This window comes from Citrobacter sp. MGH 55 (assembly GCF_016906145.1).
Lineage (GTDB): Bacteria > Pseudomonadota > Gammaproteobacteria > Enterobacterales > Enterobacteriaceae > Citrobacter_A > Citrobacter_A amalonaticus.
Map to the genome: position 1 here is coordinate 3,022,476 of NZ_CP070239.1, position 47,483 is coordinate 3,069,958.

The 47,483-nt window shown below is 53.4% G+C and carries 40 protein-coding genes and 1 tRNA gene; 20 read left to right on the plus strand and 21 right to left on the minus strand.

All coding sequences use genetic code 11. The annotated features are described in order from the left end of the window. Positions 1-6 precede the first annotated feature (6 nt). From JTI98_RS12130 to JTI98_RS12140, 3 genes are all read right to left on the minus strand, one after another. Positions 7-83: transfer RNA gene (locus tag JTI98_RS12130), tRNA-Pro, on the minus strand. A 73-nt stretch (positions 84-156) separates the two neighbouring features. Next, positions 157-1,917 (minus strand): LPS biosynthesis-modulating metalloenzyme YejM, encoded by a 1,761-nt coding sequence (yejM, locus tag JTI98_RS12135; RefSeq protein ID WP_109740409.1) that lies wholly within the window; start codon positions 1,915-1,917, stop codon positions 157-159. A gap of 31 nt (positions 1,918-1,948) precedes the next feature. Continuing rightward, a complete protein-coding gene (locus JTI98_RS12140; RefSeq protein ID WP_042317936.1) occupies positions 1,949-2,176 on the minus strand; it encodes a YejL family protein in 228 nt (75 codons plus the stop codon). A 180-nt stretch (positions 2,177-2,356) separates the two neighbouring features. Between JTI98_RS12140 and yejK the strand changes: the two genes are divergently transcribed. Next, positions 2,357-3,364, plus strand: coding sequence for a nucleoid-associated protein YejK (gene yejK / locus JTI98_RS12145; protein WP_044268661.1), 1,008 nt, complete (start codon positions 2,357-2,359; stop codon positions 3,362-3,364). 51 nt (positions 3,365-3,415) lie between these two features. On the opposite strand, the gene rplY is transcribed toward yejK, so the two are convergent. Together rplY and JTI98_RS12155 are read right to left on the minus strand one after the other, a co-directional pair. Continuing rightward, complete coding sequence (gene rplY / locus JTI98_RS12150; protein ID WP_043000095.1) at positions 3,416-3,700, minus strand: 50S ribosomal protein L25; 285 nt, start codon at positions 3,698-3,700, stop codon at positions 3,416-3,418. Between the two features lie 124 nt (positions 3,701-3,824). Further along, on the minus strand, positions 3,825-5,585 hold the full coding sequence (locus JTI98_RS12155; RefSeq protein ID WP_216081300.1) for a DEAD/DEAH box helicase: 1,761 nt from the start codon (positions 5,583-5,585) through the stop codon (positions 3,825-3,827). A 151-nt stretch (positions 5,586-5,736) separates the two neighbouring features. On the opposite strand from JTI98_RS12155, the gene rsuA reads away from it, so the two are divergent. The 3 genes from rsuA to JTI98_RS12170 all read left to right on the plus strand — a co-directional run bounded on the left by rsuA (position 5,737) and on the right by JTI98_RS12170 (position 8,337). Then, entirely contained in the window at positions 5,737-6,444 is a 708-nt protein-coding gene (gene rsuA / locus JTI98_RS12160; protein ID WP_090049673.1) for a 16S rRNA pseudouridine(516) synthase RsuA, read from the plus strand. A gap of 15 nt (positions 6,445-6,459) precedes the next feature. After that, positions 6,460-7,650: a Bcr/CflA family multidrug efflux MFS transporter gene (locus JTI98_RS12165; protein WP_216081301.1), complete on the plus strand. Its 1,191-nt coding sequence runs from the start codon at positions 6,460-6,462 to the stop codon at positions 7,648-7,650. Positions 7,651-7,992: 342 nt separating this feature from the next. Next, positions 7,993-8,337, plus strand: coding sequence for a YejG family protein (locus JTI98_RS12170; RefSeq protein WP_043000099.1), 345 nt, complete (start codon positions 7,993-7,995; stop codon positions 8,335-8,337). Positions 8,338-8,340: 3 nt separating this feature from the next. Here the strand turns inward: JTI98_RS12170 and yejF are convergent, their stop codons facing one another. The 9 genes from yejF to JTI98_RS12215 form a co-directional block, all read right to left on the minus strand. Next, the gene (gene yejF, locus JTI98_RS12175; protein WP_216081302.1) at positions 8,341-9,930 is read right to left on the minus strand and encodes a microcin C ABC transporter ATP-binding protein YejF; all 1,590 of its coding nucleotides are present in this window, start codon (positions 9,928-9,930) and stop codon (positions 8,341-8,343) included. Position 9,931: 1 nt separating this feature from the next. After that, positions 9,932-10,957 carry an ABC transporter permease gene (locus tag JTI98_RS12180; protein WP_058586837.1) on the minus strand — a complete coding sequence of 342 codons (1,026 nt, stop codon included), beginning with the start codon at positions 10,955-10,957 and terminating at the stop codon, positions 9,932-9,934. Further along, positions 10,957-12,051, minus strand: a complete 1,095-nt coding sequence (locus JTI98_RS12185) for a microcin C ABC transporter permease YejB (RefSeq protein ID WP_044258612.1) — start codon at positions 12,049-12,051, stop codon at positions 10,957-10,959. The genes JTI98_RS12180 and JTI98_RS12185 overlap by 1 nt, the downstream gene beginning before the upstream one ends. Beyond that, positions 12,052-13,866, minus strand: a complete 1,815-nt coding sequence (locus JTI98_RS12190) for an extracellular solute-binding protein (RefSeq protein ID WP_044268668.1) — start codon at positions 13,864-13,866, stop codon at positions 12,052-12,054. It abuts the gene before it with no gap. 102 nt (positions 13,867-13,968) lie between these two features. Further along, positions 13,969-15,525, minus strand: coding sequence for a cyclic di-GMP phosphodiesterase (locus JTI98_RS12195; RefSeq protein WP_043000103.1), 1,557 nt, complete (start codon positions 15,523-15,525; stop codon positions 13,969-13,971). Between the two features lie 186 nt (positions 15,526-15,711). Further along, positions 15,712-16,281, minus strand: a complete 570-nt coding sequence (gene mepS / locus JTI98_RS12200; RefSeq protein WP_043000104.1) for a bifunctional murein DD-endopeptidase/murein LD-carboxypeptidase — start codon at positions 16,279-16,281, stop codon at positions 15,712-15,714. A gap of 414 nt (positions 16,282-16,695) precedes the next feature. Next, a complete protein-coding gene (locus JTI98_RS12205) occupies positions 16,696-17,409 on the minus strand; it encodes a phosphatase PAP2 family protein (protein ID WP_216081303.1) in 714 nt (237 codons plus the stop codon). A 38-nt stretch (positions 17,410-17,447) separates the two neighbouring features. Next, positions 17,448-18,434 (minus strand): GTP-binding protein, encoded by a 987-nt coding sequence (locus tag JTI98_RS12210; RefSeq protein WP_109740404.1) that lies wholly within the window; start codon positions 18,432-18,434, stop codon positions 17,448-17,450. 116 nt (positions 18,435-18,550) lie between these two features. After that, positions 18,551-20,017, minus strand: coding sequence for a mannitol dehydrogenase family protein (locus JTI98_RS12215; RefSeq protein WP_216081304.1), 1,467 nt, complete (start codon positions 20,015-20,017; stop codon positions 18,551-18,553). Between the two features lie 205 nt (positions 20,018-20,222). Here JTI98_RS12215 and uxuA point away from each other — a divergent pair, with 205 nt between their 5' ends. Further along, the gene (gene uxuA, locus JTI98_RS12220; protein ID WP_216081305.1) at positions 20,223-21,413 is read left to right on the plus strand and encodes a mannonate dehydratase; all 1,191 of its coding nucleotides are present in this window, start codon (positions 20,223-20,225) and stop codon (positions 21,411-21,413) included. Positions 21,414-21,472: 59 nt separating this feature from the next. Here uxuA and yeiP read toward each other — a convergent pair whose 3' ends face one another. After that, positions 21,473-22,045 carry an elongation factor P-like protein YeiP gene (gene yeiP, locus JTI98_RS12225; protein WP_012131588.1) on the minus strand — a complete coding sequence of 191 codons (573 nt, stop codon included), beginning with the start codon at positions 22,043-22,045 and terminating at the stop codon, positions 21,473-21,475. Positions 22,046-22,195: 150 nt separating this feature from the next. Here yeiP and JTI98_RS12230 point away from each other — a divergent pair, with 150 nt between their 5' ends. After that, a complete protein-coding gene (locus tag JTI98_RS12230) occupies positions 22,196-22,450 on the plus strand; it encodes a YkgJ family cysteine cluster protein (RefSeq protein WP_043000107.1) in 255 nt (84 codons plus the stop codon). Here JTI98_RS12230 and setB read toward each other — a convergent pair. Further along, on the minus strand, positions 22,447-23,628 hold the full coding sequence (setB, locus tag JTI98_RS12235) for a sugar efflux transporter SetB (RefSeq protein ID WP_216081306.1): 1,182 nt from the start codon (positions 23,626-23,628) through the stop codon (positions 22,447-22,449). The genes JTI98_RS12230 and setB overlap by 4 nt on opposite strands. Before the next feature lie 369 nt (positions 23,629-23,997). Between setB and fruB the strand changes: the two genes are divergently transcribed. From fruB to JTI98_RS12265, 6 genes are all read left to right on the plus strand, one after another. After that, on the plus strand, positions 23,998-25,128 hold the full coding sequence (gene fruB, locus JTI98_RS12240) for a fused PTS fructose transporter subunit IIA/HPr protein (protein WP_044266153.1): 1,131 nt from the start codon (positions 23,998-24,000) through the stop codon (positions 25,126-25,128). Beyond that, the gene (fruK, locus tag JTI98_RS12245; RefSeq protein WP_043000110.1) at positions 25,128-26,066 is read left to right on the plus strand and encodes a 1-phosphofructokinase; all 939 of its coding nucleotides are present in this window, start codon (positions 25,128-25,130) and stop codon (positions 26,064-26,066) included. Before fruB ends, fruK begins: the two co-directional genes overlap by 1 nt. 16 nt (positions 26,067-26,082) lie before the next feature. After that, the gene (fruA, locus tag JTI98_RS12250; RefSeq protein ID WP_044258626.1) at positions 26,083-27,774 is read left to right on the plus strand and encodes a PTS fructose transporter subunit IIBC; all 1,692 of its coding nucleotides are present in this window, start codon (positions 26,083-26,085) and stop codon (positions 27,772-27,774) included. A 283-nt stretch (positions 27,775-28,057) separates the two neighbouring features. Then, entirely contained in the window at positions 28,058-28,999 is a 942-nt protein-coding gene (locus JTI98_RS12255; protein WP_058586831.1) for a pseudouridine kinase, read from the plus strand. Continuing rightward, positions 28,987-29,922 (plus strand): pseudouridine-5'-phosphate glycosidase, encoded by a 936-nt coding sequence (locus JTI98_RS12260; RefSeq protein ID WP_044258629.1) that lies wholly within the window; start codon positions 28,987-28,989, stop codon positions 29,920-29,922. Before JTI98_RS12255 ends, JTI98_RS12260 begins: the two co-directional genes overlap by 13 nt. A gap of 85 nt (positions 29,923-30,007) precedes the next feature. Then, on the plus strand, positions 30,008-31,258 hold the full coding sequence (locus tag JTI98_RS12265; protein WP_043000113.1) for a NupC/NupG family nucleoside CNT transporter: 1,251 nt from the start codon (positions 30,008-30,010) through the stop codon (positions 31,256-31,258). A 55-nt stretch (positions 31,259-31,313) separates the two neighbouring features. Here the strand turns inward: JTI98_RS12265 and JTI98_RS12270 are convergent, their stop codons facing one another. The 3 genes from JTI98_RS12270 to JTI98_RS12280 all read right to left on the minus strand — a co-directional run bounded on the left by JTI98_RS12270 (position 31,314) and on the right by JTI98_RS12280 (position 34,418). Next, a complete protein-coding gene (locus tag JTI98_RS12270; RefSeq protein WP_043000114.1) occupies positions 31,314-32,405 on the minus strand; it encodes a sugar kinase in 1,092 nt (363 codons plus the stop codon). 2 nt (positions 32,406-32,407) lie between these two features. Next, positions 32,408-33,265 (minus strand): deoxyribonuclease IV, encoded by an 858-nt coding sequence (nfo, locus tag JTI98_RS12275; RefSeq protein ID WP_043000115.1) that lies wholly within the window; start codon positions 33,263-33,265, stop codon positions 32,408-32,410. A gap of 103 nt (positions 33,266-33,368) precedes the next feature. Further along, positions 33,369-34,418 carry a YeiH family protein gene (locus tag JTI98_RS12280; RefSeq protein WP_044326536.1) on the minus strand — a complete coding sequence of 350 codons (1,050 nt, stop codon included), beginning with the start codon at positions 34,416-34,418 and terminating at the stop codon, positions 33,369-33,371. A gap of 99 nt (positions 34,419-34,517) precedes the next feature. Here JTI98_RS12280 and yieE point away from each other — a divergent pair, with 99 nt between their 5' ends. Together yieE and lysP are read left to right on the plus strand one after the other, a co-directional pair. Beyond that, positions 34,518-35,381 carry a DNA-binding transcriptional regulator YeiE gene (gene yieE / locus JTI98_RS12285; protein ID WP_043000117.1) on the plus strand — a complete coding sequence of 288 codons (864 nt, stop codon included), beginning with the start codon at positions 34,518-34,520 and terminating at the stop codon, positions 35,379-35,381. Positions 35,382-35,566: 185 nt separating this feature from the next. Continuing rightward, positions 35,567-37,036, plus strand: coding sequence for a lysine-specific permease (gene lysP, locus JTI98_RS12290; protein ID WP_043000118.1), 1,470 nt, complete (start codon positions 35,567-35,569; stop codon positions 37,034-37,036). Positions 37,037-37,100: 64 nt separating this feature from the next. On the opposite strand, the gene JTI98_RS12295 is transcribed toward lysP, so the two are convergent. Continuing rightward, a complete protein-coding gene (locus tag JTI98_RS12295) occupies positions 37,101-39,086 on the minus strand; it encodes a ligand-gated channel protein (protein ID WP_044258635.1) in 1,986 nt (661 codons plus the stop codon). A 284-nt stretch (positions 39,087-39,370) separates the two neighbouring features. Continuing rightward, positions 39,371-40,207, minus strand: a complete 837-nt coding sequence (gene fghA, locus JTI98_RS12300) for an S-formylglutathione hydrolase (RefSeq protein ID WP_044326534.1) — start codon at positions 40,205-40,207, stop codon at positions 39,371-39,373. 308 nt (positions 40,208-40,515) lie between these two features. Here fghA and folE point away from each other — a divergent pair, with 308 nt between their 5' ends. From folE to mglC, 6 genes are all read left to right on the plus strand, one after another. Continuing rightward, complete coding sequence (gene folE / locus JTI98_RS12305; protein WP_043000121.1) at positions 40,516-41,184, plus strand: GTP cyclohydrolase I FolE; 669 nt, start codon at positions 40,516-40,518, stop codon at positions 41,182-41,184. 14 nt (positions 41,185-41,198) lie between these two features. After that, positions 41,199-42,356 carry a DUF418 domain-containing protein YeiB gene (gene yeiB, locus JTI98_RS12310; protein WP_044326533.1) on the plus strand — a complete coding sequence of 386 codons (1,158 nt, stop codon included), beginning with the start codon at positions 41,199-41,201 and terminating at the stop codon, positions 42,354-42,356. Between the two features lie 142 nt (positions 42,357-42,498). Beyond that, positions 42,499-43,524: an HTH-type transcriptional regulator GalS gene (gene galS / locus JTI98_RS12315; RefSeq protein WP_044258641.1), complete on the plus strand. Its 1,026-nt coding sequence runs from the start codon at positions 42,499-42,501 to the stop codon at positions 43,522-43,524. 294 nt (positions 43,525-43,818) lie between these two features. Next, complete coding sequence (gene mglB / locus JTI98_RS12320) at positions 43,819-44,817, plus strand: galactose/glucose ABC transporter substrate-binding protein MglB (RefSeq protein WP_043000124.1); 999 nt, start codon at positions 43,819-43,821, stop codon at positions 44,815-44,817. 66 nt (positions 44,818-44,883) lie between these two features. Then, complete coding sequence (mglA, locus tag JTI98_RS12325; RefSeq protein WP_216081307.1) at positions 44,884-46,404, plus strand: galactose/methyl galactoside ABC transporter ATP-binding protein MglA; 1,521 nt, start codon at positions 44,884-44,886, stop codon at positions 46,402-46,404. Between the two features lie 15 nt (positions 46,405-46,419). Then, positions 46,420-47,430 (plus strand): galactose/methyl galactoside ABC transporter permease MglC, encoded by a 1,011-nt coding sequence (gene mglC, locus JTI98_RS12330; RefSeq protein WP_043000126.1) that lies wholly within the window; start codon positions 46,420-46,422, stop codon positions 47,428-47,430. The last annotated feature ends 53 nt before the right edge of the window (positions 47,431-47,483 follow it).

The window sequence follows — 47,483 nt, forward strand, 5'->3', positions numbered from 1 at the left end:
GTATTTTGGTCGGCACGAGAGGATTTGAACCTCCGACCCCCGACACCCCATGACGGTGCGCTACCAGGCTGCGCTACGTGCCGACTCGTGGGAGCTAATACTACCGCTTTCCGTACCGAATGCAAGGGGACATCCAGCTAACTGATTAATAATAAATCAGTTAGCGATAAAACGCTTCTCGTCTGTCAGCACCTGTAATAACAGACTCAACTGTGGCTTCTGATCTTTAATCTTCTCGCCGCGTAAATCGTATGTCTGGTACTTGCCGTTGTTGTTCAGCACCAGCGTCATTTCCGGCGTGGTGATTGCCAGCGTACTGAGATCGGCCGCCGTTACCCAGTAGTGACGACGATTGGCATTGAACAGATCCTGCCCCTGCGAATATTCATTAGCCGGCGTGCTGACGTGAAGCAGACGCTGCATCAACGTGGTCATGACGTCTGTGTGATCGGTCAGGCTGTTGATCCGCTGCGCGGGAGTTCCCGGCCAATGAATAATGAGCGGAACCTGCAGGTGACCGCGCGACCAGGCGAAGTTTTTCTCTTCATCGCTCAACGCGACGCCGCGCCCGGCGGTGATTATCACCACCGTGTTATCCAGTTTACCGGACTCACGCAGCGCGCCGAGCACACGGTTGATCTGCTTATCAACATCTCCCGCCGCGCGAGCGTAGCGGCGAACGAAGTTAGACTGGTTGCTGTCGTCAATGTTGGTGCCGTTAAACGAAACCCACGAGAACCAGCGGTTGTCTTCCTGCGCGTAACGCCCCAGCCAGTTGATCCACTGGCTGGCGGTCTGTTCGTCAGACTGCGTCTGTACGCTTGGCATTGAGAAATCAGACAGTAACGCCTGGCGGTAGAGCGGGCTGGTAAAGCCGTCGGAAGAGAACAGTCCCAACTGATAGCCTTGCTGATTCAGAGCCGAAATCAGCGCAGCCGGCGTTCGGGTGGACAGAATACCGTCCATATAGCTCGGCGACACGCCGTAAAACAGGCCAAAAATACCATTATCGGTGGTGTTGCCGGAACTCATGTGGCGCGTGAAGGCAATGTTTTGCCCGGCAAATTCGGCAAGGGCAGGCATCTGCTTTTCATAGCGCGAATAGTTCAGGCCATCGACCGTGATCAGCAGGACGTTTTGCCCGGTTCCCATATCGCGATAGCGTAATTCGCTCAGTGGATACTGCACGGACACCGCTTCCGGATTCCCCTGTTCGACCAGACGGCGCTGATACTCCTGCGCATCCAGCAGGCCATGTTTTTCCAGAAACCGGCGCGCGGTCATCGGATAGGAGAGCGGCAGATTGGCGCGCTGCATGGTGATCGGACGATAGAAATTGGCATCCGCCCAGATATAGACCACATGTGAAGCAATAAATGACACAAAGAAGAAGGCGGCCAGCGGCTTGGCGAAGTGACGACGACGCGTCAGGCTGCGCAGTTTTTGCCAGCTCCAGGTCGCAAACAGCATTTCAATCAATAAGATAACCGGCACACTGATAAACATCAGCTGCCAGTCGCGCGCCATTTCATTTTGGTCGGGGTTAATCACCAGTTCCCAGACGATGGGATTAAGATGCAGGTGGAAACGGGTAAACACTTCGCTGTCGATCAGCAGAAGCGTCATTCCGGCCGTCGCCAGAATGGCTGACAGGAAACGCATCAGCCTCTGGGACATCACAATGAACGTCAGCGGGAACAGAATCAGCAGATAGGTGGCAAATACCAAAAAGCTGAAATGGCCGACGATACTCAGATAAGAGTAAACGCGACCGGCCAGCGTTGTCGGCCAGTCGGCGACAAACAGGTAACGGCTGCCGAGCACGATAGCCAGCAGAATGTTGAACAGTGCAAACCAGTGCCCCCAACTAACCATCTGGGAGACTTTTTCACGGTAGCGCTGACGATGAGTTACCATAACGTGTCGTTCGTTTCCCCGAAATCGGCTTTTAGTGCGCTTTGTCGTCGTTAACCGAGGACTGCAATGCGCGGGCAAAAGAGTTCGCAATCGCCTGGCGCTGAGCCGGGGCAATGCTGGTATTAATAAGGTTGGTGACCATGTTTCCCAGCACCATCAGGGAAAGATCAGTCGGTGCCTTATGTTTTTCCAGTACGTTGAGCATCTCGGTGAGCAGTTGTTCAACGTGTTCGTCACTATAGCGGGAGATTTGTGGCATAAATCGACATCAGTTTATTCATGAAAGGGCAACATATTACCGTAGCAACAGTTTTTTTTCCGCTTTTTTATCCTCAATAATTCGCGTTACCGTGCGACAGGCAAAACGGCGCTGCATCTTCTGTTGCGTCGCCTCGCCGGTGGTGGTTGAATACCGCCCGGTCTTTAAGGAGAGTTTATCATGAGTCTGGATATCAACCAGATTGCCCTGCACCAGCTTATCAAGCGTGATGAGCAAAACCTTGAGCTGGTCCTGCGCGATTCATTACTGGAACCGACAAACACCGTTGTCGATATGATGGCTGAACTGCATCGGGTCTATAGCGCGAAAAACAAAGCGTATGGTCTGTTCAGCGAAGAGAGCGAACTGGCGCAAGCGCTGCGCTTACAGCGCCAGGGTGAGGAAGATTTTCTCGCCTTTAGCCGTGCGGCGACCGGACGTTTACGTGACGAGCTCGCCAAATACCCGTTTGCTGACGGCGGCATTGTGCTGTTCTGTCATTATCGCTATCTGGCGGTAGAGTATTTACTGGTGGCGGTGCTGAACAACTTAAGCAGCATGCGCGTCAATGAGAATCTGGATATCAACCCGACGCACTATCTGGATATCAACCATGCGGATATCGTCGCGCGTATCGATCTGACCGAGTGGGAAACCAATCCGGAATCCACCCGCTATCTGACCTTCCTGAAGGGGCGGGTAGGGCGAAAAGTGGCTGACTTCTTTATGGATTTCCTCGGAGCCAGCGAAGGTCTCAACGCCAAGGCGCAAAACCGTGGACTGCTGCAGGCGGTCGATGACTTCACCGCTGAAGCGCAACTGGATAAAGCTGAGCGCCAGAACGTGCGCCAGCAGGTGTACAGCTACTGCAACGAGCAGCTTCAGGCCGGTGAAGAAATTGAGCTGGAGTCGCTGTCAAAAGAACTTTCTGGCGTCAGTGAAGTGAGTTTTAGCGAGTTTACGGCAGAGAAGGGCTATGAGCTGGAAGAGAGCTTCCCGGCCGATCGCAGCACGCTGCGCCAACTGACCAAATATGCCGGCAGCGGCGGTGGGTTAACCATTAACTTTGACGCGATGCTGCTGGGCGAGCGTATTTTCTGGGATCCGGCAACGGATACGTTGACCATTAAAGGCACGCCGCCGAACCTGCGCGATCAGCTTCAGCGCCGTACGTCTGGCGGTAATTAAAAGCCATAAAAAAACCCCGCCGGAGCGGGGTTTTCTTCAACTTGTTGGCGATTACGCGCGAACGAAGTCGATGTGAGTCAGCTTCGGCTTGAACGCGTGACGCTGTACAGCCTGAGCTTTAACTTTTACTTCTTTACCGTCAACAACGATGGTCAGAACGTCGCTATAGAAACCTTCTTTAGCTTGCATGTTCATGATGGAATCGTGGTCCAGTTCGATAGCAATCGGGGCTTCTTTGCCACCGTAGATGATTGCCGGGAACTTGTTAGCGGCACGCAGGCGGCGGCTCGCACCCTTACCCTGCTCTTTACGTACTTCAGCGTTGATAGTAAACATTTAAATCTCTCTTTAATAATTCCTGCTACAGGCGACCCAGCAACAGGTAAGTGATCTGCTTTGCGTATGCAAAAGCGGGCGAGATTCTATCCTCAAACGCCCGTTACATCAATCAAAAGTACGATTAACCGCGTAATTCATGTGCCCGACGGAAACGCCCCTCGTAATCGAACACCTTTTCCCGTACCTGCCAGTACTGGCCTTTCATCCGCGCCACCACAAAGTCGGGATGGCGTAACAAGGGTTGTTGCGCGAGGATATCCGCCGCGGTGATCCAGCGTAGCGGCACACCTGGCGTGCGGGTATGCGGGCGGATAAACAGTTGTTCAAATGCCGTACGTTGGGCCGGGGTTTGCAGGCGAAAGCGCTCGCTAACGTCCGCGCCATCTTCGTCATAGTAGGTGATTTTCAGCCATTCGCCTTTCTCGTCATGGCCGTGTTGCAACGTCATGCCGCTACAGCGGAGCACCAGCGCGTCTTTCAGTTTCAGCGCTGCTTTCAGCATGTCGTCGGGATCGACAAGGATCGTATCGCATTCCCGACAGCGGCGAGCGGCAATGTCGTTTTCGGCGTTGCACTGCGGGCAATTTTTAAAGCGGAAGCGAAAATCGCACTGCTCGCGATGCCCTTCATTATCTTCAAACCAACCCTGACAGCGGCGGCCAAAATGTTCGATCAGCGTACCGTCAGCAGTGGTTTTGCCCCAGAAGGTATTTGCAAAACCGCAGGCCGGGCAGAAGACCTGGACCGGCACGTTATCACTTTTGCCTTTCGGACTCCCCACCTCCGGAGAATAGAGATCGTGCGGATTACCGGCGTAATCCAGAATCAAACAGTCCGTTTTTCCCGGTGCGAGACGCAGGCCGCGACCCACAATTTGTTGGTACAGACTGACTGACTCGGTGGGGCGCAGAATGGCAATGAGATCGACGTGCGGGGCATCGAAGCCCGTGGTTAAGACGGAGACGTTGACCAGATAACGAAAACGCTGAGCCTTAAACGCGTCTATCAGCTCATCACGTTCAGGACCCGGCGTGTCGCCGGTAATCAGCGCGGAATCCGCTTTCGGCAGCAGTCCGGCAATCTCTTTGGCATGCTCGACGGTGGCGGCAAAAATCATCACCCCTTTGCGGGTCTGGGCGAATTCAATAATCTGGCTGATGATATGCGGTGTGATACGCTGCTGCTTTTTCAGCTCACGGTTCAGGTCGGCTTCGCTAAACAGACCGTTGCTTTGCGCCTGCAGGCGGCTGAAATCGTACTGCACCACCGGCATGTCGAGGCGTTCCGGCGGCGTAAGATAGCCGTGCTTAATCATATAGCGCAGCGGCAGTTCGTAAATGCAGTCGCGAAACAGCGCCTTGTCATCACCGCGAACCATACCGTGGTAGTGGAAATGATAGATCCAGCCTTTGCCCAGGCGAAACGGGGTAGCGGTTAGCCCTAACAGACGAATATGAGGATTGGCGTTGCTCAGATGGGTGAGTATCTGCTGATACTGGCTCTCTTCGTCATCGCCGATACGATGGCATTCATCGACAATCAGCAGCGAAAACTCGCTCTGGAAGGCGTCCAGATTGCGAGCCACGGACTGAACGCTGCCGAACACCACTTTGCCGTGGCTCTCTTTACGTTTAAGTCCGGCGGCAAAAATATCCGCCTCCAGCCCCAGCGCGCAGTATTTGGCATGGTTTTGCGCAACTAGTTCTTTCACGTGCGCCAGCACCAGCACTCGCCCTCTGGCGACGCGCGCCAGTTCAGCAATCACCAGGCTTTTACCGGCGCCAGTGGGCAGAACAATCACCGCAGGCGTGCGATGGCGACGGAAATGGTTGAGCGTGGCATCCACGGCTTCTTGCTGGTAGGGGCGAAGTGTAAAAATCATGGTCTCACAATACGTAACGAACTCGGGTATAGTATGCCACGAATCGTTTTCCCTTGAGGGATGTTGTTAGCCCGCTATACTGGGCAGATAACGGCTCCCCTTTTCGGGCGACGCGCCCGACTCCCGTATTTTTACAGGCAAAATCACACTCATGCGACTTGATAAATTTATCGCTCAGCAACTCGGCGTCAGCCGTGCTATTGCCGGGCGTGAAATCCGCGGTAGCCGTGTTACCGTGGATGGTGAAATCATCCGGAATACTGCGTTCAAACTGCTGCCAGAACACGACGTAGCATATGACGGCAACACGCTGGTTCAGCAAAACGGCCCACGTTACTTTATGCTTAATAAACCCCAGGGCTATGTGTGTTCGACGGATGACCCGGATCACCCGACAATCCTGTATTTCCTGGATGAGCCGGTCGCGCATAAATTACACGCTGCGGGTCGCCTGGATATCGACACCACCGGTCTGGTGCTGATGACCGACGACGGGCAGTGGTCGCACCGCATCACCTCTCCGCGTCACCACTGCGAGAAAACCTATCTGGTCACGCTGGAGTCGCCCGTCGCCGAAGATACCGCCGCACAGTTTGCGAAAGGCGTGCAGTTACATAATGAGAAAGATCTCACGAAGCCCGCTGTGCTTGAGGTCATCACCCCGACGCAGGTGCGACTGACCATCAGCGAAGGGCGCTATCATCAGGTGAAACGGATGTTTGCCGCTGTGGGCAACCACGTGGTCGAACTGCACCGCGAGCGGATCGGCGCGATAACTCTCGATGCTGACCTTGAACCCGGTGAGTATCGTCCTCTGACCGAAGCAGAAATTGCCAGCGTTGGCATGACGTCCAGCTAAATTCAGGAGTTTTTTGTGACCACCCGGCAGCACTCGTCTTTTGCCATTGTTTTTATTCTCGGTCTGCTGGCGATGCTAATGCCATTGTCGATCGATATGTATCTTCCGGCGCTGCCGGTGATCGCCGATCAGTTTGGCGTGCCGGCAGGCAACGCGCAGATGACGCTCAGTACCTATATTCTGGGCTTCGCCGTTGGGCAGTTGTTGTATGGACCGATGGCGGACAGCCTCGGGCGAAAACCGGTGATCCTCGGCGGCACGTTGATGTTCGCCGCTGCGGCTGTGGCCTGTGCGCTGGCGCAGACCATCGATCAGCTGATTGTGATGCGATTCTTTCACGGTCTGGCGGCAGCCGCTGCCAGCGTGGTGATCAATGCGCTGATGCGCGATATGTATCCTAAAGAAGAGTTCTCCCGCATGATGTCGTTCGTCATGCTGGTGACCACGATTGCACCGCTGATGGCACCAATCATCGGCGGCTGGGTGCTGGTGTGGTTGAGCTGGCACTCTATCTTCTGGATCCTGGCGATCGCCGCGGTTCTGGCCTCTGTCATGATCGCAACGCTCATTAAAGAGACGTTACCGGTTGAAAAGCGCCAGCCGTTCCATATCCGCACGACAATAGGTAACTTTGCCTCGCTGTTTCGCCATAAGCGGGTGCTGAGCTATATGCTGGCAAGCGGCTTTAGCTTTGCCGGGATGTTCTCTTTTCTCAGCGCCGGGCCGTTCGTGTATATCGAAATCAACCACGTATCGCCGCAGGATTTTGGCTACTACTTCGCGCTAAACATCGTCTTTTTATTCATTATGACGATTTTTAACAGTCGCTTTGTACGCCGGATCGGTGCGCTGAACATGTTCCGTACCGGATTGTGGATCCAACTGGCGATGGCGGTGTGGATGGTGCTGAGTGCGCTGTTTGGCATCGGTTTCTGGGCGCTGGTGCTGGGGGTGGCAGTCTTTGTCGGTTGCGTGTCGATGATTTCTTCCAATGCGATGGCGGTGATCCTCGATGAGTTCCCACACATGGCGGGAACGGCCTCATCGCTGGCGGGCACTTTCCGCTTTGGCATTGGCGCGCTTGTTGGCGCATTACTTTCTCTGGCAACGTTTAACTCAGCCTGGCCGATGATTTGGTCTATTGCTTTCTGTGCAAGCTGTTCAATTTTGTTCTATCTCTATGCGAGCCGCCCGAAAAAACGGTGATCAAATACACAATATGGAAGCCGTTCGGCTTCCTTTGTTGATGTATGTCAACGACAATCCTATCATTCCCCCGATATATGTTTATTTTATGTAAAATCAATTTATGTAAAAAGTCACATCATTGTAGTTAAAAAGGTTGAGTTAGATCGCAGAAACGGGTACATATAGCCCGCGCTCCTGTCCCGACTGGAAATCTCTATTTTAATAAAGGCCATACCCAACATACTGGCCACGCGGGAGAAGGATTGCCACGTTATGCATCCGTTTAAGGACGGATTGTCAATGATGTGTTAATATAGATGTAAATAAATTGTGAAGTGATTGTGCTTCCGGGGAAAGAAAGTGACAACATTACAGCTCTCAATCGTTCATCGCTTACCACAGAACTATCGTTGGTCAGCGGGTTTCGCAGGTTCGAAAGTTGAACCGATTCCGCAAAATGGCCAAAGCGTCGAAAACAGTCTGGTGGCGCTTAAACTGCTGAGTCCGGATGGCGATAGCGCCTGGCCGGTGATGCATAAACTCAGTCAGGCGCTCAGCGATATCGAAGTGCCATGTTCCGTACTGGAATGTGAAGGCGAACCGTGTCTGTTTGTGAATCGCCAGGACGAATTTGCCGCGACCTGTCGTCTGAAAAACTTTGGCGTGGCCATTGCCGAACCGTTTTCTAACAACAATCCATTTTGAGCGTCAGCTTAGCGTGAGAAGTTGACGCGTATACGCCTGTTGCGGTGCGCTAAAGACGCGCTCGCATTGCCCCTGCTCAATAACCTCTCCCTGTCTCAGCACAATCACCTGATGGCATAGCGCACGTACCACGTGCAGATCGTGACTTATGAAGATATAGGCCAGGCGATGCTTTTGCTGTAGCGATTTCAACAGCGCGAGAATTTGCGCCTGCACGGTCCGGTCGAGAGATGATGTCGGTTCATCAAGAACAATCAATGACGGCTTCAGGATCAGCGCTCTGGCTATCGCAATCCGCTGGCGCTGACCGCCGGAAAACTCCGCGGGATAGCGGTGACGCGTGTCGGCATCCAGTCCCACTTCCGCCATCACCGCCATGACCTGCTGCTCGCGCTGTTCGGCTGAGAGCGATGGTTGATGAACGCGCAGTCCCTCTTCAATGATTTGTAACACGCTCAGACGCGGATTCAGCGAGGAGTTGGGATCCTGGAAGACCACCTGAATACGATGACGTACGGGCAACAACTGTCGGCGGTTAAGATGTTGTAACTGTTGGCCGTCAAATTCTATGCTGCCCTGAGAGGTGATAAGCCGCAGGAGCGCCAGCCCGGTGGTACTTTTCCCTGACCCTGACTCACCAACCAGCCCCAGCGTTTCACCCGGTTGCAGACTGAAACTGATGCCTTTCACCACCTCATTGTTTGCCACCACGCGCTTGAGAATCCCTTTGCGAATGGGGAAGGCGACGCGCAAATCCTCGACCTTTAGCAGAGGTGAATGTCCGGCTGGTAGCGGTACGGGGTCGCCTGTCGGCTCGCTGTTGAGCAATTTCTGCGTATAGGGATGCGTGGGCGCGTGGAGAAGGGGAGCGGCCCGGTTTTGCTCAACGCATTGCCCGTTTTGCATCACCGCTATGCTGTCGGCGAGCTTCCTGACAATACTGAGATTATGGGTGATAAACAGCATTCCCATATTCAGCTCGCGCTGGAGTTCGCGCAGCAGTTGCAGGATCTGCGCCTGTACCGAGACATCCAGCGCGGTAGTCGGCTCATCGGCGATGAGCAATTCGGGGCGCGTTAACAGCGCCATCGCAATCATCACCCGCTGACGCTCGCCGCCGGAAAGCTGGTGCGGATAATCGCCCAGCCGGGTTGCAGCCTGCCGAATACCGACCCGATCGAGGCAGCTTATTATCTCTGCGCGTGCCGCCTCCCGGCGCATACCGCGGTGCAGGGAAAGGACTTCATAGAGCTGTTTTTCGAGGTTATGGAGCGGGTTCAGCGACACCATCGGCTCCTGAAAAATCATGGCGATCTTGTTGCCGCGCACGCCGCGTAGCGTCTGCTCGCTGGCGTGGAGTAATGACTCGCCGTGAAAACGGATATCGCCGCTAAGATATACGGCGGGCGGCGTGGGCAACAGGCGCAGAATCGACAGTGCGGTAACACTCTTGCCGGAACCGGATTCACCGACCAGCGCCAGCGTTTCGCCGGCCTCCACGCGCAACGACACCGCGTTAACTACCGTACGAAACGTTTCCTGCTTACGAAATCCCAGCGTCAGATTGTCTATATCGAGCAAAGGTTGCGTCATGTTACACCGCCTTGTTGGGATCGAATGCGTCACGGACGGCCTCGCCAATAAAGATCAGAAGCGAGAGGAGAATGGCGACCGACAAAAACGCAGTAATACCCAGCCACGGCGCCTGCAGGTTGTTTTTGCCTTGCAGGAGTAACTCACCGAGCGAAGGAGAACCTAACGGTAAACCAAAGCCAAGAAAATCGAGCGACGTCAGAGTGGTGATGGAACTGCATAAAATGAACGGTAAGAAGGTCAGGGTGGCAACCATCGCGTTGGGCAGCATATGGCGAAAGATAATACTGCGGTCGTTGACGCCGAGCGCCTGGGCGGCCCGGATATAGTCGAAGTTTCGCGTGCGTAAGAACTCCGCACGCACCACGCCGACCAGACTCATCCAGCCAAACAGCACGGTAATCGCCAGCAGCCACCAGAAGTTGGGTTGCACGACGCTGGAGAGCAAAATAATCAGGAACAGCGTCGGCATACCCGACCAGACCTCGATAAATCGTTGGCCCCATAAATCCACTTTACCACCGTAATAGCCCTGTAGCGCCCCGGCCAGTACACCCATGACGCTTGAACACAAGGTCAGCATCAGGCCGAAAAGAATGGAGATCCGCGTGCCGTAAAGCACTCGCGCCAGTACGTCGCCGCCGTTGGCATCGGTACCCAGCCAGTTCTGCGCCGAAGGGGGCGAGGGGAAGGGTTTGTCAGTCGCAAAGTTGATGCTGTTCGCCCCAAAGCGCACCGGAGCCCAGAGGACCCACCCGCGGCTTTCCAGTTGTTGCTTCAGCCACGGGTCCTGGTAATCCGCCCTTGTTGCCAGCGGCCCGCCAAAATCGCTCTCACTGTAGTTCTTGACCAGCGGGAAATACCAGCTTCCGTCGTAGCGCACTAACAGCGGTTTATCGTTAGCAATCAATTCAGAACACAGACTCAGACCAAACAGGACGAGAAAAATCCACAGCGACCAGAAGCCACGACGATGATGGCGAAAACGCGCCCAGCGGGCCTGATTGACGGGGCTTAAATGGGCCATTAACGTCCCTCAAAATCAATGCGCGGATCGACCAGCGTATAGCTGATATCACTGAGAATATTCAGCAGCAGGCCGATCAAGGTGAAGATGTACAGCGTGCCAAACATCACCGGGTAGTCGCGTGACACCGTTGCCTCATAACCCAACAGGCCCAGACCGTTGAGGGAAAACATCACTTCGATCAGCAGCGAACCGGTAAAAAACATGCTGATGAAGGTGGCCGGAAAACCGGCGATCACCAGCAGCATGGCGTTACGAAAAACGTGCTTCCGCAGGATATTCCCTTCACTGACCCCTTTGGCGCGGGCAGTGACGACATACTGCTTGCGCACTTCATCAAGAAAGGAATTTTTGGTCAGCATCGTTAATGCAGCAAACCCGCCAATGACTGTCGCCAGGACGGGTAAGGTGATGTGCCACAGATAGTCGGTTACCTTTTGATACCACGGCAGCGTGTCAAAATTCGCCGAGACCAGACCACGCAGCGGGAAGAGGTCGTAATAGCTGCCGCCGGCAAAGAAGACAATCAACAGTATTGCGAACAGAAACGCCGGGATAGCGTAGCCGATGATAATAAACGCGCTGCTCCAGACGTCAAACCGGCTGCCGTTATGCACGGCCTTGCGGATCCCCAACGGAATCGACACCAGATAGATGATGAGCGTACTCCACAACCCCAGGGTGATCGACACCGGCAGACTCTCTTTGATGAGCGTCAGTACCGAGGCGCTACGAAACAGGCTGTCGCCGAAATCGAAGCGGATATAGTTCCACAGCATGGTGAAATAGCGCTCGTGCAGTGGCTTATCGAAACCGTAGCGTTGGGTGATTTCGGCAATCACTTCCGGATCAAGGCCGCGTCCCCCGCGATAGTTGCTGTCGCTGATATTTCCCACCCCGGTTCGGGCATGGCTGGCGCGAACACCTTCGCTCCCGGCACCGGGCAGCGCGCTCGTTTGACCAAATTCGATGGCGGCAATCGCCTGATCGACCGGGCCGCCGGGGGCAATTTGCACGATAAAAAAGTTGATGGTGATGATTGCCCAGAGCGTCGGGATAACCAGCAACAAACGACGAATCAGGTACGCGCCCATTTATTCACCCTGCCGTCTGGCGGCAGGTAACTTCGCTGCCCGGTTTACGTCATACCACCAGTTATCCAGGCCAATGGTATACATTGGACGAATGCCTGGACGGGAAAATTTATCCCACCAGGCCAGTCGATCTTCCGCCATGTACCACATCGGCAACATGTAGTAATTCCAGGTCAGCACGCGGTCCAGCGCACGTCCAAGCGGCAGCAGTTTGTTTTTATCACCCTGTGCGGCGATGATTTGAGCGATCAGTTTATCGACCACCGGACTTTTCACACCAGGAGAATTATAACTTGAGTCGATATACTCGGACGCCCATGAGATTTGCAGATCGGAACTGGGCCACGGCATCGCCCGCCACAGGGTCGGCATCATGTCGTAGTCCCGGCTGCGCAGGCGATTGGTGAGCTGTGAGTTATCCACCTGACGAATAGTCATCGTAATCCCCAGACGCTGGAGATTATGCTGGAAGGGCAGGACCCACTGGCTGTTACTGGCGGCGGAAATGAGCAGTTCAAAATTCAGCGGTTTGCCAGTGACCGTGTTAATCCGTTGCTGACCTTTCAGTTCCCAGCCCGCGTCTTTCAGTAATTTATCCGCTTTTAACAGGTTTTCCCGATCGTAACCGTCGCCTTTGGACACGGGAGGCTGATAAATCTGGCTGAAGACTTCCGGCGGCAGATCCTTTTTCATTGGCGCAAGCAGGACCAGTTCAGCCGCATCGGGGTAGTTTCTGGCCGCATACTCGGTGTTCTGGAAATAGCTGTTTGCCCGGCTCCAGGCGTTGTAGAACAGCGCTTTATTCATCCATTCAAAATCAAACGCCAGCGTAACGGCTTCACGGACGCGTCGATCATTGAAAACGGGGCGCTGAATGTTGAACGCCAGCCAGCGCGTATCCTGCGCTGATTCATTTTTCTGCTCATCTTTGATGATGTACTGATTATCAAAGTTTTTGCCAACATAGCGCGTCGCCCAGTTTTTGGCATCGCTCTCCAGGCGCAAATCAAACGCGCCGGCCTTAAAGGCCTCAAAGGCTACGTTGTCGTCGAGATAATAGTCATAACGAATGACATCGAAGTTCCAACGGCCACGATTGACCGGCAGATTGGCCGCCCAGTAATCCTTCACGCGCGTATAGACAATATATTGCCCCATCTTCCACTGACTAATGCGATAAGGACCACCACCCAGCGGCGGTCTGGACAACGGGTCGCTGAGCTTATGATCTTTCCAGTACGCTTGTGGCATTACGGGTAATGAGAACAGACTGAGCATATCCTCTTTACCCGGCTTCGCGAGCTCCATGCGTACGGTGAGTGGGGCAATGGCTTTAACCGTTGTGCCTTTGTAGACCAGACGAAACTGTGGCACGCCTTCAGTCATAAATTTGTTGAAAGTGAAGGCGACATCTTTGGCCATGACGGGCGAGCCATCATGAAAACGAGCGCGGGGATTGATCGTGATTTCCACCCACGAATAATCCTCTGCATAGCGTGCGCTCTCGGCGATCAGCGGATAATAGCTGCCGGGCTCGTCATCAGAGGTGGTAAACAGGGTGTCGTAAAGCTGTTCGGTCCGGGCGCCGGGGTTACCTCGCAGGGCGTAGCGGTTGAAGTTGTCGAAGGTGCCGAGCGCGGAAAGGGTAATCTGACCGCCTTTGGGGGCGGCGGGATTGGCGTAATCAAAATGATCAAAGTTGAACGCGTATTTAGGCTCTCCCAGTACCGCGAAGGCATAACTCTCTTTGATCGCCTGCGCCTGGACACTCGCGCTTATCAACATGACAAACAGCAGCAATATGCGAACGATTATCTGCAAAGGGATTCCTTGTCTTGCTTACCTGCCCGCGCAGGTCACTCTGATGCCTGAATAATAGGGCAGGTGGCGTCTGTTGTGAATCCACGCGTTGGGACTTTACCATTTCAGCGCGTGTGGCTGTGAAACCCAATCAACAAATTCGTCGAGCGGCAGCGGGCGGCTAATCCAGTAGCCCTGCAGGAAGCGAACCCCGCGTTCATGCAGCCATTTTGCCTGCTCAGGCGTTTCCACCCCTTCGGCTACCGTCATCATATCGAGGCGTTTAGCGAGCGTCAGCACTGCATCCAGCACCGGCGAAGTGACGGTTTCTGTTCCAATGGCGTTAATAAAACCGCGATCGATTTTCAGATAATCCAGGGTGTAGCGTTCCAGATAAATCAGCGCACTGTGGCCGGTGCCGAAGTCGTCTATCGCAATTTCGAAGCCCGCGGCGTGCAGCCACTCAAATAACTGTGACGCTTCATGTTGCTTGAGCATGTCGCGTTCAGTAATTTCCAGCACGATCTGGAAGTGGTTGGGCGGCATCGCGGCGACTAACTGCCGAACGTCATCTTTAAAACTGCTGCTGTGCAGGTGATCAGGCGCAATATTGATACCGTACTTCGCGCCGACCGGGAGGACTTTTTGCAGCGTAGGGGCGTCCCGCGCCACCAGCTTAAACAGATGTTGGGTCAGCGGCACAATCATGTGCTGGGCCTCAGCGTAATGAATAAACGCATCAGGTGGGATTTCTCCTGCCGTTGGGTGTCTCCAGCGCAGCAACACTTCCAGCCCGGTGACCTTCAGCGACTGCGTATCCACGACAGGCTGATAGACGACGTAGAACTGATCGCGTTTGATCCCGGTGAGGATCTCTTTTCCGGGCCGCAAGCGAATGCTCATGACGTAGTAGCAGAGTAAACCCGCAATGATCCCACCCATCCCGCCGAGAAGCAGGGCATACCATAAGTCGGGCCAGGTCCAGTTGGTTGCGTATAGCCTGATCGTCACCGGAACACCGGCAATTTTTGCTTCGCGCTCCGGTGAACCGTCGAGTTCATCAACGGTGAGCAGATGGTCTGAAAAGGTCGACAACACGGTGTTGCCGACGATGATGGCAATCCCGTCAAAGTCTTCCTGGCGGGCGGTATAGAGCAAATACGGCGTAAGGTTGATATTCAGGGAGGTGAAAACGCCGCTATTCATCATCAGGGGATTACGATACCAAATCACCATCGCGGGTTTATTGGGCATCATCGGCGTTCCCGGGATAATCGCCATATCGATATCTTTACCAATATCGAGGCTGGGGACCAGTTCAGTCAGCAGCGTATCCATGCCTCCGGTTGCCGATGAGCAAAATGCTTTCTTATCCTTGACCAGCAAAAAGGCACGAACGTTCAGGCTAAAGGCGGCACGGGAAGTGAGTTCTGCGCTGACTTGTTTACAGGTCTTTAAAGTCAACGGTTGAAGAATGTCGGTAGTACTTTTGAGATCGGCAAAATAGCTAACCAGGTAATGCTGAATGTCAGAAACCAGCGTGTCGTATTTAACTTCCCGCTTATGCCACGCCATCACGAATTGTAAGCTACTGATAACAATAGCAACGACAACCCCGGTAATCAGGCAGGTAAGCACGATTTTTCGACCAGTCGTTAAGGCGTGAGTGAACATGATGCCTGGCTTTATCCTGAGATTGCGATGATGATAAATGTGATGGAATAACAAGACTATAGCCTGGATTGCTTCGGCGAGTCATGCTTTTCCACAGGGAGAAAAAGGGAATCAAAAAAAAAGCACCGCCGAAGCGATGCTTTTCGTCTGTCTCGTCAGGGTCGCCAAGGGATAGCAACCAAACGATTAACTGCGGCTCAGAACCCGACGCGCTTCGTTATAGCGCTTCTTCCAGTATGGCTCGTTCATGCTGGAGATGATGACACCGCTGCTGGTAGAGGCATGAACAAACTGGTTGTTGCCAATGTAAATACCAACATGACGGCCCGTCGAACCTGCGCGGAACAGAACCAGATCGCCAGTACGCAGATTAGTGCGCGAAACGGATTTACCGGTTTCCTGTTGCTCGTAGGTGGAGCGTGGAAGTTCTAAACCAAACTGTTCACGGAATGTACGCTGTACAAAGCTGGAACAATCAATACCTTTTTTGGAGTTGCCGCCGAGACGATAGCGCACGCCTTTCCAGTCAGCGTACTGATCCATAATCCGCGATTTAACATCGAGGTTACGTACCATACTCTCAAATTCATCCTGAGAAGCTTGCAGTGAGGAAGCTTCTTGATTCACACCAAGCGTCTCAGAATGCGTGTTCTTTGCGGTGTTTGTGGTAGTGCTACATGCAGAAAGCAGTACCGCGACTGCTATCGCGGGGATCCCGCGCAAGATATATCTCAAGATCGGTTGAGATTTGACCATTTTGTTTGTTTTCCCTTGAAGTCCTTAACGATAAATATCGTTATAAAAAAATGCCAAACGTGACGAGACTAATTACCTGCGCACAATGAGACAATTCTTTAAGCGCAAAACTGTGGCAGAACGCACAAATTTATTCGCGAAGAGAATAATAACCCAGCGAGGCAAAACGAGTTCGAGGTTACCCGATCGTTTCAGGCTTGGCGAGTGATTTTATCTGAATTTTAATAAGAAAATGTGATACAGAAAGTGAATAAACGGGATTGGTCAATTTAAACGCAAAATGGCGGAAAATCCGACAACTTATTCATTCCCAAAGGTAATATTATGACTAAATAATGACGATGAGGTGAATGATTTATCTTAACACATCATCAGGGCGTAAGAATAAACCCTGATAATGTTAATAATTGTGGGTTATTTGTTTAAGATTTGTGTGTTTTTGCCGGGAAGATAATTGTCGAAAAGCGCGATAAGGCGATCGCTTAACGGGGTCAGGAGACACCAGGGCAGGCCAATTAGAACCACGGTTAATGATCCTACGGCGATATCGGTGAACCAGTGGGCGCCGATCATGACACGTGGGAAAGCAAAAACCACAACAATAATAAGGCCGATAAATCCTGCGGCTTTTCCGAAATAGCGCAACATAAATGCGGCGAAAATAAGCAGCATCATCCCGTGATCGCCAGGGAAACTGTCTTTGGAGGCATCCTTCGTCGAAATATGCAGCAATTCGCTGACGCGATAAATATTAGCAAAACTGAGCGTAGGACTGGCGCGTTTTACAGGCAGCAGCGCCTGACCTGCCTGGTTCAGAACCACGGCGGTAAGCAGCATCACCAGACCGATGATGACAATACGGCGGCGGCCAGCAGGCGTTTCTTTCAGCCAGAAATTCAGCATCAGACAACCCATCGCCAGCAGGGAACAGGCGTCAAACGCCCGATTATTGGTGATGGCGACCAGCCACAGGAAGGCCTGGCTCTCTACCAGTTTCTGGTTAAAGAAGTGAAAAATGCCGGCGTCAACCGTGAACCAGAATCCATGATTCACGGGCATATACCAGCTCATGAATAACGCCAGACCGGCAACATTCAGCAGAAGTATCAGTGGTAACCGGATTTTCATATTTAACGTGTTCGCTGTTCAATAAATCGCAGGCAACCTTACGCGTGTTCAGCTAAACGAAGCTTCAACAATGCGCTCTGCAACGTATTCCAGTCTGCCTCGGTGCTGGAAATCAGTTCAATACGACTGTCCGGCGGCGCGACGTTCTGCGTTTCAATGTGCAGATCTTCGCCCTGGCGATTAATGCGCACGAGGCCTTCCGGAATACGCATGACTCCCTTCACCCGGCCAACCGGCGCCAGTCGTGCCCATTCCAGCAGTCCGATGGTGTCAAAGACCGTATCGGCATCAAAAATCCAGCCGCAGGCCTGATGCCCCTGACCGCTGTTCAGGCTGCGACGCCAGCGTTGTTGAGTTGGCAGGCTCAGCGCCGCCAATCCTCGCGGTTCTGGATGGCTGTGCGAATGCGCGGCGCTGGTGGGCAATTCAGCCAGATTCAGACGCGGTAAATCGAGCAACTGTCTGTCAATCTGACCATGCGTGGCCTGCACTAACTGACGGTTGCCGCCAAACTGTTGCCACCAGGTTTGCAGCGCGCGTTCACTTTCCGCGGTCGCACGATCGGTTTTATTCGCCACGATGATATCTGCCGCCGCTAACTGATCGCGGAAGTTCTCATTGGTAACGCTTTTTTCATCCAGCAATCCGCGAGGATCAAGAATGCACAACGTGGCGCGCAGGTCGATCCAGGGTTCATACACCGGTGCGGTGAGGAGGGAGAGGATCTGTTTCGGATGCCCCAGTCCAGTTGGTTCGATCAGTAGGCGGTCTGGTTTTCCCTGACGCAGCAGGGTATTCAGTCCAACCTGCATGGGCAGGCCGTTCACGCAGCACATACAGCCGCCGGGGATCTCTTTGAGCAACGCGCCGCTATCAGCAAGCAGAGCGCCGTCAATGCCGACCTCACCGAACTCATTGACCAGTACCGCCCATTTTTCGGCGGGGTCTTTGTGTGCTAACAGATGGAGGATAGAAGTGGTTTTTCCGCTGCCGAGGAAACCGGTGATGAGGTTAGTTTTGGTCACGCCTGCTCCAGAATAATGTACCGTAACGGTTTCCATTAATCCTGGCGAAAAAAAGTGAAAAAGAGAAGGGCGGGGCGAACGAAGACGGCCTTCGTTCACCTTAATGGCAGAAATTGTTAATTTTTTAACGTATCAATCACCGCCTGATGTGCACCGTGTTGCGCGATACGCTGCCAGGCCGTTTCAATCGCCTGGACAAAAACCGGATTGTGCGGGAGGTCGTTGCCGAAAATTTCCGATAAGGAGAGCAGTGCCGACACGCGCTGATCCTCATGATGAGTGGTCACTATAGCGCGGATTTTATCATTCAGCGGGTCGCGAACGTCGATGGCCACACCGGCATCATCGACGCCGCTGACGTAGCGCATCCATCCCGCCACGCCAAGCGCCAGTAATGGCCATGCGGTTTCGCGCGCCAGATGAAGGCGAATACCCGCCAGCATTCGCTGAGGCAGTTTCTGACTGCCGTCCATCGCGATTTGCCAGGTTTTATGCTTCAGTGCCGGGTTCGCAAAGCGTTCAATCAGGCTTTGCGCGTAGCAGGTCAAATCCACGTCAGTAATAGTGAGCGTCGGCGCCTGTTCGTCCATCATCAGTCGGTACGCGGCTTCGCGGAATGCGATGTCCTGCATGCATTCATTAATATGCTGAAATCCGGAAAGATAACCGAGATACGCGAGAAACGAGTGGCTGCCATTAAGCATCCGTAATTTCATCTCTTCCCAGGGACGCACATCGCTGACCATCTGCACGCCAGCCGCTTCCCATGCGGGACGACCGGCGACAAAGTGGTCTTCAACCACCCATTGAATGAACGGTTCACAGCTGATGGCGCAAGGATCGGTCACACCCAGTTCGCGGGTGATTTCTGCCAGTGAATCTTCTGTGGCGGCCGGAACAATGCGGTCAACCATCGTGGCAGGGAAGCTGACGTGCTCGCGGATCCAGTCTGCCAGCGCGGGGGATCGTTTTTCCGCCATCCCCAGCACGGCGTTCTTCACGACGTGGCCGTTATCAGGAATGTTATCGCAGGAGAGTACAGAAAAAGCTGCCAGGCCGCGTGCCTGCCGACGTGACAGTGCTTCCACCAGAATACCCGGTGCTGAATGTGGTTCATCAGGCGATTGCAGGTCGTGAACAATGCGCGGATTTGTCAGGTCCAGCGCACCGGTAGCCGGATCGATGCAATACCCTTTTTCGGTGATGGTCAGTGAGACAATCGCCACCTGAGGTTCGCAGAATTTTTCGATTATAGCGGCGAGCGAATCGAGTTTCGCATTCAGGCATTCGTTGACGGCACCGACAATAATCGCCTGATTGCCGTCTGCGCCTTTTTCCAGCACGGTGTATAAATGATCCTGCTCGCGGAGTTGACGCATCAGCGTGTCGCCGCTGAACAGGCTGATTTCACAAATTCCCCAATCTCCGCCCTGGGCGTTCAGCACCCGCTCGGTCAGTAATGCCTGATGCGCACGATGAAAGGCACCAAAACCGAAATGCACCATGCGGGTTTTCAGTTGCTGGCGGTCATAGCGTGGCGTTTGTACGCCATCCGGCAATATTGCTGAGGCAATTGTAGTCATTTATTACACACCTGATTAACCATAAATTAACAACACCAGTGTAAAGTTATATGACAACAAATTAAATTGGTAAGCCTGATTTATCCGGGTAATGTGAGCTGGATCAATCAATCACGCCCCTTTTATTGATCACCTCGCAGAAGCCTGTATGGTAGTCGTCATTCAGGTAAGCTAATTTGGTATAACAACTTTGTGAGGTAAAGCAATGGAACAAACCTGGCGTTGGTACGGGCCTAACGATCCGGTATCGCTTGATGATGTGCGTCAGGCTGGTGCAACGGGTGTTGTGACAGCATTGCACCACATTCCGAACGGCGAAGTGTGGCCGGTCGATGAGATTAAAAAACGTCAGGCGATTCTGGCGGAAAAAGGGTTAACCTGGTCGGTGGTCGAAAGTATTCCGGTTCATGAAGAGATCAAGACCCGCTCCGGTCAGTATCAGACATGGATCGCAAATTATCAGCAGAGCATCCGTAATCTGGCAGCCTGCGGCATCGACACCGTCTGCTATAACTTTATGCCGATTCTGGACTGGACGCGTACCGACCTTGAGTACGAATTGCCAGACGGTTCGAAAGCGCTGCGTTTCGATCAAATAGCCTTCGCCGCTTTTGAGTTGCATATCCTCAAGCGTGCGGGTGCGGAAGCGGACTATAGCGAAGAAGAACAGCGTCAGGCGTTGGCTTATTTCAATACCATGAGCGACGCGGATATCGAAAAACTGACCCGTAATATCATTGCCGGTCTGCCTGGTGCGGAAGAGGGTTATACGCTCGATCAGTTCCGTGCGCGTCTGGCCGAGTATGACGGCATCAGCAAAGACGATCTGCGTGACAATATGGCCGTGTTCCTGCGTGCGATTGTCCCGGTGGCTGAAGAAGTGGGCGTGCGTCTGGCAGTGCATCCTGACGATCCGCCGCGTCCGATTCTCGGGTTACCACGCATTGTCTCCACCATTGAAGATATGCAGTGGCTGAAAGAGACCGTCGACAGCATCTACAACGGTTTCACCATGTGCACAGGCTCTTACGGCGTTCGTGCGGATAACGATCTGGTGAAAATGATTGAAACCTATGGCGATCGTATCCACTTTACCCATCTGCGCTCGACGTGCCGCGAAGCGAACCCGAAAACCTTCCATGAAGGCGCACATTTGCAGGGTGATGTGAATATGGTCGCGGTGGTGACGGCGATTCTGACCGAAGAGCAGCGCCGTAAGAAGGCGGGGGATTTGCGTCCCATTCCGATGCGCCCCGATCACGGTCATCAAATGCTGGACGATCTGCATAAGAAAACCAACCCGGGTTATTCCGCGATTGGCCGTCTGAAAGGGCTGGCGGAAGTGCGCGGTGTAGAACTGGCGCTGAAAATGACCCAGTTCCGCGACCTGCTGTAAAACAGCAAATGACAAAAAAAGGACAGCTCAGGCTGTCCTTTTTTACATCCATTCAAAAATTAATCCGCACGGCCCATATAGCGGCGCTCTTCGATATGAATGCGGATTTTCTCACCGGCGCTCAGGTATTCTGGCACCTGAATAACCAGACCGGTGCTCAGCGTCGCGGGTTTGTTACGCGCACTGGCAGAAGCGCCTTTGATGCCTGGAGCGGTTTCCACGATTTCCAGATCTACCGTCTGCGGCAGTTCGAGCGCCAGCAGTTGGCCGTCCCAGGTCAGCACCTGCATATCCGGCATTCCACCTTCCGGGATAAACAGCAGCTCTTCTTCGATCTGATCTTTGGTGAAGGTATAAGGCGTGTAGTCTTCTTTATCCATGAACACGTATTCGTTGCCATCGATATAGGAGAAGTCGACGCCACGGCGGCTCAGGGTCACGGTATCGACAATGTCATCGCCCTTGAAACGCTCTTCCACTTTCAGACCCGTGCGGACATCGGAGAACCGCATTTTGTACAGCGTTGCCGCGCCACGGGCTGTCGGGGACTGAATATCGATATCTTTCACAATCAGCAGTTTGCCGTTGTAATTCAGTACCATACCTTTTTTGATTTCGTTCGCTCTTGGCATCGAAAAGATCCTGTTATAGAGATTAGCTAAATTATCGCGTCAAACTACTCGCGCCGGGTCATTCAGGCAAGTGGAATTCACCTTTAGCTGGTGCAAAAAAGGTGGTACTGTGCGCGCCTGTCCGGTGGTCACAATAAAGAGAGTCAGATTATGGAATGCCGTCCGGATTGTGGGGCGTGTTGTATTGCCCCTTCTATTTCCAGCCCCATCCCCGGCATGCCGCAGGGAAAGCCCGCAAACGTCAGGTGCGTCCAGCTCTCAGATGACAACCTGTGCCGTATCTTTGGCTCCAGCCTCCGCCCCAACGTCTGTCGCAGCCTCAAACCGTCCCAGGAAATGTGCTTAACGAACCGCGACGAGGCGATGACCTGGCTTATTGATCTTGAAGCGCTGACCGCGCCCTAAACATCCTTAATGCGCGACAGGCAGGCCATGGTGGCGACAATCATCACCAGCGCAAACCAGAAAACGGCATGGTAGTTCCAGATTTCAGCGGCAATGCCCGCCAGCGATCCGGCGATAATCCAGCCGACGCGGATGGTATTGGTGTAGAGCGTGGTGGCGGACCCTGCCTGACCAGGCATCAGATCCTGAAAATAGAGCATACCGATGCCGCCGAGAATACCGATATAGATGGCGTTCAGCAATTGTAAACCCAGCAGCACAACAGGGGAGTGCGCGATCAGCATTCCTGCGTAAAAGCAAAAACCGGCAGCGACCGCAATGCACATTAGCAGACGTTTACCCAGACGTTTTGCGAAGTAGCCAGCAATCAACATGGTCGGGATTTCCAGACCGGCCGCTGTCCCCATCATCACACCCGCCAGTTTCTCCGGCAGATGCAGCTCATTAATAATAAACAGCGGCATATTAATGATATACAGGCTGTTGGTACCCCACATTAAGGTACAAATGGCAAACAGCAGCAGGGTATCGCGACGGTTACGACGCGGCGCTTCCAGCGTACCGATCGCCAGTGCGGTCTCTTTGCGCATGGACGGTAAGAAAAACCATACCATTGCCCCGCAAACTACAAACGCCACCGCGGCACTGAGGTACATCACCGTAAAGCTGAAGCCCATTGCCAGCGCGTAAGCCAGCGGCGGGCCGATCACCCACGCAAGGGAAACCTGGGCGCGCAGTATGGAGCTGAACATCACCGCTTCACGGCCTGTGCGGTCAGCATGTTCGCGGGCCAGGGCAAACATTTGCGGGTTGGCGGTCGACCCAAAACTGCTGAGAAACACCCCGATAAACAGCAAAATAAAGTAGTTACGATTCCAGGCAAATAACACGCACGCCAGCATGCCCAGCGCACAGCAGAAGACGATCAGCTTTTTGCGATCGCCTTTTTTATCTGAACGTCCCGCCAGAAACTGGCTCACCAGGATGCCGATCACCGCACTGCCGGTAAAAAAGAAGCCGACCATTGCTGGGCGCGCATGGACTTCATCAGTCAGAAAAAGGCTTAGCGTGGGGGTCTGTAGCGCACCGGCGATACCGGTGAGAAAGGCGACAATAAGGAAAGCCGTAGACGTCAGGTCAAACGTTTTTGGCGAGGCGGCAGCGGGGGTATTGTGCATGTTTGGATATCAGTAGTGTGACGAGACGCGGAGTTTACGCCGCTTAGTGAGAAATAAACAGATGACTAAATCAAAATCGCCACGAAAAATCAAAATGGCATTTCACTCTGACAATGCTGTTAGCTGACGCTGCTGAACCTTAAGTGAAATGACGCTGTATTGACTTCAGCAACCTACCGCCAGTGAGGCAAAAATGTGCATTGCTTCTAAATTTTGCGATCAAAAATGCAACTTTACTTGCGTGCTGAAGCAGAAAGCGCAAGACTTCTTGAAACGTTTCAGCGCTGTCGAGTTTCAGTTGAGGGAACCGTATAGCGTCTTTTTTCTCATGTAAGCTGAATCGTTTCAATTCAGCAGGAGAGGAGAACCATGTTTCAGTTATCCGTTCAGGACATTCATCCGGGCGAGCAGGCCGGAGACAAACAGGAAGCCATCCGTCAGGTTGCCGCTGCGTTAGTGCAGGCTGGCAACGTTGCGGACGGCTACGTAGACGGCATGCTTGCTCGCGAGCAGCAGACGTCCACTTTTCTCGGCAACGGGATTGCGATTCCGCATGGCACAACCGATACCCGCGATCAGGTGCTGAAAACCGGCGTTCAGGTTTTTCAGTTCCCGCAGGGCGTAACCTGGGGTGACGGTCAGGTGGCATATGTGGCGATTGGCATCGCCGCCAGCTCCGATGAGCACCTTGGTCTGCTGCGTCAGCTGACGCACGTGCTGAGCGATGACTCCGTAGCTGAACAGCTTAAGTCAGCGACCACGGCTGAAGAGCTGCGTGCGTTGTTGATGGGCGAAAAGCAGAGTGAGCAGCTGAAGCTCGACAACGACACGCTGATGCTGGATGTCGTCGCGACCGATTTAGTGACGTTGCAGGCGCTGAATGCGGCACGTCTGAAAGAGGCTGGCGCCGTAGATGCGGCGTTTGTCGCGAAAGTGATTAACGAACAGCCGATGAACCTGGGGCAGGGGATCTGGCTCAGCGACAGTGCTGAAGGCAACCTGCGCAGCGCCGTGGCGGTGAGTCGTGCGGTAAATGCTTTTGACGTACAGGGCGAAAAAGCGGCGCTGCTAGTGACCGTTGCCATGGCTGACGACCAGCCCGTCGCCGTGCTAAAGCGTCTAGGCGATCTGCTGCTGGAGACGAAAGCTGACCGTCTGCTAAACGCCGACACGGCGACTGTCCTGGCACTGCTGACCAGCGATGACGCACTGACTGATGATGTGCTGAACGCCGAGTTTGTGGTCCGCAATGAGCACGGCCTGCATGCCCGTCCGGGGACCATGCTGGTCAATACGATTAAACAATTCAACAGTGAAATTACCGTGGCAAACCTTGATGGAACCGGCAAACCGGCAAATGGACGTAGTCTGATGAAAGTGGTGGCGCTGGGCGTGAAGAAAGGACATCGCCTGCGCTTTACGGCGCAGGGGGCTGATGCTGAACAGGCGCTGAAAGCGATTGGCGATGCCATCGCTGCCGGTCTTGGGGAGGGCGCGTAATGAGCAGACGTGTTGCGACCATCACGCTAAACCCGGCCTACGATCTGGTGGGGTTCTGTCCTGAAATTGAGCGCGGTGAAGTTAACCTGGTAAAAACGACCGGTCTGCACGCGGCGGGGAAAGGGATCAACGTCGCCAAAGTGCTGAAGGATCTCGGCATCGACGTGACGGTCGGCGGTTTCCTCGGCAAAGATAACCAGGACGGTTTTCAGCAGTTGTTCAGCGAACTGGGAATTGCTAACCGTTTTCAGGTGGTGCAGGGGCGTACCCGCATCAACGTCAAGCTGACGGAAAAAGACGGTGAAGTCACCGACTTCAACTTCTCCGGTTTTGAGGTCACGCCTGCCGACTGGGAGCGTTTTGTTAATGATTCCCTGAGCTGGTTGGGTCAGTTCGACATGGTGTGCGTCAGCGGTAGTCTGCCATCCGGCGTGAGTCCAGAAGCCTTCACCGACTGGATGACGCGTCTGCGCAGTCAGTGTCCATGCATTATCTTTGATAGTAGTCGTGAAGCCCTGGTTGCAGGACTAAAAGCCGCGCCGTGGCTGGTGAAACCGAACCGCCGTGAACTGGAAATCTGGGCCGGCCGCAAGCTGCCAGAAATGAAAGATGTGATTGAGGCGGCGCATGCGTTACGTGAACAGGGTATCGCACATGTGGTGATCTCCCTGGGAGCAGAAGGCGCGCTGTGGGTGAACGCCTCGGGAGAATGGCTCGCCAAACCGCCTTCGGTTGACGTGGTCAGCACCGTAGGCGCCGGGGATTCGATGGTTGGCGGCCTGATTTACGGTCTGCTGATGCGTGAATCCAGCGAACATACGCTGCGTCTGGCAACAGCCGTTGCTGCGCTGGCAGTCAGTCAGAGCAATGTCGGTATTACCGATCGTCCTCAGTTGGCCGCAATGATGTCGCGTGTCGACTTACAACCGTTTAACTGACAGCAGGAGAGGCATAATGAAAACGCTGCTGATTATTGACGCTAACCTCGGGCAGGCTCGCGCTTACATGGCGAAAACTCTGCTCGGTGCGGCGGCGCATAAAGCAAATCTGGATATCATCGACAATCCAAATGACGCTGAACTGGCGATCGTACTGGCCGATGCCATCCCTAATGACAACGCGTTGAACGGCAAAAAAGTCTGGCTGGGTGATATTGCCCGGGCGGTGGCGCATCCTGAGCTATTTCTTAGCGAAGCCAAAGGTCACGCGAAGCCTTATAGCGCACCGGTTGCTGTAGCGCCTGTTGCCACAACCAGCGGTCCGAAACGCGTCGTGGCCGTGACGGCATGCCCAACCGGCGTAGCACATACCTTTATGGCGGCGGAAGCGATCGAAACCGAAGCGAAAAAACGCGGCTGGTGGGTGAAAGTCGAAACCCGCGGTTCTGTGGGCGCTGGCAATGCCATTACGCCGGAAGAAGTGGCCCAGGCGGATCTGGTGATTGTGGCGGCAGATATTGAAGTGGATCTGGCGAAATTTGCTGGTAAACCCATGTACCGTACCTCTACCGGTCTGGCGCTGAAGAAAACCGCGCAGGAACTGGATAATGCCGTGGCGCAAGCCGTGGTATATGAGCCCGCCGGCAAAGCGCAGGCTGCGGCGAATGAAGGGAAAAAAGAGAGTGCTGGCGCGTATCGTCACCTGCTGACGGGCGTGTCCTACATGCTGCCGATGGTGGTTGCCGGCGGTCTGTGTATCGCGCTTTCCTTCGCCTTTGGTATCGAAGCGTTTAAAGTCGAAGGGACACTGGCGGCCGCGCTGATGCAAATTGGCGGCGGTTCAGCCTTTGCGCTGATGGTGCCGGTTCTGGCGGGCTACATTGCTTTCTCGATTGCTGACCGTCCGGGTCTGACGCCAGGTCTTATCGGCGGTATGCTCGCCGTCAGCACGGGTTCTGGCTTTATTGGCGGGATCATTGCGGGCTTCCTTGCAGGCTATGTGGCGAAGGCCATCAGCACGAAGTTGAAGCTGCCGCAGAGTATGGAAGCGCTGAAACCGATCCTGATTATTCCGCTGATTTCCAGCCTCGTGGTGGGTCTGGCTATGATCTACCTCATCGGTAAACCGGTCGCCGGGATCCTCGAAGGGTTAACGCACTGGCTGCAAACCATGGGGACGGCGAATGCGGTGCTGCTGGGTGCGATCCTCGGTGGGATGATGTGTACCGACATGGGGGGGCCGGTTAACAAGGCGGCATACGCGTTTGGCGTCGGTTTGCTGAGTACACAAACCTACGCGCCAATGGCGGCTATTATGGCGGCAGGCATGGTGCCACCGCTGGCGCTGGGTCTGGCAACCATTGTTGCGCGTCGTAAGTTCGACAAGGCGCAGCAGGAAGGGGGTAAAGCGGCGCTGGTACTGGGTCTGTGCTTTATCACCGAAGGAGCCATTCCTTTCGCCGCGCGCGACCCGATGCGTGTTCTGCCGTGCTGTATCGTTGGCGGCGCGCTGACGGGGGCGATCTCAATGGCGGTTGGGGCGAAACTGATGGCACCGCATGGTGGTCTGTTTGTTCTGCTGATCCCAGGGGCGATTACCCCGGTGTTGGGATACCTGATTGCCATTGTCGCCGGTACGCTGGTTGCGGGTCTGGCCTATGCCTTCCTGAAACGTCCGGAAGAAGATGCCGTCGCCAAAGCGGCATAAAGTCATCATTTCACACCAGGGCAGAGAGTTCTCTGCCCTTTTTTTCTCTCCGTTTTGTGTCCTTCCTCTCAAATATTTCCTCGCTTGCAAACTGTATCTATAAAAAATTGTGATTCTGTTCATATCTGGCGGCTTTTGCTCTTGCCAGTGCGTTTACTTTCATAAAAACAAGCTTACTATAAACACATGTTTGAATATAAACATGTGCTCTAATAAGTCGTTTGAGCCGTGAATAGTCTTAACAATCTCAAAGTCATGGTATTTTCGTACCAGGAGATGTGCTATGCGCGAAAAGGAATACATCATCACGATTGGTTCCGCCAATATGGACGTTGCAGGATATTCGCATGCTTCCTTGAATTATGCGGACTCAAATCCGGGGAAAATTAAATTTACACCCGGCGGGGTTGGTCGCAATATCGCTCACAATCTTGCATTGCTCGGGAAAAATTCCTGGTTAATGACGGCGGTTGGCAATGATTTCTATGGCCAATCGTTATTGGCACAGACGAATCAGTCAGGCGTGCATGTGGATAATTGCCTGATTGTTGCCGGTGAGAACACCTCAAGTTATTTATCGCTTCTCGATAATACCGGTGAAATGCTGGTGGCAATCAATGACATGAGCATTACCGAACATATTTCGGCGGCGTTTCTGGCGCAGCATCTCGATTTTATCCGGGGTGCCCGTGTCATTGTGGCAGATTGTAATATTAGTGAACAGACGCTGGCCTGGTTACTGGATAACGTGGGGGATGTACCGGTGTTTGTTGACCCGGTATCGGCGTGGAAATGCGTCAAGATCCGCGAGCGTCTGGCCCAAATTCATACCCTCAAACCTAATCGTCTTGAGGCGGAAACTCTCAGCGGCATTGCGCTTTCAGGGCGCGAAGATGTTGCGAAAGTCGCTGCCTGGTTCCATACGCGTGGCTTGCACCGTCTGGTACTCAGCATGGGGGGCGATGGGGTCTATTACAGTGAAAAAGACGGTGAGAGCGGCTGGTCGCTACCGATAAAAACCCATGTCGTTAACGTTACCGGAGCGGGAGATGCCATGATGGCGGGACTCGCTTCCTGCTGGGTTGAAGGCATGCCCTTCATTGATTCTATTCGATTTGCACAGGGTTGTTCCTCAATGGCGCTGGCCAGTGAATATACCAATAACCCTGAATTATCTGTTGCGAACGTTAAAACCCTTGTGGAGAACACAGAATGTCTGAATTAACGATTTCCTCTGAATTACTGCATATTTCGCCAGAAGTCCAGGACGCTATTAACAGTAAAAAACCGATTGTTGCGCTTGAATCGACAATTATTTCTCACGGTATGCCTTTTCCACAAAATGCGCAGACGGCAATTGAAGTCGAAGAAACTATTCGTAAGCACGGTGCTGTGCCGGCAACGATTGCCATTATTGGCGGAGTAATGAAAGTCGGCCTGAGTAAAGAAGAAATTGAATTATTAGGTCGCGAAGGACATAGCGTAACTAAAGTCAGTCGTCGTGATTTACCGTTTGTGGTAGCCGCCGGAAAAAATGGCGCGACCACGGTTGCTTCAACCATGATTATTGCCGCCCTTGCGGGTATTCACGTTTTTGCTACCGGGGGTATTGGCGGCGTTCATCGCGGTGCGGAACATACGTTTGATATTTCCGCCGATCTTCAGGAACTGGCTCATACCAATGTAACCGTGGTTTGTGCCGGTGCGAAATCTATTCTCGATTTAGGTTTAACCACGGAATATTTAGAAACGTTCGGTGTGCCGTTAATTGGATATCAGACCACTGCGTTACCGGCATTTTTCTGCCGTACCAGTCCGTTTGAGGTCAGTATCCGTCTCGACAGCGCGAAGGAAATTGCCCGGGCGATGGCAGTGAAATGGCAAACTGGCCTGAACGGAGGTCTGGTGGTCGCCAATCCAATCCCGGAAACCTACGCCATGGCGGAAGAGAAAATCAATGCGGCGATTGACCAGGCCGTCCGGGAAGCGGAAGAGCAGGGCGTTATCGGTAAAGAGAGCACGCCGTTCCTGCTGGCGCGCGTTGCTGAATTAACCGGAGGCGACAGCCTGAAGTCCAACATCCAACTGGTGTTTAACAACGCCGTACTGGCCTGCGAGATTGCGAAGGAATATCAACGCCTCGCCTGATCGAAACGAACGGGCAGCGTGCGGTCGCCCGAAACCACCAAAACCTGGCCTCGCGCCGGGTTTCCTGGCATGAAGGGAAATCATTATGGATATAATGAGAAGTGTTGTGGGTATGGCGGTACTGCTGGTGATCGCATACTTACTGTCAGTGAATAAAAAACACATCAGCTTACGTACCGTGGGCGCAGCGCTGGTGCTGCAAATTGCGATTGGCGGGATCATGCTCTATTTCCCTCCGGGCAAATGGCTGGTTGAACAGGCCGCGCTGGGCGTGCATAAAGTTATGTCTTACAGTGACGCGGGCAGTGCCTTTATTTTTGGCTCTCTGGTTGGGCCAAAAATGGATGTGCTGTTTGATGGTGCCGGTTTTATCTTCGCCTTCCGCGTGCTCCCGGCGATCATTTTTGTCACCGCGCTTATCAGCCTGTTGTACTACATTGGCGTGATGGGACTGCTGATTCGCATCCTGGGCGGGATTTTCCAGAAGGCCCTGAATATCAGTAAGATTGAATCGTTCGTTGCGGTCACAACGATTTTCCTCGGGCAAAACGAGATCCCGGCGATTGTGAAGCCGTTTATTGACCGCCTGAATCGCAATGAACTGTTTACCGCGATCTGTAGCGGGATGGCCTCGATTGCGGGCTCGATGATGATTGGCTACGCCGGTATGGGCGTGCCGATTGATTATCTGCTGGCGGCCTCGCTGATGGCGATTCCTGGCGGGATCCTGTTTGCGCGTATTCTGAGTCCGGCAACGGAAGAGTCAAAAGTCACTTTCGAAAACCTCTCTTTCACCGAGACGCCACCGAAAAGCATTATCGAAGCCGCGGCAAGCGGTGCGATGACCGGGCTAAAAATTGCCGCAGGCGTGGCAACGGTGGTCATGGCATTTGTCGCGATTATCGCACTGCTTAACGGTATTATCGGCGGAATTGGCGGCTGGTTCGGCTATGGGCATGCGACGCTTGAAGGGATCTTCGGCTGGGTGTTAGCCCCGCTGGCGTGGATCATGGGCGTTGACTGGAGCGATGCCACCCTGGCAGGGAGCCTGATTGGGCAGAAGCTGGCAATCAACGAATTTGTCGCTTACCTCAACCTGTCGCCTTATTTGCAGGATGGCGGCACCCTGGATGTGAAAACCATCGCCATCATCTCTTTTGCGCTGTGTGGGTTTGCCAATTTTGGTTCCATTGGCGTAGTGGTCGGGGCGTTCTCGGCTATTTCGCCTCAGCGCGCGCCGGAAATCGCCCAGTTGGGTATGCGGGCGCTGGCGGCAGCCACGCTCTCTAACCTGATGAGTGCGACCATTGCCGGGTTCTTTATTGGACTGGCGTAGCGTGGCTGATGGCTTATCCGGTCAGGGGACCGACCCTGGGCCGGATAAGCCGTTTTCACTGGCTTGTTTTTAACAGATACAGCGCGTTATCAGCGGAAAGGGTGGGGTTGTTGATACTGACGCTGGCGCGTGACAGGGCCGCACAGGCCATTGCGAAATTCGCGCTTTCGCGAAAATCGCTCCCTTCCAGAAAGCAATAGATCAGTCCGGCCATAAAACCGTCATCGGCACCGAAGCTGTCGACCACCGTATGCGCGGGCGGCGTGAGCAAGAATTGCTCACCATCTTTCTCGCTACAAAAGACTGACTCATCTTCCAGACAGACAAAAATCTGTTGAATGCCCTGTTGATGAAGGGCATTCACCGCGCTGAGTCGATCGGCATCGCTGTTGATGGGGTGACCCCATAAGATCTCCAGCTCTTTTTGTGTCGGTTTCAGCGTATGGATGCGCGTAAACCAGGTTTTCACCTTCGTCGCTTTGAACTCGGAAACGGTATCAATAAATACCGGAATATCATCAGCAACCGTAAAGACCCATTCAATGGCTTCCGGCGTCAGGTTGCAGTCCGCCAGCACCACTCCGGCGTGACGGATTAAATCCCGTGAGCTGTTCAGCAACTGCGGCGTTAGCTGTTGCAGGATATGGGTATCATTAATTGCCAGCACCGTCTCTTCTTGCTGATTGGCGATGGAGAGATAAGTTGAGGTGTTATGCCCATGCAGGCGAATGCAACTGGAGATATTGACGCCTGCCTGGCGTGTTTGTTCCAGCAACGTCTCGCCGTAAAAATCACTGCCGACAGCGGAAATCAGATGCACATCGCGACCCAGCAGGGCGAGGTTATGGGCAATGTTGCGCCCGACGCCACCCGCAGAACAGTGGATACTGCCTGGGTTAGAGGCGGCCTGCGGGTAGTGGATATCCGCCATCCCACGAATATCCATGTTAATCGCCCCTACCACCACGCAATAGGCCTGTTCGGTAAGAATGTAACCTTTTCCTTTGATTGCCCCTTTACGCATCAGGTCCATGATGTGCGCGGCGACGCGTGAACGGCTGATCTGCAAAATATCAGCGATTTCGTTTTGCTGAATCAGCGGGTTGCGGCGCAGAATTTTGAGTATCTGTTTTTCCCTGTCGTTCATGATTACGCAACCGCCTTTTCAGTTTGCTGCGCTTTCAGCCACGCGATCTCTTCTGCCCAGATGTCGGGATTGATGGTTTCCAGCACCAGCGGAATGCCGTCGAAACGGGCGTCCTGCATGATCCAGCGGAACGCGTCATGACCAATGTTGCCTTCGCCCAGACTGTGGTGACGGTCGACCCGGCTGCCAAAGGCACTCTTGGCATCGTTCAGGTGCATACCGCGCAGGTACTGGAAACCGACGATGCGCTCGAATTCGGCAAAGGTTTTTTCGCATTCGGCGGCGGAACGCAAGTCGTAACCCGCGGCGAAAGCGTGGCAGGTGTCAATGCAAACGCCGACGCGTGATTTGTCTTCTACACCATCGATGATGGCGGCAAGGTGCTCGAATTTGAATCCGAGGTTGCTGCCCTGACCGGCAGTATTTTCAATCACCGCAGTCACCCCTTCGGTCTGGGCGAGTGTGATGTTGATCGACTCAGCAATCTTTGCCAGACACTCGTCTTCCGAAATTTGCATCAGGTGGCTGCCTGGATGGAAGTTAAGCAGAGATAAGCCGAGTTGTTCACAACGCTGCATTTCATCAAGAAAAGCCGCGCGGGATTTTTCCAGCGCCTCGCCGACCGGGTGGCCCAGGTTGATCAGATAGCTATCGTGCGGCAGGATTTGAGCGGATGTGAAGTGGTATTGCTCACAGGCGGCTTTAAAGTCATCGATGATTTGCGCGGTAAGAGGGGCGGCGCGCCATTGACGCTGATTTTTAGTAAAGAGTGCAAACGCGGTTGCCTCGATTTCAGCGGCGCGAATTGCGGCATTTGCCAGCCCGCCAGCTGCGCTGACGTGTGCTCCGATGTATTTCATTAAAGACTCCTGTTAACCCACCAGATGTGGCCTGGCGGATTTGTGTATCCGAAAATTGAATCTTGCCAATCATAGCGGGTTAACAGGGTCGGGATGTAGTGAATTATGCAATAACGTGCTGGACCAGGACGTTAATCACGCCACCGCCGACAATCAGCCAGATGAACAGCACCAGTGCCATCAACAGCGGTTTCGCCCCGGCTTTCTTCAGCGCGCTGACATGCGTCGTCAGCCCCAGTGCCGCCATTGCCATAGCCAGCAGGACCGTATCCAGTGTGACCAGCATGTTCACCACCGCCTGCGGTAGCAGGTGGAACGAGTTGAAAATGGCGACCACAATGAACAGGATGGCAAACCACGGAATGGTGATTTTGCTTTTTTCCCCACCGTTGGCCGGTGACAGTTGCTTAACGCGAGCGGCCATAAAGATGAGGAACGGAGCCAGCATCATGACGCGCAGCATTTTGGCAATCACCGCTGCGTTTTCGGCGTCCGGGTTAATCGCGTGTCCTGCCGCCACAACCTGAGCAACTTCATGCATGGTGGAGCCAATGAAGATGCCGTAGGTTTCCGGACTAAACCAGTGCGCCAGCAGCGGATACATCGCCGGGTAGAGGAAAATCGCCATCGTCCCGAAGATCACGACCGTTGCGACGGCAACCGTGACTTTGCTGGCTTCGGCTTTCACAACCGGTTCCGTCGCCAGTACCGCCGCCGCGCCGCAAATGCTGCTACCCGCGCCGATCAGCCAACTGGTCTGGCGATCCAGCCCAAAGACTTTTTGCCCCAGAAAGCACGCCAGCATAAAGGTGCTGGACAGCGTCAGGATGTCGATCAGAATGCCGCTGACACCTACGTCAGCAATTTGCGCGAAGGTGAGGCGAAAGCCGTAGAGAATGATCCCCAGGCGTAATAAATGTTGTTTGGCAAACAGGACGCCGCCGTCGCAGCTTTTCCAGATTTGGGGATAGACGGTGTTACCGATCACCATTCCCAATAAAATCGCTAAGGTGAGGGCGCTGAATCCGGCACCTGCCACGGCGGGAATGGACCCGCCCCATAAGGCGACTCCGGTAATCACTGCACTCAGGGCAAGCCCCGGAATAAAATGCCACATTGTTCGACGATGATTCGTTAAGGTGAGTTCTGTCATTGCCTTCTCCTCTTTTATGGGCAAAAGGTTACGGCGAACTGGCTTAAAAATAAAATTGATTATATATTTATAATTAATCTTTATAAGTGGTAAGTGACCATGCACATCACCCTGCGGCAACTCGAAGTCTTCACCGAAGTTTTGAAAAGCGGCTCAACAACGCAGGCATCGGTGATGCTGGCGCTGTCGCAATCGGCAGTCAGCGCGGCGCTGACCGATCTGGAAGGTCAACTGGGCGTTCAGCTTTTCGACCGCGTAGGCAAACGGCTGGTGGTGAATGAGCACGGGCGCTTGCTTTACCCGCGGGCGCTGGCGTTGCTGGAGCAGGCGGTGGAGATTGAGCAGTTGTTCCGCGAAGACAACGGCGCGATACGCGTGTATGCCAGCAGCACCATCGGCAACTATATCCTTCCGGGGGTGATTGCCCGTTATCGTCGCGATTTCCCCGCGTTGCCGCTGGAACTTAGCGTCGGCAACAGTCAGGATGTGATTACAGCGGTGCTCGATTTTCGAGTCGACATTGGGCTTATCGAAGGGCCGTGTCACAATACGGAGATCATCTCGGAGCCGTGGCTGGAAGATGAACTGGTGGTCTTCGCCGCACCATCTTCACCGCTGGCGCAGGGACCGGTGACGCTTGAACAGCTCGCAGCCGCCCCCTGGATCCTGCGCGAACGCGGTTCCGGGACGCGCGAAATTGTCGATTATCTGCTGCTGTCGCACCTGCCCAAATTTGAAATGGCGATGGAGCTGGGAAACTCCGAAGCCATCAAGCATGCCGTTCGTCATGGGCTGGGCATTAGCTGTCTGTCACGACGCGTGATTGATGAACAACTCCAGGCGGGAACGCTGAGCGAAGTGGCGGTGCCGCTTCCGCGTCTGGTGCGTACGCTCTGGCGGATCCATCATCGCCAGAAACACCTCTCTAATGCGCTCCAGCGCTTCCTCAATTATTGCGAATAATGCCAGCCGGGGACCGATCGCCTGACGGTGATAAGTCCTGGGGGCAGTAAGTTCCCCATTCTCTGCTATTACTTATAATCCGCGGCCAGTCATGAAGGTCTCTTATAACAGCGCATTTGTGCCGGAAGACGAGCGTTTCGTCTGCTACAATCGCGCCTCATTTTTTGGATGGATAGCATTTTCACATGGTTTCCGAAACTAAAACCACAGAAGCGCCCGCGTTACGTCGCGAACTGAAGGCGCGTCACCTGACGATGATCGCGATTGGCGGTTCTATCGGTACAGGTCTTTTCGTGGCATCTGGTGCCACCATTTCCGCAGCGGGTCCAGGTGGTGCGCTGTTTTCCTATATTCTGATTGGCCTGATGGTGTACTTCCTGATGACCAGTCTGGGCGAACTGGCGGCGTATATGCCGGTGTCCGGTTCGTTTGCGACCTACGGTCAGAACTATGTTGAAGAAGGCTTCGGCTTCGCGCTGGGCTGGAACTACTGGTACAACTGGGCGGTGACCATCGCTGTTGACCTTGTGGCGGCACAGCTGGTGATGAGCTGGTGGTTCCCTGATACCCCAGGCTGGATCTGGAGTGCGCTGTTCCTCGGCGTCATCTTCCTGCTGAACTACATCTCGGTCAGAGGCTTTGGTGAAGCGGAATACTGGTTCTCACTGATCAAAGTGGCCACTGTGATTATCTTCATCATTGTTGGCGTTATGATGATCGTCGGTATTTTCAAAGGCACTCAGCCGGTGGGCTGGAGCAACTGGACGACGGGCGATGCGCCGTTTGCCGGTGGCTTTGCGGCGATGATTGGCGTGGCGATGATTGTCGGTTTCTCCTTCCAGGGGACGGAACTGATTGGTATTGCCGCCGGTGAATCTGAAGATCCGGAGAAGAACATTCCGCGTGCGGTGCGTCAGGTGTTCTGGCGAATCCTGCTGTTCTATGTCTTCGCGATTCTGATTATCAGCCTGATCATTCCGTACACCGATCCGAGCCTGCTGCGTAACGATGTTAAAGACATCAGCGTCAGCCCGTTCACGCTGGTCTTCCAGCATGCCGGTCTGCTCTCTGCGGCGGCGGTGATGAATGCGGTGATCCTGACGGCGGTGCTGTCGGCGGGTAACTCCGGGATGTACGCCTCAACCCGTATGCTTTACACCCTGGCCTGCGATGGTAAAGCGCCGCGTATTTTTGCGAAACTGTCTCGCGGCGGTGTTCCGCGTAATGCGCTGTATGCCACGACGGTGATTGCCGGTCTGTGCTTCCTGACCTCAATGTTCGGTAACCAGACGGTGTACCTGTGGCTGCTGAATACTTCCGGGATGACGGGCTTTATCGCCTGGCTGGGGATTGCCATCAGCCACTATCGTTTCCGTCGTGGGTATGTTCTGCAAGGGCATGACGTGAAGGATCTGCCGTATCGTTCCGGCTTCTTCCCGCTGGGGCCGATCTTCGCGTTTGTTCTGTGTCTTATCATCACGCTGGGCCAGAACTATGAAGCGTTCCTGAAAGACACCATTGACTGGGGCGGCGTGGCGGCAACCTATATTGGTATCCCGCTGTTCCTGATTATCTGGTTCGGCTATAAGCTGACCCGCGGGACTCACTTCGTACGTTACAGTGAAATGCACTTCCCGGAACGCGTGAAGAAATAGTCGTAAACGCGTGAATGAAGGGATAAAAAAGCCTCCGTTGCGGAGGCTTTTTTTTGGGAGGGACTCAGAAGTTGTACGTCAGACCTACCGTATAACGACGACCATCGAGAATGGTGTCATAGGTATCGTAATCAATCTGTTTATCCAGCGCGTTGTACACCCCGGCTGTCACCAGCAGGTTTTTGTTCGCGTTGTAACGCAGACCGACATCAACCTGCGTATAGGACGGTGTGCCCTGCGACATTGAGGTGCGGCTCAGGTATTCAGACGTTTTACCGCGGAAGTTCAGACGGCTCCAGAAGCCGACGGTCTCCGTTGCCTGCCAGTCCAGCGTGGTGTTAAACATATGCTTTGGCATTTTGTTTAATGGCTTGCCTTCAAACTGGCCGCTCTTCTGTTCTGACTCGGTATAGGTGTAGTTAGCCGTCCAGTTGAGGTCGCGGGTCATCTTCCAGCCGAATGTGGATTCCACGCCACGCATGTTGGCTTTATCGACGTTCACGCGATCGCTGACAAAATCATAGCTTTCGCTGCCAATCGTACAGGCCGGATCGGCGCTGCTATTGCAGCGACGGACTTCGGTGATCTTGTCTTTGAAATCAGTATTGAACAGGGTGATGCCGGCATTAAGGTTATCGCCGTTATCCCACAGCAGTCCCAGCTCTTCGCTCAGGCTCTTTTCCGGTTTCAGATCCGGGTTGCCGACAATAATGCCATTCAAACGACCGCCACCGGTTACCTGACCCCAGTTTGCGGAGGATTGACGCAGATCGGGTGCGCGGTAGCCTGCGGAGACGCCACCTTTTAAGGTCCATTGATCGCTCAGATGCCAGACGCCATAACCGCGCGGCGTCCAGTTGTCGCCGTAGTTTTCGTCCTTATCCATACGGATCCCGCCGGTCAGGGTAAAACTATCGGTCATCGCCCATTCGTCTTCTGCAAACAGCGCCCAGCTCCAGCGGGTCAGTTTATTCAGACCGTCAGCCGCTTCCAGTTGGTTGCCGTTATCGCGCAGTTTTTCATAACGGTACTGACCGCCCAGCGTCATCGTATGGGCGCCGAGGAAAATCTGGTTCTGGTTATTGAAGATCGTGTTGTATGACTTCATCTCACGACCCGGGTTGTGGGTCTCTTCCTGCTGGATATAGCTGGTGCTGTTGAAATCATCGTAATAGCCGCTGTGCGTCAGTGAATACGTGGTGTGCTCATAGCGGTTTTCACTTTTCGTGTTTGGCTTACAGGTGCCTTTCCGGCAGGTTTCCTCGGCCATCGATTTACCTGGCGTACTGTTGCGATCCTGCAATTCACGAGCGATATCAAAATCGATGTCGTTCTTATCATCCGGTGTAAAGTTAAGGGTCAGACCGCCGTTACGCAGGCGCTGCTCATTGTAACCGTTGACGATCTGATCTTCCGCGCGGCGGGACAGCAGTCCGGTGACTTTCGCGCCCAGCAAGCCGTCGATTAGCGGACCAGAAGCATAGGCATTGGTCTGGAACAGATCACCGGAGTCGCTGTTTTCCTGGAAAGTAGCGTCACCGTGCAGAGAACCGGTCCAGCCTTTGGTGTTAGAGACTTTTTTGGTGATCACGTTAATCACGCCGCCCATCGCATCGGATCCATACAGCGAGGACATCGGGCCACGGATGACTTCGATACGCTCGATGGACTCCAGCGGCGGCAGCCAGCCCTGCTCGATCCCAGAATTATCGCTGTTCGGACGCGTACCGCGAGTGCTGATGCGTTTACCGTTCACCAGGAACAGCGTGTATTGCGACGCCATCCCTCGGATGCTGATATCACTGCTGCTGCCCCCGCCAGTGACGACTACGCCAGGGACATCTTTCAGTGCATCGGTAACGTCACGGTAAGCTTTGTCTTCAATTTGCTGTTTTGAAATAACCGAAATTGACGCTGGGGCGTTCTGGATTTTCTGCTCAAATCCCGTCGCGGTAACCACAACGGTATCCTGATCGGCAGCATGAACGAGCGATGGGAGGCATGCCGCGCTGACGACGATGGCAATAGCCTTAACGTGAGGTATAGTCATTTTGTCATTCCATTAAACGAATAAAAACCGCGTGCCATGTAAAAGGCCATGACAACTGTATGTGTTTGTCTTTTAAGAACTCTTAGCGGTAAAGAAGCGGGGGAAATTGTACAAAAGAATGAATATTTGTAAACACAAATGATAATTGAAATCATTTGCGTTTGTTTGGTTTGTGAGGAAAAACCTTTTAAGTCAATAAGATAACGGAACGTAAATGTGAGGAAAAAATGAAGAAATCATGGAGAAAGGGAGAAGAAAAAGGAGGGCGCATTGCCCTCCTGCGGTTATTTCATCAAATGTGCGGCATGGAAGCGCAGATGATCCTCAATGAATGAGGCAATAAAGTAATAGCTATGATCGTAACCAGGCTGAATACGCAGCGTCATCGGCCATGCGGTCTGGCGTGCGGCTTCAGCCAGAACCGCGGGTTGGAGCTGATCGGCCAGAAACTGATCGCTGTCGCCCTGGTCAATCAGCGTCGGGATGGCGTCTTCCGGCTGGCTGGCGTACATCAACGCACAGCTATCCCATTGCGCCCATGCGGCGCGATCCTCGCCGAGATAGGCGAGAAACGCTTTTTCGCCCCACGGGACGCGGCACGGGTTAACGATGGGGGCGAATGCAGAAACGCTGGTGTATTTGCCTGGATTTTTCAACGCCATGATCAGCGCACCGTGACCGCCCATGGAGTGTCCACTGATCGCGCAGCGATCGCTGACGTTAAAATGCGCCTGAATCAGCGACGGGAGTTCGTCCCGCACGTAATCATACATGCGGAAATGAGCAGCCCAGGGTTGCTGCGTCGCATTGAGATAAAAACCGGCCCCCTGACCAAGATCATACCCCTCATCGTTGGCGACCTGTTCACCGCGCGGGCTGGTATCCGGCATGACTAAAACGATGCCTAATTCAGCCGCGATACGCTGCGCACCGGCCTTAGTGGTAAAGTTTTCATCATTACAGGTTAACCCGGACAGCCAGTACAGAACCGGCGGAGGGGTCGTATCGCGAGGGGGAGGGAGAAAAATGCTGAACGTCATTGCACAGTTCAGCGTGGTGGAGTCGTGACGCCAGCGTTGCTGCCAGCCTTCAAAACAGCGGTGCTCTTCGAGCATTTCCATGCGTGGCTCCTTGTTGTGTTGAACCTGAATGTGTTCGCAAACTCCCCATAATACAGATAATTCATGGCACTGTGAGTAACTTTCACTTCCGCATCGCGCAGACTTGCTTCATCATCGAGCACACGTCGATGTAACCCTTCCCGTCCCCTTTTACGAAACGCGGTTTGAAAGGCAACGGCGATTTCAATAATTATCGTTGTGAATACTGGATTATGTGCGCGGCCTCACGCACAATAATCAGGCTGTCAACAGCCTACAAACTTTGCCCCACGCAGGGCAGAGGCGCCACACCTGCAGGAGAAGAATAAATGTCATCACTCAGTAAAGAAGCGGCCCTGGTTCATGAAGCGCTGGTAGCGCGAGGGCTGGAAACGCCGCTGCGCCCGCCCGTGCATGAGATGGATAACGAAACGCGCAAACGTCTTATCTCAGGCCATATGACCGAGATCATGCAGTTGCTGAACCTCGACCTGAGCGATGACAGCCTGATGGAAACCCCGCATCGCATCGCCAAAATGTATGTCGATGAGATTTTCTCAGGCTTGGATTACGCCAATTTCCCGAAAATCACCGTCATTGAAAACAAAATGAAAGTCGATGAGATGGTCACCGTACGCGACATCACTCTCACCAGCACGTGTGAACACCATTTTGTGACCATTGATGGTAAAGCCACCGTGGCCTATATCCCGAAAGAGTCGGTGATTGGTTTGTCGAAGATCAACCGCATCGTCCAGTTCTTTGCCCAACGTCCGCAGGTACAGGAGCGTCTGACGCAACAGATCCTGACCGCGCTGCAAACTCTGCTGGGAACCAATAACGTGGCCGTATCGATTGATGCGGTGCATTATTGCGTGAAAGCACGCGGTATTCGTGATGCCACCAGTGCAACCACCACCACCTCGCTTGGCGGTCTGTTTAAATCGAGCCAGAATACGCGTCAGGAATTTTTGCGCGCGGTCCGTCATCACAACTGATTAAGGCAGGAGCTATGGAGCGTAATGTCACGCTGGATTTTGTCCGTGGCGTCGCCATCCTTGGCATCCTGCTGTTAAATATCAGCGCCTTTGGTTTGCCAAAGGCGGCTTACCTCAATCCCGCCTGGTACGGAAATATCACGGCTTCAGATGCCTGGACATGGGCCATTCTGGATCTGTTCGCGCAGGTAAAATTTCTCACTTTGTTTGCACTGTTGTTTGGCGCGGGCCTGCAAATGCTGCTGCCGCGCGGTAAGCGCTGGATCCAGTCCCGTCTGACTCTACTGGTGCTACTTGGTTTTATTCATGCCTTGCTGTTTTGGGACGGCGATATTCTGCTGGCCTATGGGCTGGTGGGGCTGATCTGCTGGCGACTGGTGCGCGATGCACCATCGGTGAAAAGCCTGTTTAACACCGGCGTGATGCTCTATCTGGTCGGCATTGCCGTTCTGCTGCTGCTTGGCGCGATCTCCGGCAGTGAAACAAACCGCGCCTGGACGCCGGATGCGTCTGCGTTGCTGTATGAACAATACTGGAAGGTGAATGGCGGCGTGGAAGCCATCAGTAATCGGATCGATGCCTTATCGAACAGCCTGCTGGCGCTGGGCGCGCAGTATGGCTGGCAACTGGCGGGTATGATGTTGCTCGGGGCGGCACTGATGCGCAGTGGCTGGCTGAAAGGGCAGTTTCGTCTTTCGCATTACCGACGCAGCGGTTTTTTACTGATCGCCGTGGGTCTACTTATTAACCTGCCTGCCGTGGTCGCGCAGTGGCAACTGGACTGGAGCTATCGCTGGTGCGCGTTCTTGTTACAGGCCCCGCGTGAACTCAGCGCACCATTTCAGACGCTCGGCTATACCGCGCTGATGTTTGGTTACTGGCCGCAGTTAAGCCGCAGCAAAATCGCTCATGCGATTGCCTGTGTCGGGCGAATGGCGCTGACAAATTATCTGCTACAAACCGTGATTTGCACCACGCTGTTTTATCAATTCGGCTTATTTATGAAATTTGACCGACTGGAACTGCTGCTGTTTGTCATCCCGGTGTGGCTGGCAAACCTGCTTTTCTCCGTGATCTGGTTACGGTTCCTGCCTCAGGGCCCGATGGAGTGGCTCTGGCGGCAATTAACCCTGCGAGCGTCAGGGACATCTTTGTCCCATACATCCAGATAACGATCTGGATCACAATCATTAACAAAATGGATGTAAGCGCTTTCATCGCTGTGACCGCACTCACGTAGTCCTTTTCCCTCCGCTGACAAAATAGCCGCCAGTTATGCAGCGAGTGGCTGCAATTCCAGACAGGGTAGTGAATATGATCACCATTCGTGATGTGGCGCGTCAGGCAGGCGTATCGGTAGCGACGGTTTCCCGCGTGTTAAATAACAGCGCGCTGGTCAGTCCTGATACGCGCGAGGCGGTAATGAAGGCGGTGACGCTGCTGGGCTATCGGCCAAACGCCAATGCCCAGGCGCTGGCCACGCAGGTCAGTGAAACCATCGGCGTGGTGGTGATGGACGTGTCCGATGCATTTTTTGGCGCGCTGGTGAAAGCGGTGGATTTGGTCGCTCAACAGCATCAAAAATATGTGCTGATCGGCAACAGCTATCATGAAGCCGAAAAAGAGCGTCATGCCATTGAGGTGTTGATCCGCCAGCGCTGTAACGCGCTGATCGTTCACTCAAAAGCGTTAAGCGATCGGGAACTGGGCGAGTTTATGGATCAGATCCCCGGTATGGTGCTGATCAACCGCATTGTCCCTGGCTACGCCCACCGCTGCGTGTGCCTGGACAATATCAGCGGCGCGAAAATGGCGACCCGTATGTTATTGAATAATGGTCATCAGCGGATTGGCTATCTGGCTTCCAGTCACCGCATTGAAGATGACGTCATGCGCCGGGAAGGGTGGAGCAGTGCGCTTAAGGAGCAGGGCATTGTGGCGCCTGAAAGCTGGATTGGCATCGGATCGCCGGATATGCAGGGCGGTGAGGCGGCAATGGTTGAGCTGCTGGGGCGCAACCTGCAGCTAAGCGCCGTGTTTGCCTATAACGACAATATGGCCGCGGGCGCGCTGACGGCGCTAAAGGACAACGGCATTTCCATTCCCTTACACCTTTCAATCATTGGTTTCGACGATATTCCCATCGCCCGTTACACCGATCCCCAGTTGACAACGGTGCGCTATCCCATTGCTTCTATGGCAAAACTGGCGACAGAACTCGCATTACAGGGCGCTGCGGGAACGCTGGATTTATCCGCGACCCACTGCTTTATGCCGACCCTCGTGCGGCGTCATTCGGTTGCTGTACGACAGAATGCGGCGGCGATCACTAACTTATGATTTCGCCAGATGTAACCGCTTTCAATATGTGAGTAAATTCACAGTATCTTAACATTGTGATAGCTATGATGGCACCGCTTGTCGCACTGTAACTACGATGTAACTGTGAGTAATCACTTTTACCGAGGTAAAAGCGCTTTAAGCGAAATTAAAGCCTATTTCTGGAGCGTTACTGGGCAAGGAAGAGAGATTTTTTTAAAATGAGCTTCGGCGTTTACATAACACTTCATTAACGTTTTGTCCCGCCGGGCATTTATCTTACGTACTACCCTGCATAATAAAACCGGAGTTACCATGAATAAGAAGGTGTTGACCCTTTCTGCCGTTATGGCAAGCATGTTATTCGGCGCGGCTGCGCACGCTGCGGATACTCGCATCGGTGTGACAATCTACAAATATGACGATAACTTTATGTCTGTGGTGCGTAAGGCTATCGAAGCAGATGCGAAAACGGCGCCAGATGTGCAACTGCTGATGAACGACTCGCAGAACGATCAGTCCAAACAAAACGATCAGATCGACGTGCTGCTGGCAAAAGGCGTGAAAGCGCTGGCCATCAACCTGGTTGACCCGGCGGCTGCGGGCACCGTTATCGAAAAAGCGCGCGGTCAGAATGTGCCTGTGGTCTTCTTCAACAAAGAACCTTCCCGTAAAGCGCTGGACAGCTATGACAAGGCTTACTACGTCGGTACTGACTCCAAAGAATCCGGTATTATCCAGGGCGATCTGATTGCCAAACACTGGGCGGCAAACCAGGGCTGGGATCTGAACAAAGACGGTCAGATTCAGTTCGTGCTGCTGAAAGGCGAGCCGGGTCATCCGGATGCTGAAGCGCGTACCACTTACGTTATCAAAGAGCTGAACGACAAAGGCATCAAAACCGAACAGCTGCAGTTAGATACCGCCATGTGGGACACCGCAATGGCGAAGGACAAAATGGATGCGTGGCTTTCCGGTCCGAACGCCAACAAAATTGAAGTGGTTATCGCCAACAACGATGCGATGGCAATGGGCGCCGTTGAAGCGCTGAAAGCACACAACAAAACCAGCGTACCGGTATTTGGCGTCGATGCGCTGCCAGAAGCGCTGGCACTGGTGAAATCCGGCGCACTGGCCGGTACTGTGCTGAACGATGCGAACAACCAGGCAAAAGCGACCTTTGACCTGGCGAAAAACCTTGCCGATGGCAAGGGGGCGGCTGACGGCACTGAGTGGAAAATCGAAAATAAAATCGTCCGCGTTCCTTACGTAGGCGTTGATAAAGATAACCTGGCCGAGTTCACTAAGAAGTAAGTTTGTGGGGCGCGATGTTATCGCGCCCTTTCATCCCGCACTCTGCGAGGCCAACAAGGTATAATTATGGTCAGCACAACTACTCAGCCGTCAGGCGAATTCTTGTTGGAAATGAGCGGCATCAACAAGTCTTTTCCCGGCGTTAAGGCACTTGATAATGTTAATTTAAAAGTCCGCCCACATTCGATTCATGCATTAATGGGAGAGAATGGCGCAGGAAAGTCGACACTATTAAAATGTCTTTTTGGGATCTATCAAAAAGATTCTGGCAGCATATTATTTCAGGGTAAAGAAATCGATTTTCATTCAGCCAAAGAAGCGCTGGAGAATGGTATTTCAATGGTACACCAGGAATTAAACCTGGTATTACAACGTTCTGTTATGGACAACATGTGGCTGGGGCGTTATCCCACCAAAGGCATGTTTGTCGATCAGGATAAAATGTACCGCGATACCAAAGCGATTTTTGACGAGCTGGATATTGATATCGATCCGCGTGCGCGCGTCGGAACATTGTCCGTCTCGCAAATGCAGATGATCGAAATTGCCAAAGCGTTTTCGTATAACGCTAAAATTGTGATTATGGATGAACCGACTTCTTCGTTAACCGAAAAAGAGGTCAACCATCTGTTCACCATTATTCGTAAGCTGAAAGAGCGCGGCTGCGGTATTGTCTATATCTCCCACAAAATGGAAGAAATTTTCCAGTTGTGTGATGAAATTACCGTGTTGCGCGACGGACAGTGGATTGCGACGCAACCGCTGGAAGGGCTGGATATGGACAAGATCATCGCCATGATGGTCGGCCGTTCCTTGAACCAGCGATTCCCGGATAAATCCAACAAGCCGGGGGAAGTGATTCTTGAAGTGCGCAACCTGACCTCGCTGCGTCAGCCGTCCATTCGGGATGTTTCCTTTGATTTGCATAAAGGCGAGATCCTCGGTATCGCAGGACTGGTCGGCGCTAAGCGAACTGACATCGTTGAAACGCTGTTTGGTATCCGTGAGAAATCATCGGGCACCATTACGCTGCACGGCAAAAAGATTAATAACCACAGTGCGAATGAAGCCATTAACCACGGTTTCGCGCTGGTCACCGAAGAGCGTCGTTCTACCGGGATTTATGCTTATCTGGACATTGGTTTTAACTCCTTAATTTCCAATATTCAGAATTACAAAAATAAAGTGGGTCTGTTAGATAACTCACGAATGAAAAGTGATACCCAATGGGTTATTGACTCTATGCGGGTAAAAACGCCAGGTCACAAGACGCAAATTGGTTCGCTTTCGGGCGGTAACCAGCAGAAAGTGGTTATTGGTCGCTGGCTGCTGACGCAACCGGAAATTTTAATGCTCGACGAACCCACCCGTGGGATCGACGTCGGTGCGAAGTTTGAAATTTATCAGTTAATTGCGGAACTGGCGAAAAAAGGTAAGGGGATCATTATTATCTCCTCCGAAATGCCGGAATTGTTAGGGATAACGGATCGTATTCTGGTCATGAGCAACGGCCTCGTTTCTGGAATTGTTGATACAAAAACGACAACGCAAAACGAAATTCTGCGTCTTGCGTCTTTGCACCTTTAAGATCAGGGGCTCCTCATGAGTGCGTTAAATAAGAAAAGTTTTCTTACTTATCTGAAAGAGGGCGGTATTTACGTCGTTCTTTTAGTCTTGCTGGCCATTATTATTTTCCAGGATCCCACGTTCTTAAGTCTGCTTAACTTAAGTAATATTCTGACCCAGTCTTCCGTGCGTATTATCATTGCACTGGGCGTCGCCGGTCTGATTGTCACCCAGGGGACAGACCTGTCAGCGGGTCGTCAGGTGGGTCTGGCGGCGGTGGTGGCGGCAACGTTGCTACAGTCGATGGAGAACGCCAATAAAGTGTTCCCCGAAATGGCGACCATGCCGATTGCGCTGGTTATCCTGATCGTCTGTGCTATTGGCGCGGTCATCGGTCTGGTGAACGGGATTATCATTGCTTACCTGAACGTAACACCGTTTATTACGACGCTCGGCACGATGATTATCGTCTACGGGATCAACTCTCTGTATTACGACTTCGTGGGGGCTTCACCGATTTCGGGCTTTGATAGCGGCTTCTCGACCTTTGCGCAGGGCTTTATCGCACTGGGCAGCTTCCGGCTGTCGTATATCACGTTCTATGCGCTAATTGCCGTGGCGTTTGTCTGGGTGCTGTGGAATAAAACCCGCTTCGGTAAAAACATTTTCGCCATCGGCGGTAACCCGGAAGCGGCTAAGGTATCAGGCGTGAACGTGGCGCTGAACCTGCTGATGATCTATGCGCTGTCCGGTGTGTTCTATGCCTTCGGCGGTCTGCTGGAAGCGGGGCGTATCGGCTCAGCAACCAACAACCTGGGCTTTATGTACGAACTGGATGCGATCGCGGCGTGCGTGGTCGGCGGCGTATCGTTTAGCGGTGGGGTGGGAACGGTGTTCGGCGTGGTGACCGGTGTGATCATCTTTACCGTCATCAACTACGGTCTGACCTACATCGGCGTTAACCCGTACTGGCAGTACATCATCAAGGGCGGCATCATTATCTTTGCGGTCGCACTGGATTCACTGAAATACGCGCGTAAGAAGTAATCCCTTCAGGGCAGAATCAAACCGGTGCAGACGTGCTCTGCGCCGGTTTTTTT

What these genes read in the sequence shown, in the direction of transcription:
- JTI98_RS12265 (WP_043000113.1), top strand. Translation starts at nt 30,008, where the DNA reads ATGGATATAATGAGAAGTGTTGTGGGTATGGCGGTACTGCTGGTGATC.
- JTI98_RS12230 (WP_043000107.1), top strand. Translation starts at nt 22,196, where the DNA reads ATGGAATGCCGTCCGGATTGTGGGGCGTGTTGTATTGCCCCTTCTATT.
- galS (WP_044258641.1), top strand. Translation starts at nt 42,499, where the DNA reads ATGATCACCATTCGTGATGTGGCGCGTCAGGCAGGCGTATCGGTAGCG.
- yejF (WP_216081302.1), bottom strand. Translation starts at nt 9,930, where the DNA reads ATGACGCAACCTTTGCTCGATATAGACAATCTGACGCTGGGATTTCGT.
- nfo (WP_043000115.1), bottom strand. Translation starts at nt 33,265, where the DNA reads ATGAAATACATCGGAGCACACGTCAGCGCAGCTGGCGGGCTGGCAAAT.
- JTI98_RS12260 (WP_044258629.1), top strand. Translation starts at nt 28,987, where the DNA reads ATGTCTGAATTAACGATTTCCTCTGAATTACTGCATATTTCGCCAGAA.
- yeiP (WP_012131588.1), bottom strand. Translation starts at nt 22,045, where the DNA reads ATGCCAAGAGCGAACGAAATCAAAAAAGGTATGGTACTGAATTACAAC.
- JTI98_RS12280 (WP_044326536.1), bottom strand. Translation starts at nt 34,418, where the DNA reads ATGACAGAACTCACCTTAACGAATCATCGTCGAACAATGTGGCATTTT.
- fghA (WP_044326534.1), bottom strand. Translation starts at nt 40,207, where the DNA reads ATGGAAATGCTCGAAGAGCACCGCTGTTTTGAAGGCTGGCAGCAACGC.
- mglA (WP_216081307.1), top strand. Translation starts at nt 44,884, where the DNA reads ATGGTCAGCACAACTACTCAGCCGTCAGGCGAATTCTTGTTGGAAATG.
- setB (WP_216081306.1), bottom strand. Translation starts at nt 23,628, where the DNA reads ATGCACAATACCCCCGCTGCCGCCTCGCCAAAAACGTTTGACCTGACG.
- rplY (WP_043000095.1), bottom strand. Translation starts at nt 3,700, where the DNA reads ATGTTTACTATCAACGCTGAAGTACGTAAAGAGCAGGGTAAGGGTGCG.
- JTI98_RS12185 (WP_044258612.1), bottom strand. Translation starts at nt 12,051, where the DNA reads ATGGGCGCGTACCTGATTCGTCGTTTGTTGCTGGTTATCCCGACGCTC.
- JTI98_RS12140 (WP_042317936.1), bottom strand. Translation starts at nt 2,176, where the DNA reads ATGCCACAAATCTCCCGCTATAGTGACGAACACGTTGAACAACTGCTC.
- JTI98_RS12155 (WP_216081300.1), bottom strand. Translation starts at nt 5,585, where the DNA reads ATGATTTTTACACTTCGCCCCTACCAGCAAGAAGCCGTGGATGCCACG.
- JTI98_RS12195 (WP_043000103.1), bottom strand. Translation starts at nt 15,525, where the DNA reads ATGTTCACTCACGCCTTAACGACTGGTCGAAAAATCGTGCTTACCTGC.
- JTI98_RS12295 (WP_044258635.1), bottom strand. Translation starts at nt 39,086, where the DNA reads ATGACTATACCTCACGTTAAGGCTATTGCCATCGTCGTCAGCGCGGCA.
- fruK (WP_043000110.1), top strand. Translation starts at nt 25,128, where the DNA reads ATGAGCAGACGTGTTGCGACCATCACGCTAAACCCGGCCTACGATCTG.
- mepS (WP_043000104.1), bottom strand. Translation starts at nt 16,281, where the DNA reads ATGGTCAAATCTCAACCGATCTTGAGATATATCTTGCGCGGGATCCCC.
- folE (WP_043000121.1), top strand. Translation starts at nt 40,516, where the DNA reads ATGTCATCACTCAGTAAAGAAGCGGCCCTGGTTCATGAAGCGCTGGTA.
- rsuA (WP_090049673.1), top strand. Translation starts at nt 5,737, where the DNA reads ATGCGACTTGATAAATTTATCGCTCAGCAACTCGGCGTCAGCCGTGCT.
- mglC (WP_043000126.1), top strand. Translation starts at nt 46,420, where the DNA reads ATGAGTGCGTTAAATAAGAAAAGTTTTCTTACTTATCTGAAAGAGGGC.
- fruA (WP_044258626.1), top strand. Translation starts at nt 26,083, where the DNA reads ATGAAAACGCTGCTGATTATTGACGCTAACCTCGGGCAGGCTCGCGCT.
- lysP (WP_043000118.1), top strand. Translation starts at nt 35,567, where the DNA reads ATGGTTTCCGAAACTAAAACCACAGAAGCGCCCGCGTTACGTCGCGAA.
- yejM (WP_109740409.1), bottom strand. Translation starts at nt 1,917, where the DNA reads ATGGTAACTCATCGTCAGCGCTACCGTGAAAAAGTCTCCCAGATGGTT.
- yeiB (WP_044326533.1), top strand. Translation starts at nt 41,199, where the DNA reads ATGGAGCGTAATGTCACGCTGGATTTTGTCCGTGGCGTCGCCATCCTT.
- mglB (WP_043000124.1), top strand. Translation starts at nt 43,819, where the DNA reads ATGAATAAGAAGGTGTTGACCCTTTCTGCCGTTATGGCAAGCATGTTA.
- JTI98_RS12255 (WP_058586831.1), top strand. Translation starts at nt 28,058, where the DNA reads ATGCGCGAAAAGGAATACATCATCACGATTGGTTCCGCCAATATGGAC.
- JTI98_RS12205 (WP_216081303.1), bottom strand. Translation starts at nt 17,409, where the DNA reads ATGAAAATCCGGTTACCACTGATACTTCTGCTGAATGTTGCCGGTCTG.
- JTI98_RS12215 (WP_216081304.1), bottom strand. Translation starts at nt 20,017, where the DNA reads ATGACTACAATTGCCTCAGCAATATTGCCGGATGGCGTACAAACGCCA.
- JTI98_RS12180 (WP_058586837.1), bottom strand. Translation starts at nt 10,957, where the DNA reads ATGGCCCATTTAAGCCCCGTCAATCAGGCCCGCTGGGCGCGTTTTCGC.
- fruB (WP_044266153.1), top strand. Translation starts at nt 23,998, where the DNA reads ATGTTTCAGTTATCCGTTCAGGACATTCATCCGGGCGAGCAGGCCGGA.
- JTI98_RS12270 (WP_043000114.1), bottom strand. Translation starts at nt 32,405, where the DNA reads ATGAACGACAGGGAAAAACAGATACTCAAAATTCTGCGCCGCAACCCG.
- uxuA (WP_216081305.1), top strand. Translation starts at nt 20,223, where the DNA reads ATGGAACAAACCTGGCGTTGGTACGGGCCTAACGATCCGGTATCGCTT.
- yejK (WP_044268661.1), top strand. Translation starts at nt 2,357, where the DNA reads ATGAGTCTGGATATCAACCAGATTGCCCTGCACCAGCTTATCAAGCGT.
- yieE (WP_043000117.1), top strand. Translation starts at nt 34,518, where the DNA reads ATGCACATCACCCTGCGGCAACTCGAAGTCTTCACCGAAGTTTTGAAA.